The sequence below is a fragment of the Pseudomonas sp. NPDC089406 genome (genome assembly GCF_044900265.1).
In the GTDB taxonomy this organism is placed as follows: domain Bacteria; phylum Pseudomonadota; class Gammaproteobacteria; order Pseudomonadales; family Pseudomonadaceae; genus Aquipseudomonas; species Aquipseudomonas fakonensis.
In genome coordinates this window covers 66,253-121,652 of the sequence record NZ_JBJDNC010000019.1, presented here as the reverse complement: position 1 = coordinate 121,652, position 55,400 = coordinate 66,253, and the positions used below count along the sequence as shown (strand labels likewise).

Sequence of the window (55,400 nt, the reverse complement as noted above, 5' to 3'; positions counted from 1 at the left end):
CCCAACCACCACCGCGCTGACATCAAAGAAACCTACGGCGTACCGGTTGAAGAAATCGTCGAAGGCATCAAGCACGGCGTGCGCAAGGTCAACATCGACACCGACCTGCGCCTGGCTTCCACCGGTGCCATGCGTCGCCTGATGGCGCAGAACCCGAGCGAGTTCGACCCGCGCAAGTTCTTCGGTGAAACCGTCAAGGCCATGCGCGACGTGTGCATCGCCCGCTACGAAGCCTTCGGCACCGCCGGCAACGCCTCGAAGATCAAGCCGATCTCCCTGGAAGGCATGTTCCAGCGCTACCTGAAAGGCGAACTGGCTGCCAAGGTCAACTGACCCCGGCACCGTTGCACAAAGAAACCCGCAGAGATGCGGGTTTTTTTGTGCCCGCTCGCCGGGCAGGACAACTTGCACGGCGCGTTTACCGTTAGTCGGCTAACATCAGATTCATGGCGTATAGCCATCGGTTGATCGTTGCGTCTTCGGGCGCCCTGACTAGAGTAACTATCGGATCCAATCGGATGTAGCTGTCGGTCCTACAAGAGAAGCAGCATGGATGTCGCTCATACACAACAGCCGGACAACCGGTCGACCCTACTGGTAGTAGACGACTATCCGGAAAACCTCATCAGCATGCGGGCTTTGCTGTCGCGCCAGGATTGGCAGGTGCTGACCGCAAGTTCCGGCATGGAAGCCCTGAGCACCCTGCTGGAGCATGAGGTGGACCTGGTCCTGCTCGACGTGCAGATGCCCGAGATGGACGGCTTCGAGGTGGCCCGGCTGATGCGCGGCAGCCAGCGTACGCGGCTGACCCCGATCATCTTTCTTACCGCCAACGAACAATCCGAAGCCGCGGTGCTCAAGGGCTATGCCAGTGGCGCGGTGGACTACCTGTTCAAGCCCTTCGACCCGCAGATTCTCAAACCCAAGGTACAGGCGCTGCTGGAGCAGCAGCACAACCGGCGCATGCTCCAGCGCCTGACCCGCGAGCTTGAGTCGGCGCGGGCCTTCAACGCCTCCATTCTGGAGAACGCCGCCGAAGGCATCCTGGTGGTGGACGAGTCGGGCACCATCGGCTTCGCCAACCCGGCCATCTCGCGGCTGCTGGAAACCCCTGTGGACAAGTTGCAGGGCGCCCACGTGCTGGACCTGATCCAGCTGCCCTGCGCCAGCCTGTGGCGCGAATCGGACTTCTACCAGGCCTACCTGGGGCGGCAGATCTTCCGCGTGCACGATGCCCAGCTGCGTACCCTGCACGGCCAACTGGTGCCGGTGGCGCTGTCTTGTGCGCCGCTGCCGGCCGAGCAGAAGGCCATGGTGGTGACGGTGCTGGACATGTCGGTGGTGCGCAGCCTGCATCAACAGCTGGAGTACCAGGCGGTAACTGACCCGCTGACCGGCCTGCTCAACCGCCGCGGCTTCTACCAGACCGCCGAGAGTGCGCTGCTGCGCAACGAGCGCTCGGGCAAGGCCAAGGCCCTGATGTACATGGACCTGGACGGCTTCAAGCGGATCAACGACCTGCTCGGCCACGAGGCCGGCGATCAGGTGCTGCGCTGGGTTGCCGAGCAGCTCAAGGATTGCCTGGGTAGCGCCGCGCTGCTGGCGCGCATGGGCGGTGACGAGTTCACCGCGCTGTTCGATGGCCTGCCGTACCCCGAGCAGGCCGGGCGCTTCGCCGAGCAGTTGCTCGAGCGCATGTCGGGGTTCAAGGAAGTGGACGGGCTGGAGGTCAGCCTGGGGGTGAGCATCGGCATTGCCACCTACCCGGATTGCGGCGCCAACGTCGAAGGCCTGCTGCGCGCGGCGGATGCGGCGATGTATGCGGCCAAGCAGGCCGGGCGCCAGCAGTACCGCTTCTACGACGAGGAACTCAACGGCCGCGCCCGTTCGCGGCTGATGCTTGAAGACAGCGTGCGCGCCGCCATCGAGCAGAACGATTTCACCCTGGTCTACCAGCCGCAGGTGGCGTTTGCCGACGGCCGCCTGCGCGGCTTCGAGGCGCTGCTGCGCTGGAAGCACCCCAGTGTCGGCGACGTGCCGCCGGGGCTGTTCATCCCGCTGCTGGAAGAGGCCCGGCTGATCAATCGCCTGGCCAGCTGGATCTACCGCAAGGGCGCCGACCAGCGCCGTGGCTGGGGCGCGCGCTTTGGCCCCGAGCTGGTGCTGGGCATCAGCCTGAGCCGCGCGCAGTTCGCCATGCCGGGGCTGGCCGACGAACTGGCGCGGGTCATCGAGGAATACGGCCTGCAGGGCCACCAGCTGGAAGTGGAGGTGGCGGAAACCTCGCTGATGTACAACATCGATGCGGCGGTGAAGCAGGTCAACCGCCTGCGCGAGCTGGGCATCCGCGTGGCGCTGGACGACTTCGGCGCCGGCGACTGCTCGCTGCGCATGCTGCGCGATTTGCCCATCGACACGCTGAAACTCGACCGCCACCTGGTGGCGCGGCTGCCGGAGTCGGCGCCCGACATAGCCTTGGTGCGCAGCGTGATCGCCCTGTGCGCGGCCTACGACATCACTGTCATCGCCGAGGGCGTCGAGACTAAGGCCCAGGCCGAATGGCTCAAGGCTGCCGGTTGCGCCTACGTACAAGGGTTCCTGGTGGCGCGCCCGATGACCGCTGTGGATGCCGGCGACTTTCCGGCAGTTTTCCCCTGGGGCGCATGATTGGCTAAACTCGCGCATCCTCGTGCCGATGCGCCAGCCATGACTGCTTTACGTTACCTGCAAGCCTACCCGCCACACCTTCAGGAACAGGTGCGCCAGATGATCGCCAGCGACCGCCTGGGTGCCTACCTGCAGCAGCGCTACCCCGAGCGCCACGGGGTGCAGAACGACAAGGCGCTGTATGCATACGCCCAGGACCTCAAGCAGTCGTTCCTGCGCAGCGCTCCACCGCTGGACAAGGTGTTGTTCGACAACCGCCTGGACCTCACCCACCGTGCGTTGGGGCTCAATACCGCGGTGTCGCGGGTGCAGGGCGGCAAGCTCAAGGCCAAGAAGGAAATCCGCATCGCCTCGCTGTTCAAGGAGGCGGCGCCGCAGTTCTTGCGCATGATCGTGGTGCACGAGCTGGCGCACCTGCGCGAGCGTGACCACAACAAGGCGTTCTACCAGCTCTGCCAGCACATGGAGCCGGACTACCATCAACTGGAATTCGACCTGCGCGTCTACCTGACCTATCGGGAGCTGCCGGGCAACACCTGAGGGACAAGCACCCCATGACCACGGAAGTGAGCAAGACCCGCAGCAGCTTTTACCGTCGCCTGTACGTGGCCTGGCTGATCGACAGCCAGACCGCCGCCAGCGTGCCGGCGCTGATGGAGGCCACCGGCATGCCCCGGCGCACCGCCCAGGACACCATCGCCGCCCTGGCCGACCTGGATATTGTTTGTGAGTTCGAACAACAGGCCGGCGCGCGCAACCATGCCGGCAGCTACCGCATTCGCGACTGGGGGGCGATCGACAAGCAGTGGATCACCCGCAACCTGCGCCAGTTGCGCGAGGTGCTGGGGTACCCGTAAGAAGGCTGAACACGCCCTCTGTAGGAGCGGCCTTGTGTCGCGATGGGCTGCGCAGCAGCCCCGGCAATTCTGCATGAGGCTGAGACCTTGGGGCCGCTACGCGGCCCATCGCGACACAAGGCCGCTCCTACTGGAAAGGTGTCTCGCTCAGGCCTTGCGCATGCCGATGTGCGGAATATCGTCCTCCAGGTATTGCTCGCCCACCGCAACGAACCCGTGCCTGGCGTAATACCCCTGCAAGTGCGCCTGCGCCGACAGGTACACCGGCGTGCCCGCCCAACAGTGTGCGGCGCACTCCAGTCCCTTGAGCAGCAAGGTGTGGCCCAGGCCAGCGCCACGTGCCGCAGGTGAGGTCACCACCCGGCCGATCACCACATCACCGCCTTGCGACTGCGGGTCTAGCAGGCGCAGGTAGGCCACCAGCTTGCCGTCCTGCCAGCCCATCAGGTGCAGGGTGTCACCCACCAGGTCCTGCCCGTCGACCTCCTGGTAGGCGCAGCGCTGCTCGACCACGAACACCTCGGTGCGCAGTTGCAGGATGGCGTACAGCTGATCTTTGTCGAGGTCGGTATGGTGCTTGCAAATCCATTCGAGGGTCATGGCGGGCTCCGGGGGGCTGGGCCGTGGATGATCGCAAATCCCGCCGCCGAGCACGAGCGCCAATCCATACGGCCAAAATAGAGGCTAAATGACATGATTGCCCGCTGTGGCCGGCAGGCGGCTTGTGTAATCTGCAAGGCGCGTTACGGGTAAAGATCGCCAGACTTCAGCGTGGGCTCCCCAACTGCAAAGGGACTTGAGCATGCGGCCACTGCTTTGCGTTCTTGGAATACTGGGCGTGTTGTGTACGCTGCCGGCTTTTGGCCAGGAGCGCTTGCGCCTGGTGGCCGACAGTTGGCCGCCGTTCACCGACAGCAGCATGCCCGGCGGCGGCCTGGCTACCAGCCTGGTCACTACCGCGCTGAACCGCGCGGGCTTCACCACGGTGTTCGAGGAGGTGCCCTGGGCGCGGGCGCTGATGGGCATCGGCGAGGGGCGCTACGACGTGCTGGTGAACGCTTGGTACAACGCCGAGCGCGAGCGTATCGGCCAGTTCTCCGGCACTTACCTGACCAACCGCATCCGCCTGCTCAAGCGCCAGGGCCAGGCCTTCAGCTACCGGCGCCAGGCCGATCTCTACCCCTACAGCATCGCCGTGGTGCGCGACTACGCCTATTCACCGGTGTTCGACAGCGACCCGCGGCTGAACAAGGTGGTGGTGCGCAACTTTTCATCGGCCGTGCGCATGCTGGCGGCAGGCAGGGTCAACCTGGCGGTGGAGGACGAGTACGTGGCCCGTTACAACCTGCAGCGCGAGCCGCAGGCGGTGCGTGACTCGATCACCTTCGTCGAGCGGCCGCTGGGGGAGAACAGCCTGCACATTCTGGTCAGCCTCAAGCACCCGGAGCATGGGCAGATCGTGGCGCGGTTCGAGAAGGCCATTGCGGCGATGAAGGCTGATGGCAGCTATGAGCGGTTGTTGCGCCAGCATGGGTTCTGACGACCTGCTCCAACGCGATCCTTGTAGGAGCAACTGACTTGCTCAATTTTTAAAAGCCGACTCGATTCTTGTGGGAAGCGGCCTTGCCGGGGCGCCGTCCGGTCGAGATGGGCTGCGCAGCAGCCCCGGCAATTTTGCATGAGGCTGAGGCCTTGGGGCCGCTTCGCGCCCCATCGCGACACAAGGCCGCTTCCCACAGAATGCGTGCAGGCTCTTAGATTTTAGTCGGGCAATCGCTCCCAGAACCCTTCAGCCCGGCTGGCCTTCCTTGATCAAATGCCCGGCCAGGGTGCGCAGCGGGCCCAGTTGCCGGCAAATCAGCGCCAGCTGGGTCTGCACCAGCCGCTGATGCTCATCAAGCTCTTCGGGCATTTGCTCCAGGGCATTGGCCAGCGCCTCCTCGGCATCACTGTGAATGGCCACCGGCAGCCGCGCCGCCAAGCCATTGGCCAACTCGTCCAAGCTGCTGGCCAGGGTACGCCCGGCGCCATCAATCAACTGTTCATGCACCTCGGCCGGCAATGCCGTGTCGCGGTGCGCGCCCAATCCGGACAGGTAGCTGAGCAGGGTGTGCGACAGCACCAGGAAGCGGAAGCCCACATCGGCCTCCTTACGGAAGTGCCCCGGCTCCATGAGCATGTTGGCCAGGGTGGTGGACAGCGCCGCGTCGGCGTTGTGGGCGTTGCGCCGGGCCAGGCGGTAGGCCAGGTCGTCGCGCTTGCCGTGGGCGTACTGCTGCATGATCTGGCGCAGGTACTCGCTGGCGCAGGCCAGGGTGTTGGCCAGCACCTTGTTCAGCCGCCGGCCCTGCCAGTCGGGCAGGAACAGGAATACCGCCAGAATGGCGATCAGGCTGCCCACCAGGGTGTCGAACAGGCGCGGCAGGAACAACCCGTAGCCATCGCCGATCTGGTTGAAGCAGAACAGCACCATCAGGGTGATCGCTGCGGTGGCCAGGGTATAGCGGGTGGTGCGGTTGACGAAGAACACCACCCCGGCCACCACGGCAAACGCCGACTGCACCAGCGGGTTGGGGAACAAGTCGAACAGCGCCCAGCCCACGGTCAGGCCGATCGCCGTGCCGAACACCCGCTGCACCAGTTTGCGCCGGGTTGCCCCGTAGTTGGGCTGGCAGACGAACAGCGTGGTGAGAATGATCCAGTAGCCTTGGGTTGGGTGGATCAGGTGCACCATGCCGTAGCCCACCGACAGCGCCAGCGACAGGCGCAGGGCATGGCGGAACAGCAGCGAGGTGGGGGTGAGCTGGGTACGCAGGCGCTTCCACACATCCTTGAGGTTGCGCGGCGAGCGGTCCAGCAGGCTGCTGTCGCTGGCGTCGGCCAGGGTGTCGGGGTTGCTGGCGGCGCTGAGCAGGCGGTCGAGGGTCGACAGGTTGGCCGCCAGGGCCCGCAACGAACGCAGCAGGCCGCGCCAGGCCGGGTTGCTCTGGACGCGCAAGTGTTCGAGGGAGGCGTTGAGGTCTTCCAGCGCTTCGGGGTAACCGCTGGCCAGCACGAACGGCTGGCGCAGGCGGATCGAGCGCGCCAGCTCCTGGCACGACGAGCCTTGTTTGCGCAGCAGGCGTTGGCAGCGGAACATCACGTCGCTGTGGAAAAACGCCTCGGTCAGGGCGTTGTAGGGGTAGTGCGAGGCACTGACCCGCTCGTGGATGTCCTGGGCCAGGAAGTACAGCTTGAGGTAGCGGCTGACCTTGGAGTTGGGCTGGCTGTTGCCGACCCGGTGCAGGATGATCTCCTTGGCTGCGTTGAGCGCCGCCACCACCTTGCCGTTCTGGCGCGCCAGCTCCAGGCGCGTGGCCTCGACGTCGAGGGTGCGCACCGGCTCGAACAGGCTGGCCTTGAGCTTGAGGTAGCTGCCCAGCTCGAAAAACAGCTTGGCCAGGCTTTGCTGCACCGGCTGGTTGGAGAACAGCGCCTGCCACAGCACCGAGAGCAGCCCGTACCAGGCCGCACCGGCCACCAGCAGCAGCGGTTCGTGCCAGAAGTCGGTGACCTCGCCGCCGCGCTGGTCAACGCCGATCATGGTGTACACCGACAGAATCAAGGTGGCCGAGGCGATCGCCCCGTAGCGCTCGCCCAGCGCACCGAGCATGGTCAGGCCGAAGGCCGCCAGGGCCATCGAGGCGGCGAAGATCCAGGGGTAGGGGAACAACAGCTCAACCGACAGGGCGGCGATGGCAAAGCAGGTCAGGGTCACCGCCAGGGCGCTGAGGCGGCCCTGCCAGCCGTCATCGGTCTCGGCCAGGGCGCTGGCGATGATGCCCAGGAACAGCGGGATGAGCAGGCTCATCTCGTTCTGGTACCAGCACCAGGCCATGCTGCCGGTTAGGGCGATGGTGACCCGGATGGCATAGCTGAACTTGTCTTGACCCCACAGGCGACGCAAAGAATGGCGAAACGAGCTGGATGACATGATGGCCTGCTGGGCAGTTGTCGAATGAGAACCTTTGAGGACGCCATCGCCGGCAAGCCGGCTCCTACAGGAAAGCGCGCCCCCTGTAGGAGCCGGCTTGCCGGCGATGGGCTGCATGGCAGCCCCGAAATTGGCGCCTCCAGCACAGACCAGCAAGAAGCGTTCCGTGCTGCTGAATGGATTCTACTCTACACGAACTGCGCTGCGGCGTTGGCCGAAGCCCACGCCCACTGGAAGTTGAACCCCCCCAGGTGGCCGCTCACATCCAGCACTTCGCCGATGAAGTACAGCCCTGGGCTTTTCAGCGATTCCATGGTCTTGGACGACACTTCGCGGGTGTCCACGCCGCCCAGGGTGACCTCGGCGGTGCGGTAGCCCTCGGTGCCGGCCGGCACCACCTGCCAGGCCGCCAGTGTTTCAGCTATCTGCACAAGCTCTGCCGGTGTGTACTGCTTGAGCGGTTTCGACACGAACCACTGCTCGGCCAGCAGGTTGGCCAGCTTGCGGGTGAACACCTCGCCCAGCACGGTCTTAAGCTCGGTGTTGGGGCGCTCGACCTGCTGGCCTTGCAGCCACTCCAGCGCAACACGGTCGGGCAAAAGGTTGATCTCGACCGTGTCACCGGCCTCCCAGAACGACGAGATCTGCAGAATCGCCGGGCCGCTGAGACCGCGATGGGTGAACAGCAGGTTCTCGCGAAAACTCACCCCGTTGCAGCTGGCCACGCAGTCCAGCGAGGTGCCGGACAGCTCGGTGCACAGTGCCTTGAGCTGGGGCTCGGTGATGGTGAATGGCACCAGCCCCGCGCGGGTCGGCAGCAGCTCGTGACCGAACTGGCGGGCTACCTGGTAGCCAAAGCCGGTGGCGCCCAGGGTCGGGATCGACAGGCCGCCGGTGGCGATCACCAGCGACTGGCAGGCGAACGGGCCGGCGCTGGTCTGCAGCACGTAGCCGGCGTCGGTCTTTTCGATCTGCTCGATGCTGGTGTTCATGCGCAGCTCGGCGCCGGCCTGGTCGCACTCGGCCAGCAGCATGTCGAGGATGTCGCTGGCCTTGTTGTCGCAGAACAGCTGGCCGAGCTTCTTCTCGTGGTACGGCACGCCGTGCTTGCACACAAGCTCGATGAAGTCCCACTGGGTGTAGCGGGCCAGCGCCGACTTGCAGAAGTGCGGGTTGTGCGACAGGAAGTTGGCAGGCTCGGTGTACAGGTTGGTGAAATTGCAGCGCCCGCCGCCGGACATGAGGATCTTCTTGCCCGGTTTGTTGGCGTGGTCGAGCAGCAGCACCCGACGGCCACGCTTGGCGGTGAGCTGGGCGCACATCAGGCCGGCGGCGCCGGCGCCGAGGATGATCACGTCGGTGGAGTGCACGGTTGGAACCTTTGGCGAAGTAGGAGGTGCGTAGGAGCGGGCTTGCCCCGCGATGGCGTCAGCAGGGGCAATGTCATTGCCTGATCTGGCCTCATCGCGGGGCAAGCCCGCTCCCACGGTATGGTCAACTGGTTAAACGATGCGGACTTTCAGGGCGCGGCCCTTGATCTTGCCGCTGTTCAGCCGCTGCATGGCCTGCTTGGCCACCGCGCGCTCCACGGCGACGAACGCCACGAAGTCGAAGATCGCGATCTTGCCCACCTGCTTGCCCGGCAGCCCCGCATCGCCAGTCAGCGCGCCGAGGATGTCGCCCGGGCGCAGCTTGTCCTTGCGCCCGGCGCCGATGCACAGGGTGGTCATCGGTGGCAGAAGCGGCTCGCCGCCCTTGCTCTTGAGGTTGTCCAGCTGTTCCCAGCGCAGCGGCTGCTTTTGCAGGTCTTCGATGGCCTGGGCGCGGTGGCCCTCGGCCGGGGCCACCAGGCTAATCGCCGTGCCCTTTTCGCCGGCACGGCCGGTGCGGCCCACGCGGTGCACGTGGATCTCAGCGTCACGGGCCAGCTCGACGTTGATCACCAGGTCCAGGCCGTCGATGTCCAGGCCGCGGGCGGCCACGTCGGTGGCCACCAGCACCGAGCTGCTGCGGTTGGCGAACATGGTCAGCACCTGGTCGCGGTCGCGCTGCTCCAGGTCGCCGTGCAGGGCCTGGGCATGGATGCCCTTGGCGGTCAGGTGGGTCACCAGGTCTTCGCACTGCTGCTTGGTGAAGCAGAACGCCACGCAGGACTGCGGGCGGAAGTGGCCGAGCACGCGGGTGACCGCCTCCAGGCGCTGCTGCGGGTCGATTTCGATGAAGCGCTGTTCGATCTGGTTGTCGCTGTGCAGCGCCTCGACCTTCACCTGCTGCGGCTGGCGCATGAAGTCCTTGGCCAGTTGCTCGATGCCGGCCGGGTAGGTGGCCGAGAACAGCAGGGTCTGGCGGCGCGACGGGGTCTTGCCGATGATCGCGGCGATGGCGTCGAAGAAGCCCATGTCGAGCATGCGGTCGGCTTCGTCCAGCACCAGGGTGTTGAGGCCGTCAAGGCGCAGGGTGCCTTTGTCCAGGTGCTGCTGGATGCGCCCCGGGGTGCCGACGATGATGTGCGCGCCGTGCTCCAGCGAGGCGATTTGCGGGCCCAGCGACACGCCACCGCAGAGGGTGAGGATCTTGATGTTGTCCTCGGCGCGGGCCAGGCGGCGCAGCTCCTTAGCCACCTGATCGGCCAGCTCGCGGGTGGGGCACAGCACCAGGGCCTGGCAGCCGAAGTAGCGCGGGTTGATCGGGTTGAGCAGGCCGATGCCGAAGGCGGCGGTCTTGCCGCTGCCGGTCTTGGCCTGGGCGATCAGGTCCTGGCCTTTGAGGATGACCGGCAGGCTCTGGGCCTGGATCGGCGTCATCGAGGCGTAGCCCAGCGCGTCCAGGTTGGCCAGCATGGCGTTGGACAGCGGAAGGGTGGCAAAGGCGGTGGTTTCGAGGGTCACGAGGCGGGCCTGCTGCAATGCAAAAATGCCGCACAGTCTACCAGCCTCGTGGCCATTCGCCCTACGACTCGACGTGATGTTCCGGACGACGGGCGCGCCTTCCGTCCGTCGGCGACAGCTGCAGGAAGATCGCCGCTGCCAGCATGGCCATCAGGCCAATGGTGACGAAGGTCAGCTGGAACGCCCCCAGGGTGGTTTCCACGCCATCGGCGCTGCCGGCGGCGGTGAAGCCGCCCAGCAGCGCACCGGCGCAGGCTACGCCCAGGCTCAGCGACAGCTGCGCCACCACCGACAGCAGGCTGTTGCCGCTGCTGGCGCTGGCGTCGTCCAGGTCGATCAGGGTCACCGTGTTCATCGCCGTGAACTGCATCGAGTTCACCGCGCCCAGCAACGCCAACTGCACCAGCAACAGGGCGTAGGGCGTCTGCTCGGTCACCAGCCCCAGGCTTGCCAGCAATAGGCCCAGCAGCAGGGTGTTGCCGGTGAGCACGATGCGGTAGCCCAGGCGCTCGATCAGCGGCCGCGCCACCGACTTGGCGACCATCGCCGCCGCCGCCAGGGGGATCATGCTCATGCCGGCCTGGGCCGGCGAGTAGCCCAGCGCTACCTGCAGCAGCAACGGCACCAGAAAGGGCAGGGCGCCGCTGCCCAGGCGGGCGAACAGGTTGCCGAGGATGCCGATGGCGAAGGTGCGTACGCGGAACAGCGACGGCGAGAACAGCGGCTCCGGGTCGTGCCCGGCGCGCAGCCAGTAGGCCGCGAGGCACGCCATGCCGGCGAACAGCAGCAACATCACCCGTAGGTGCGGCAGGTGCAGCTCGCCCAGGCCCTCCATGGCGATGGTGATCAGCACCATCGCTGCGCCGAACAGCAAGAAGCCCGGGGTATCGAAGCGGGTGCGCTCGGCGCCGCGCAGGTCGGGGATGAACTTCCACACCGCGTAGCAGCCCAGTGCGCCCACCGGCAGGTTGAGCAAAAAGATCCAGTGCCAGCTCAGTATCTCCACCAACCAGCCGCCGAGGGTCGGGCCGAGCAGCGGGCCGAGCAGGCCGGGGATGGTGATGAAGCTCATGATGCGCACCAGTTCGGTGCGCGGGTAGGCGCGCAGCACCACCAGCCGCCCCACCGGCAGCATCAACGCGCCGCCCAGGCCCTGGACGATGCGGGCGAAAATCAGAAAGCCCAGGCTGTTGGCCATGGCGCACAGCAGCGAGCCAAAGCTGAACAGCAAGATGGCGCCGAAGAAGATGCGCTTGGTGCCGAAGCGGTCGGCGATCCAGCCCGAGGCCGGGATCAGCAGGGCCACGGTGAGCATGTAGGCGATGATCACGCCCTGCATACGCAGCGGGTCTTCGGCCAGCGAGCGGGCCATGGCCGGCAGCGCGGTGTTGAGGATGGTGCCGTCCAGCGACTGCATGAAGAAGGCGATGGCCACCACCCAGGGCAGCCAGCGGGCGGTAACGGGGTCCAGCGGGGCGCGGTCGGGCATGGGGTCCTCGGAGCGGGTGGGCGACTGTCCCTTTGCAAGGTGTTGGCGGTGCGTGAGCGTTGCCTCGGGTTGCCGGCGCGTCTACCGTGGGCGCCTGGCGGTGGTTATGGAGAACACATCATGCCTTTTTTGACACGCCTGCGCAGGCTGTTCCGGCCTGAGCCGCAGGAGCAGGTGCTCGGTTATTCCATCGAGCAATTGAAGACCCAGTTCGGCGGTAAGGCGAGCCCGGATGTGCCGACTCCGTGCTCAGGGTTCACCCTGGACCTGATGGAAAGGGGTGTTGGCGCCCGGTATTGGCAGATGCTGCTGGATGCCAGCGATGGCGCGCGCTTTTGGAGCCTGATCGACCAAGGGTTCGAACAGGACGGGGATGGGTATCGCGGCCGTGAGGGCGGCAAGCGCCTGCTGCTCAAGGTTTCGGACCGGGAGTTCAACGCGCTGACTGTGCGCCTGGTTACCGACAGTGAGGCGCTGCTGGTGGCGCTGAACGAGGCAGGGTTCGCGCCGCCGCCGCCCTGGGTGGCGTTCCCTGAATTTGAGGTGCGGTGGTGGGGTGGCAACCTGCAGGGCGGCCAGGCGTACTACGAGGATCTGTATCTGGAGCCGTGGTTCAAGGCGCAGGGTGCTGAGGGGCGCAAGGCTTGGTTTGACCGGTTTGAGGCCAGTGAGGCGTGGCGCCAGCAGCTGGAAGAGCGGTATCAGCCTGATTGAGGGTGGCCTGTGCTGGCCCTATCGCCGGCAAGCCGGCTCCTACAGGGGGGGCGCGTTTCTGTAGGAGCCGGCTTGCCGGCGATAGGGCCAGACCTGCCAATCACAAGGTCAGGGTCAACCCCTTGACCAGCGCCCCCGGCAGGTGGCTCGACCCGGTACTGCGCTGCCCGTAGGTGCTGGTGGACAGGATCATCTCGCGCTCGCAGGTCAGCGCCTCCAGCTGGCTGCCCAGCAGGTTGTACAAGCTGTCATCGAAACGCATGGTGCTCACCGGCCCCTGGATCTGGCCGTTCTCCACCCAGAAGGTGGCGAAGCGGGTCAGGCCGGTCATGCGGGCCGCCGGCAGGTCGGAGTAGTTCAGGTACCACAGGTTGCTGATGTACAGGCCGGTGCCCAGGCGTTCGAGAATGTCCGCCGTGGGCAGGTCGCCCGGTGCCAGGCTCAGCGCGCAGGGGGCCTCGTAGCTGTCGGCGCCGTTGGCGGCCAGGGCGAACTCGGCGGCGCTGCGGGCGCTGACCAGCCGCTGCTGCGCCTGGCCTTCGGCGACCAGGCGCAGGTCGCGGCGCGGCGAGCCTTCGTCGGAAAACGCCGGGCTCAGCGAACCTGTCACCTGCTCGTCGAACGACACCAGCGGGCTCAGCCGCGCATCGCCGTTGTACAGGCGCTGCAACGGGCTGTTGCCGGTGGCCAGGGCCTGGGCCGAAAAGCCGCCCCAGCCGAGCATGCCGGCGATCTCGTCCATGGCCGCTGGCGCCAGGTAAGCGCGGTAGCTGCCGGGCTTGAGGGTGATGGCCGGGCGGCCGAGGTGCTGCAGCTGTTCACGGGCTTGGCGCAGGCGTGCGCTGAACGCCTCACCGCTCCAGGCCTGGCCTGCGTAGTTGGCTTTGACGGCCTGGCCGTTGGCGTGGAACAGGCTCCAGTCGAAGTTGAAACTGTTGGCCTGATGCCAGCCGAAGGCCCCGAATGAGCTGGCAAAGCCCCGGCACACAGGGCCTGCGGCGTAGATGCCGACCAGGTCCAGATCACCGGCCTCGCACTCGACCAGGGCCAGCACGTCGTCCAGCTCAGGCAGTGCCTGCTCCTGGAGGCTGTGGCTGTGCCAGGCGCTTTGGTCCAGGCTCAGGTATGGGTCGAGCGCCAGCAGCGGCAAGGTTTGGCGCAGTTGCGCAAGCGCCGCGTGCAGGCGCTGGCGGTCCAGCTCTGCGTCATCCCCCAGGGTGATCTGCTGCTCGGCCTGGCGGCCGTCGCTGACCAGGCGCAGTTGCACGCTGGCCTGGCTGACCAGCCCGGCCTGGCGCACCTTGGCGTGGTTCAGGCGCACGAACTGCGACTGCTCGGCGCTGTAGCCGAGGGTGAACTGCTCGCCCGGCTGCAGCGCTGTACGCAGGGCGCCGAGCAGCTCTTCGAAACGTTGTTGATAAGCGCTCATCAGGCGTCCCCTCCGAATACGTCGATCTGGCGGAACACGCAGGCCGGCGAGGCATGGCCGACCCGCACCACCTGGTTGGGTTCGCCCTTGCCGCAGTTGGGTGTGCCGAGCACCTGGAAGGTGCTGCGGTCGCCCACCGCCGACAGGTTGCGCCAGAAGTCGGCGGAGATGCCGCGGTAATTGGGGTTCTTCACCACGCCTTTGAGCTCGCCGTTTTCGATCAGCTGGCCCCATTCGCAGCCGAACTGGAACTTGTTGCGCGCATCATCAATCGACCAGGAGCGGTTGGTGCGCATCAGGATGCCGTGCTCGATGCCGCCGATCAGTTGTTCGAGCGACTGGTCACCCGGCTCGATGTTGAGGTTGGCCATGCGGTCGATGGGCGCGCGGTTCCAGCCGCAGGCGCGGCTGTTGGCCACCCCGTCCAGGCCCGAGCGCAGCTGCGACAGCGCACCGCCCAGCGGGCGCAGCAGGCGGCCTTCGCGAATCAAGTACTGCTTGCTGGCCGGGGTGCCGTCGTCGTCGAAGCTGTAGCTGGCCAGTTCTTCGCTGATGCCCGGGTCGAAGGTCACGTTGAGCAGGTTCGAGCCGTATTGCAGGTGGCCGAAGTCGCTGGCTTTGACGAAGCTGGTGCCGGCGTAGTTGCGCTCATCGCCCAATATGCGGTCCATCTCCAGCGGGTGGCCGATGGATTCGTGGATCTGCAGCATCATCTGGTCGGGCATCAGCAACAGATCGCGCACGCCGCTGGGGGTGTTGGGCGCCAGCAACAGTTGCAGGGCCTCGTCGGCCACGCGGCGGGCGGCGCCCACCAGGCCGCAGCGCTCGATCACCTCGAAGCCGCCCTGCTGGCCGAAGTTCTCCCGGCCCAAGGTGCGGCTCTGGCTGTCCTGACCGTCGCTGGCGGTGACGCCCAGGCCCGGGAAGACGAAGCGCTGGGCGTGGCGCAGCTCGGCGCCGGCGCTGTTCAGGTAGGTCTGCTCGACCTGGGTGATGCCCAGGCTCGCCTGCCAGTCCACCAGGCGGCTGTCCTTGGGCACGCTGGCCGATTCGCCAGCCAGCAGCGCCAGGCAGTCGGCCAGGTTTGGCAGCGGCTGGTCGAGGTTGGGCGAGAGGTGGTCGTGGCGCTGGCTGGGTGCCGGCTGGCCGCTCAAGTCGAGCAGGCTGTGGGGGCTGATGCGCCGGGCCAGGGCTTCGGCTTGCTCCAGGGCGCGCTGCAGGCCGGCTTGCGACAGGTCGGCGGTGGCCGCGTAGGCCTCGACGCCGTTCACCCGCACGCTGAGCATGGCGCCTTCGTCCTGGCTGAAGTGCGGCGGCTCGGCGACGTTGCGCCGAACCGACAGTGACTGGTGCGACTGCTTCACATGGCGAAGCGAGAACAGTTCGGCCGTGCTGCGCAGCGCGGCGAAGCGCTGGCGCAACAAGGCGCTGGAATCGAACATGCGGGGATCTCCGTTTTACGGTGGCTTCCCCTAGGCTTTATACGAAAAGTGCCTGCGCGTCGATCAGGCAAGGCGACTTTTCGAACAACGCCTAGAACCACCCCTCTTGCATCTTTAGGCACGTCGCGTCGCGGGCCTCGAGCAATGCGAGGTCATGATGGCAGGGCGGTACTTCCCAGGTCAGGAAATAACGCGCCGCCTGCAGCTTGCCCAGGTAGAAGTCGCGATCGTGCCCTTTCAGCAGCCCGACCTCGGCGTGGATGGCCTGCTCCAGCCAGCGCCAGCCGATCACGCAGTGGCCGAAGGCTTTCAGGTACAGCGCCGAGTTGGCCAGGGCACCGGCGACCTTGCCCTGGGCCAGGTCGCCGAGCAGGGCCAAGGTGACTGCTTGCAGGCGGTTGACCAGTTGTTCCAGCGGCTGGCGCAGCGGGTCGAGGTTGGGGTGGTGGCTGGCGCGCTCGCAGGTGCCGGCGATCAGGCGGATCAACTGCTTGAGCCCGGCGCCGTTGTTCTGCGCAAGCTTGCGCCCCAGCAGGTCGAGGGACTGGATGCCCTCGGTGCCTTCGTGGATGGGGTTCAGGCGGTTGTCGCGGTAGTACTGCTCCACCGGGTATTCGCGGGTGTAGCCGTGGCCGCCAAGAATCTGGATTGCCAGCTCGTTGGCCTTCAGGCAATACGCCGAGGGCCAGGACTTGACGATCGGGGTCAGCAGGTCGAGCAGTTGCTGGGCCTGGTTACGGGCGGCTTCGTCCGCGCCGGTGTGGGTGTCGTCGAACAGCCGGGCGGCGTACAGGCCCAGGTCGAACGCGCCTTCAACGTAGGCCTTCTGCGCCAGCAGCATGCGCTTCACATCGCTGTGCTCGATGATCGGCACCGCCGAGCTGTGCGGGTCCTTGTTGTCCGGCAGGCGGCCCTGCGGGCGCTGGCGGGCGTACTCCAGCGAATACAGGTAGCCGGCGTAGCCAAGCATCACCGCGCCCATGCCCACGCCGATGCGCGCCTCGTTCATCATCTGGAACATGTAGGCCAGGCCCTGGTGCGGCTGGCCCACCAGGTAGCCCACGCACTGGCCGTTGTCGCCGAAGTTCAGCGCGGTGGAGGTGGTGCCGCGCCAGCCCATCTTGTGGAACAGCCCGGCCAGTAGCACGTCGTTGCGCGGGCCGCGGCTGCCGTCGGCGTTGACCAGGTACTTGGGCACGATGAACAGCGAGATGCCTTTCACCCCGGCCGGCGCGCCCGGCAGCTTGGCCAGGACCATGTGCACGATGTTTTCGGACAGCTCGTGGTCGCCGCCGGAGATGAAGATCTTGTTGCCCTTGAGCCGGTAACTGCCATCGCCGGCAGGCTCGGCGCGGGTGCGAATGTCGGCAAGCGAGGAGCCGGCGTGGGGCTCGGTGAGGGCCATGGTGCCGAAGTAGCGGCCTTCGATCATCGGTTGCAGGTACAGGCGCTTTTGCTCGTCGGTGCCGAAGCTTTCGATCAGGTTGGCCGCGCCCATGGTCAGGAACGGGTAGGCCGTGGTGCCGGCGTTGGCCGCCTGGAAGTGGGCGAAGCAGGCTTGCGAGACCAGGCTAGGCAGCTGCATGCCGCCCACTTCGAAGTCGCGGTTGGCGTTGAGAAAGCCTGCTTCGAGGAAGGCATCCACGGCCGGTTTCACCTCCGGGATCAGCTCGGCGCGGCCGTCCACGTAGCGCGGCTCGTGTTCATCGCCCTTGCGGTTGTGCGGGGCGAAGTACTTTTCGGCGATGGTGCGGGCGGTGGTCAGCGCGGCGTCGAAGGTCTCGCGGCTGTGCTCGGCGAAGCGCGGGCGCTGGGTGAGGGCTTCGGCGTCGAGCACTTCGTAGAGCTCGAAGGCCAGGTTGCGGGGGCTGAGCAGGGTCTCGGGCATGGTGGCGGTCCTGGAACATTTGCCTCGGAGTCTAGCGAGGCGCAATACGCCTGAAGAGTTCCATCAGGCGCATTGATAATGGCCAAGAACGCAGGGTAATCAGACCGAATCGATACCTTCTGCATTCGGAATTTTCCGCGTGCGTACTCCGCTTCGACGCTGAGTCATTGCGAGCCGTTCGGCGAAGAGGTCGTGAAAGACCTTGTAGGTCGGGCACTCAGCCGGACGGGTGCTGTAATACGTCGTTTTGCCCACCAGGCCGCAAATCCAGTCAGCGCATTGGATGGTCTGGTACAGGTGGCTCTCCACTTGAATGGGAGGCTCAATCAGCGTCATGCGTCGTTCTTCACCAAACATCGAAAACGAGGCTTGCTTGACGAGTTCGAGGCGCATGCTGTTGCCGTTTTCCTTCTTGTGGTTCATGTCGTCCTGCTGATCGAGCACGATCATGAAGTGGCTTTTTCTTGTCACCATTTCGTCGTTCAAGCGTTTGATCGCTTCGCGCAGGACGATCTTGTACAGGCCTTTGGCATTCGAGTTGCCCGGTGATTTGTCTTTCTCGATACCGACATAGAAGAAAAACCCGCCCAGCAAGCGGACCTTGGTGAGGATTCGGTTCACCGCGTCGATTTTGTATCGCCGGGCGCGGCTTTGGCCGTTGAACTGGCTGGCCTTGAAGAATGTGGACGCTTTCTCCTCGAATGCTGCGGGGTGCGTGCCGGTTTTCTCGATCTTTGCACCCAGCACGTTCTTTTTCAGATTGAAGAAGAACGCGGAAAACTCGCGGACTTTTGTAGCAGGGAGCACCAGCCCCGCGAGGCCAAAGAGTGGATGGGTGTGGAACGAAGGGTCTTCTTTTGAGACAAACGGGCCAATGTGGCCAAACTCATCAAGGTAAGCGACGTACATGTCATATCTCCATAAACACGAAAGCCCGGCACACTAGGTGTGCCGGGCCTCGGAGACGGAGCGACCTTGGTCGCGTCCTGAGCGGAATTATGCACCCGGAGGAGGGTGAGTCAAGCCATCAGGCGGGAAGAGATGTTTCCGCATTTTGAGCTGCCTAGATTTTGGAATCACCAGGCAAGCTGGCCTTGGCATGAGCAGGTGTGGCGCAGGGTTTATGCTTTCCCGAGCGCGCTTGGCGAACGTTTGGGTCATTACGATTTGTGTGCAATTTTTAAGCTTTTCCCTATTGCTTGTAGTCCATTTCCCAAACATGCTCCCAGCCCCTTTCAAGCCATTGCGGTGTGCTGGGTTGGCCCCTAGTCTCGGGCGGTCGTTGCGAAACAGCGACCGGCTTTGACAGGCCGACTATCAAGAGTACGCTCAACGGCTTTGCCTTTATGGCGGCTGTATGTGGGGCACCTTCGTGGTGCGCCGGGGTTTGCTCTTGCTGACCGGTCTGTCAACCCACATGCAGCTGCCACCTTCTTGTTTGACAGCAACGGGTGGTGGTCCCACTTGATCAGCAAGAGGTAGCTATGTTGAAGATTGTCCCCGACCCACCCCTTCATCCCCATTCCCTCGAAGACACCCTGGTTCAGGCCTCGGAGTACGTCCTGTGCGCCCTGACCGTGGCCCATCAGGCCGTAATGCACAAACCCCGAACACCGGCCACGGTGCTGATGATGGCGTCCATGCATGAAATGGAGTCGCTGCAAGCGTTGCTTGAACTGGCGTTGGCTCAGGTGCAGATGCCGCAGCAGGCGCGGGTGATGCACTAGGCCGCAAGGCTTGCGTTGCCTGGGCTGGCCCTATCGCGGCAAGCCGGCTCCTACAGGGGAGCGCGATCACCTGTAGGCGCCGGCTTGCCGGCGATAGAGCCCTGACAGGCGCTGAAATTTTCAGGGGAAACGAATAATGATCACCGAACACCAAACCACCGTCGGCAAAACCTGCTTCTACCAAGGCGAAGGCCACACCCAACCGTTGTTCCGCATCGAACCCGGCATCCCGTGCCGGCAGGCCCGCGAGCAGGCCTCGGAGCTGATGGGCTGCGTGCGCGACCTGACCCTCAGCGGCGTGATGGACGAGAACCCGCAACTGGTCTGGGCCTCGCACTACCTCAGCGGGCTGGCCAAGGCGCTGATGGATGATGCCGAACTGGGGATGAAGGGCTGAAGGCCCCATCGCCGGCAAGCCGGCTCCTACAGCGGAGCGTGATCACCTGTAGCCGGCTTGCCGGCGATGCGCCGCGCGGGCGGCGCTCAATCTCACAGGCGCCGAAATACACTTGCCGCACACCTATCACCCTCTTTGAATATCTCAGCTGGGGAACCAGTAAGAGCGTGTTGGTGGATGAATGCCAAACGAAAGAAATATCAAAGCCAAATGCTTGATTTCGTATTGATGTTCAGTAGAGAAAATTCCTACCTAGGAATGGGAAGTGGCCGACAATCCTGTATTGAGGTAATTGCGATTCACTAGAGCTTTCCAACGTTTTTGGAGAGCACCATGCGACTCATACCCTGCAGGGACGTAGCTCGTTACCCGTATTACCTATTCGAGACGCCTTTTTTTGCACTTTCACATGTCGAACGTGCCTTGGTTAATCCGTTTTGGCTGCCTGGGTTGATAGACCTGATTCGTGATTGTGGGTTCTATACCAATCAGTGCCTGGAACCAATGCCAAAAAAGATAATCCTTTCAAGGGTCGAGAAGGAAGATTGGCTCCTTGCTTGCGCTGATCCATTTGTTCCTTTCAAACCGGCCAATTACGATTTTTGGAGCGGTGCTTGGTACCGCGGGTATGAGAGTTCAAACGAGTCGGTAGGCCGCCAGGTAGAACGTGTTGCCCTTAAGGTTGAGCCGGCAGTCTCTGCAACGAGCGGGCCGGGTAAATGGAAAATAACCTCTATACGTGTTAACAGGCTTGCTTCGAGTGCTGCCTTCGTAGCTAATTTTTTGGTTTCAAGAGGGGAGGAGGGACGAGCTTTCTTGTCGTCCAAAAAAGATTATGCGAATACGACGAGAACGGTCACTCAGGCGTGGGTGCCGCTTGGCAAAAACGAACTAAATTTTGCGCCTTCTTCGGCAAACCATAAATATGGGCAGGAGCGTATAGTCACGCAAATTTTTGTAGAGGCGGATGATGCCTGGGACGTGTCCGGGTCCTCATGGCATTGGCGACCGGTTATTAAAAACGAAGAGTACGAGTTTAACGACAAATGACCTGCAAAATGGATTTGATAACGTCAGTGCGGTGGATCGGTTTTTTTTGGGGGGCGATGGATGCTTTTTATATCTTCTTCGTGATATTCAGTAGCCTGAAAAGAGGCGTTGCGCCCTTTTTCAGTGATTTCACTGCCGCCCTTGCAAATATGGACCAGTGGGGGGGAGGGCTTGAGTTTATAGTGTGGATGGGGCTGGTCACTCAGTTATCCCTTGTGGCCAGTAGCGTATTGCTTTGCTTGGGGAGCGCGTGCGCAGTCTACGTGGCTGGCATTCAAACGCCTTTTCGAATTTTGTTCATAGTTCCATCGTTTTCCTTGATTTTGCTATTGCCTGATACCAGTACAGCAGTATGGTTGAGCCTGATCGTTGCTTCAGAGGTGGCTAAAGTCTGGAGTCTTTGGTGGCTCTGGAAAAACCGTGACTGATGTACTTGGCTGCAAGTCATGTGTTGCTTGGGCTTGCCGGCGATGTACCGCGGGGAAACGGAGGCAACAAATGGGTGAAGCAACAGCGCACAAATTCGTGTGGTGGGGGTGGGGGCTACTGGATGCACTTTTCATGGTCAACTACGTATTAAAAAGTTTATTGGCTCAGCGTGTGCCCTTCTACTCAGATGCGCTGAACGCGATAAAACTGATCGATGATCATGGCAGCTATGCAATATTTCTGGTCGCGCTCGGTTGGGGGGTCCAACTGTCCATTATCGCCAGCTGTATTTTATTGTTGCGTCGAAATGAGTGGGCGCGGCGGTTGGTCTGGGCGCAGTTGCCGCTCAGATTGTTCCTGTTCGCGCCCTCGGCTACTGTCCTGTTCGTATACAGTGGTATTTACTCCGCCTCCGGCTCGATGATGCTGATTGCACTGGTAGTGGTGTCCGAACTGGCCAAGGGCTGGAGCCTTTGGTTTTTCAGAGAGGCTAGGTAAATTCCTCCGGTTTTCCCTATTGTTTGACAGCTGGCGGTGGCAGTCCTTCTCTACTGTCCAGCAATTCACGTTTCAGAGCTTTTTGTTCTCGGCGTATCGCTGTCAGTAAAACAGTGACGGTCAAATGCAAGGGAATTTTCCTACGCTGATTGAGTGGATTTACTACTTCACTGTAGTACCGGTCTGGCGGCTTGTTCAGACCCGGGTAGGCTGCACTTTTCAGTCGAAATGTATTGAATGGCACTTGAGAAATGTTTATTGAGTAAGATAGATGCCAGATGAAAACACCACCCATAACATACGCACTCCTGCGTATTTCGTAGTTTCTCCATGGAAGCTGGCTTTGATGAGCTTCTTCACTCTGGGCTTATATTGGTGGTTTTGCTTTCATCGCCACTGGGTCCATCAGCGCCGCGCAACAGGCGATCGAATCTGGCCGTTGGCCAGGGCGCTCCTCCTCATTTTTTATCTCTATCCATTGCTCAGGCGGCTTGATCGAGATCTGGTTCGCGAAGGTCTGGGTAGGCGTTGGTTTCCAGCAGCATTGTTCCTGCCCTATTTGGCCGTGTTTATATGCCAGATCTACTCAGGGCTAGTGGTTGAGGTCATTGATCCAGTTTGGTTTCTACCCTTTGTGATTGTGGCCAATGCAGTGATGATAGGGGTGGAGGTCAAACTTCAACTCGCTGCCAATCTGCTCGCAGGTGACCCACAGGGTACTCAGAATTCCCGTTTAACCTGGGCGAATTGGATCTGGATGACACCCGGCCTGTTCCTGTGGGGTGTTATCGTCCTGTCCGTGGCTGCTTCCCTCATGCTGAGATTGCTGCTGGTAGTCATCAGCTGGATTCAGTAGCCGGGAGCGCTGAGGTTGCCCACTTGAGGCCGGTTCATCGCCCATAAAAAAGGAGAGCCGAAGCTCTCCTTTTCATTCACCCCGTCACCATCAACCGATGGTCATCAAGCTGGCGTTACCACCCGCCGCGGCGGTGTTCACACTTACCGCCCGCTCGATCACCAGCCGCTCCAGGGCAATCTGGTAATCGCCACTGGACAGCCCGTTGACCCCGACGATAGCCCCGGCACGCTTGGCCACCTGCTCGCAGATGCCGCGCAGCTGGTCCGAGTCGCCGTGGTGGATGACCGCGTCGAACGCCACTTCATCCTTGCTCCAGTCGGCCACCAGCTTGACCTTGGCTTGCAGCTCTTTCGGCAGGCGGCCGCGCAGGCCCTTGGCCGGCTCGCCGTCCTGGAACACCGCCGAGCTGCCCACCGCCAGCACCGCTGCCAGCTGCGCCAGCAGGTCGGCTTCGTTGTCGGCCAGGCACAGCACGTGCTCGCGTGGCAGCACGGTGTAGGTGTTGCGCTCGCCGGTAGGGCCCGGCAGCACGCGGGTGATGCCGCTCTGGGTCTGCTCGGCGAACTGCGCGCACAGGGCGGCAAGCTCGGCTTGCTGGTTGCCTTCGGCCCAGCTCTTGAGCAGGGTCAGCGGCTTGAGCTGCTGGTCGCGCAGGGCGGTGTCCACCTTCGCATCGGCGTCGGTGCGGGCGAAGTGGCGGGCGATGGCGTCGGCCGGGCGGGTCGACAGCAGGCGGTACAGGTACAGCGGGCCGCCGGCTTTCGGGCCGGTGCCGGACAGGCCTTCACCACCGAACGGCTGCACGCCGACCACGGCACCGACGATGTTGCGGTTGACGTACATGTTGCCGGCGTTGACGTTGCCCACCACCTTGGCGATGGTCTCGTCGATGCGGGTGTGCACGCCCAGGGTCAGGCCGTAGCCGCTGGCGTTGATCTGCTCGATCAACTGGTCGAGGTTCTTGCGGTTGTAGCGCACCACGTGCAGCACCGGGCCGAAGATCTCGCGCTGCAGCTCGTCGAAGCTTTCCAGCTCGATCAGGGTCGGCATCACGAAGGTGCCGCGCTTGACCTCGGCGCCATCGGCGATGGCGACTTGGTAGACGCTGCGGCCTTTGTCGCGCATGCCCTGGATGTGCTTCTCGATACCGGCCTTGGCTTCGGCGTCGATCACCGGGCCGATGTCCACCGACAGGCGCTCGGGGTTGCCCAGGCGGCTTTCAGCCATGGCGCCCTTGAGCATTTCGATCACGCGGTCGGCGGAATCTTCCTGCAGGCACAGCACGCGCAGGGCCGAGCAACGCTGGCCGGCGCTGTCGAAGGCCGAGGACACCACATCGATCACCACCTGCTCGGTCAGCGCCGAGGAGTCGACGATCATGGCGTTCTGCCCGCCAGTTTCGGCGATCAGCGGAATCGGCCGGCCCTGGTTGTCCAAGCGCCCGGCGATGTTGCGTTGCAGCAGGCGGGCAACTTCGGTGGAGCCGGTGAACATCACGCCCTTGACTCGCTCGTCACCGACCAGGCCGGCACCGACGGTTTCGCCGCGGCCCGGCAGCAGTTGCAGCACGCCCTCGGGGATGCCGGCTTCGAGCAGCAGGCGTACGGCCTGGGCGGCGATCAGCGGGGTCTGCTCGGCAGGCTTGGCCAGCACCGGGTTACCGGCAGCCAGGGCTGCGGCCACCTGGCCGGAGAAGATTGCCAGCGGGAAGTTCCACGGGCTGATGCACACCACCGGGCCCAGCGGGCGGCAGTTGTCGTTGCGCAGGTCGTTGCGCGCCTGCACCGCGTAGTAGCGCAAGAAGTCCACCGCTTCGCGCACTTCGGCGATGGCGTTGGCGTAGGTCTTGCCGGCTTCGCGCACCAGCAGGCCCATCAGCGGCTGGATTTCGGCCTCCATCAGGTCGGCGGCGCGCTCCAGAATGGCGGCGCGCTCGGCCGGCGGGGTGGCTTGCCAGATCGGTGCGGCGTTCACCGCACACTGCACGGCGTTGCTGGCGTCGGCGACGCTGGCTTCTTGCACCTGGCCGACCACGTCGCGGTGGTCGGACGGGTTGAGTACCGGCGCTGCGGCTTGCTCGCTGGTGGCGCAGGCCAGCAGCGGGGCGGCCTTCCAGTCATTGTGGGCAGTCGCCAGCAGGGCGCAGGACAGCGAAGCCAGACGGTGTTCGTTGGCCATGTCGATGCCGGCCGAGTTGGCCCGCTCGCTGCCGTACAGTTCACGCGGCATGGGGATGCGCGGGTGCGGCAGGCCGATGCCGCCTTCCTGGGTGGCCATGCGCTCGATGCTGGTGACCGGGTCGGCGACCAGCTCTTGAATGGAGATCGAGTGGTCGGCGATGCGGTTGACGAACGAGGTGTTGGCACCGTTTTCCAGCAGGCGGCGCACCAGGTAGGCCAGCAGGGTTTCGTGGGTGCCGACCGGGGCGTACACGCGGCACGGGCGGTTCAGCTTGCCTTCGGCGACCTTGCCCACCACCTGCTCGTACAGCGGCTCGCCCATGCCGTGCAGGCACTGGAACTCGTACTGGCCCGGGTAGTAGTTCTGCCCGGCGATGGTGTAGATGGCCGACAGGGTGTGGGCGTTGTGGGTGGCGAACTGCGGGTAGATGGCTTCCGGCACGGCCAGCAGCTTGCGCGCGCAGGCTATATAGGAGACGTCGGTGTAGACCTTGCGGGTGTACACCGGGTAGCCCTCCAGGCCCTCGACCTGGGCGCGCTTGATTTCGCTGTCCCAGTAGGCGCCTTTTACCAGGCGGATCATCAGGCGGTGGCGGCTGCGCTTGGCCAGGTCGATGACGTAGTCGATCACATACGGGCAGCGCTTCTGGTAGGCCTGGATGACGAAACCGATGCCGTTCCAGCCGGCCAGCGACGGCTCGAAGCACAGGCGCTCGAGCAAATCCAGCGACAGCTCCAGGCGGTCGGCTTCTTCGGCGTCGATGTTCAGGCCGATGTCGTACTGCTTGGCCAGCAGGGTGAGCGACAGCAGGCGCGGATACAGCTCGCTCATCACCCGCTCGTACTGCGCGCGGCTGTAGCGCGGGTGCAGGGCCGAGAGCTTGATCGAGATGCCCGGGCCTTCATAGATGCCACGGCCATGGGACGCCTTGCCGATGGAGTGGATCGCCTGCTCGTAGCAGGCCAGGTACTTTTGCGCATCGTGCTCGGTCAGCGCGGCTTCGCCGAGCATGTCGTAGCTGTAGCGGAAGCCCTTGGACTCGAACTTGCTGGCGTTGGCCAGGGCTTCGGCGATGGTTTCGCCGGTGACGAACTGCTCGCCCATCAGGCGCATGGCCATGTCGACGCCCTTGCGGATCATCGGCTCGCCGCTCTTGCCAATGATGCGGGTGAGCGAGGAGGTCAGGCCGGATTCGTTATGGGTGCTGACCAGCTTGCCGGTCAGCAGCAGGCCCCAGGTGGCGGCGTTGACGAACAGCGACGGGCTGTTGCCCAGGTGCGGCTGCCAGTTGCCGGTGCTGATCTTGTCGCGGATCAGCGCATCACGGGTGCCTTTGTCGGGGATGCGCAGCAGGGCTTCGGCCAGGCACATCAGCGCCACGCCTTCTTGCGAGGACAGCGAGAACTCCTGCAGCAGGCCCTGGACGATACCGGCACGGCCACCGGCGCTCTTCTGGTTGCGCAGCTTGTCTGCAAGCGATGCAGCCAGCTTGTTGGTGGCCTCGGCCTGGGCGGCCGGCAGGCGCGCCTGCTCCAGCAGCATCGGCACCACTTCCTGCTCGGGGCGCCGGTACGCGGCGGTGATCGCCGAGCGCAGCACCGACTGCGGCAGGATGCTTTCGGCGAATTCCAGGAAGCACTGGTGGGCGTGGTCGGTGGCCACCTCGCCGGCATCGTCGCCCAGCGCGGCTGCGTGACCGTTGAGGTCGTTCAGGGTGGCACCACCCTCGAGCTTCTCGAGATAGTTGAAGATCGCTTGCTTGATCAACCAGTGCGGCGTGCGGTCGATGGACTGCGCAGCGGCCTTGAGTCGCTCACGGGTAGGGTCGTCGAGTTTGACCCCAAGGGTGGTCGTCGCCATTTCTTATCCTCATTATTGCCACGGGCGTGGCCTCAGCTGAGGGCAAGATTAGCCTGTAGGACAATTCGGGTGCAACCGGGTGCAACCCGTTTTTTTCGAAGCGCAGGTGCAACTCGTCAGGAGCGCCTTTGCACAGGCTTTGTGCGGGCACTTATGGTGCGTATTATTCTGAAAAACATTACGTTTGCTCCGAAATGGAGCAAAAAAGCGGTATTTGTGTGCGGTTCACCGAATGGTGCAACTTGCAAATGAAAAGTGGTTGCGCCTGGTTCATGTTGTTGCATAGGATGCGCCGCCTGGGTGCAACCGCCGTTACGCCGTGCGGTTGCAAGAGATAAAAACAAACGCCAGGGCACACGCATGGGCAATCCAATTACGATCACCTTCGTGATCTACATCGCGGCAATGGTGCTGATCGGCTTCGCCGCCTATCGCTCCACCAAGAACCTTTCCGACTACATCCTCGGCGGTCGCAGCCTGGGCAGCGTGGTCACCGCGCTCTCTGCCGGCGCTTCCGACATGAGTGGCTGGCTGCTGATGGGCCTGCCGGGCGCCATCTACTTCGCCGGCCTGTCCGAGGCCTGGATCGCCATCGGCCTGACCGTCGGCGCCTACCTGAACTGGCTGTTCGTTGCCGGCCGCCTGCGGGTGCAGACCGAGCACAACGGCGATGCACTGACCCTGCCGGACTATTTCGCCAGCCGCTTCGAAGACAACAGCGGCCTGCTGCGGATCATCTCGGCCATCGTCATCCTGGTGTTCTTCACCATCTACTGCGCCTCGGGCATCGTCGCCGGCGCCCGCTTGTTCGAAAGCACCTTCGGCATGTCCTACGAGACCGCGCTGTGGGCCGGTGCTGCCGCGACCATCGCCTACACCTTCGTCGGTGGTTTCCTGGCGGTGAGCTGGACCGACACCGTGCAGGCCTCGCTGATGATCTTCGCGCTGATCCTGACCCCGGTGATCGTGCTGATTTCCACCGGCGGCTTCGACCAGACCTTCGCAGCCATCGAGGCGGTCAACCCGGCCAACTTCGACATGCTCAAGGGCGCCACCTTCATCAGCATCATCTCGCTGATGGGCTGGGGCCTGGGCTACTTCGGCCAGCCGCACATCCTGGCGCGATTCATGGCGGCCGACTCGGTGAAGTCGATCGCCAACGCCCGCCGCATCTCCATGACCTGGATGATCCTGTGCCTGGCCGGTACCTGCGCCGTGGGCTTCTTCGGTATCGCCTACTTCTCGGCCAACCCAGACCTCGCCGGCCCGGTTAACGAGAACCACGAGCGCGTATTCATCGAACTGGCCAAGATCCTGTTCAACCCGTGGGTTGCCGGTGTGCTGCTGTCGGCCATCCTGGCCGCAGTGATGAGCACCCTGAGCTGCCAGCTGCTGGTGTGCTCCAGTGCCCTGACCGAGGACTTCTACAAGGCCTTCCTGCGCAAGAACGCCTCGCAGGTCGAGCTGGTGTGGGTCGGGCGCATGATGGTGCTGGCCGTGGCGCTGGTGGCCATTGCCCTGGCCGCCAACCCGGATAACCGCGTGCTGGGCCTGGTGGCCTACGCCTGGGCTGGCTTCGGCGCGGCCTTCGGTCCGGTGGTGCTGCTGTCGGTACTGTGGAAGGGCATGACCCGTAACGGCGCCCTGGCCGGTATCGTGATCGGTGCGCTGACGGTGATCTTCTGGAAGCAGTTGAACACCGGCCTGTACGAAATCATCCCGGGCTTCCTGCTCGCGACTATCGCCATCGTGCTGGTGAGCAAGCTGGGCCGCCCGTCGGGCAGCATGGTTTCGCGCTTCGAAGTGGCAGACAAGGCGTATCACGCTGACAAGTAACGCCTGACAGGCCTGCTTCTGCTGCTTCGCGGGTGAACCCGCTCCCACAGGTCATGCATTGCCCTGTGGGAGCGGGTTTACCCGCGAATGCGCCACCGCCGATCGGTTGGCATACCTGACGCCGCCTGCAAGGCAAGGTAAACTTGCCGCCTTAGCAGGAGCCACCATGAACTATCGCCACGCCTTCCACGCCGGCAACCACGCCGACGTCCTCAAGCACATCGTGCTCACCCGCCTCATCGCCCTGATGTCGCGCAAGGAGCAGCCGTTCGCCTACATCGACACCCACGCAGGCCTGGGCCTTTATGACCTGCAGGGCGACCAGGCGACCCGCACCGGCGAGTACCTGGAGGGCGTAGCCCGCCTGTGGAATCGCGACGACCTGCCGGAAACCACAGCCGACTACCTGCGCATCATCAAGCGCCTGAACCCCGATGGCGAGCTGCGCTACTACCCGGGCTCGCCCGAACTTGCCCGGCGCCTGATGCGCCAGCAGGACCGCGCGCAGCTCAACGAGAAGCACCCCGAAGACGGTGCGCTGCTCAAAGAGAACATGAAGAAGGACCCGCGCGTCACCGTGCACCTGGGTGAAGGCTGGCACATCGCCCGGGCCTTGCTGCCGGTGCAGGAAAAACGCGCGATCATGCTGATCGACCCGCCGTTCGAGCAGGCCGACGAGCTCAAGCGCTGCTGCGTGGCCATGAAAGAGGCAATCAGGCGCATGCGCCAGACCGTCGCAGCCATCTGGTACCCGATCAAGGATCAGCGCTCGCTGACCCGCTTCTACCAGGACCTGACCAGCACCGGCGCGCCCAAGCTGCTGCGGGTGGAGTTGTACGTGCACCACCAGGACAGCCCGCAGGGACTGAACGGCTCGGGCCTGGCCATCGCCAACCCGCCGTGGGGCCTTGAGGACGAGCTCAAGACCCTGCTGCCGTGGCTGGCCAAAGAGCTGGCGCAGACTGCCGGAAGCTTCCGTATGGACTGGCTGATCGCCGAGTAATCCTGCGCTGAGCCCTGTAGGAGCGGCCTTGTGTCGCGAAAGGGCTGCGAAGCAGCCCCGGCATTCTTGGCCGCGAAACTGAGGGCCGGGGCCGCTTCGCGCCCCTTTCGCGACACAAGGCCGCTCCTACAAGGGCCGTGCAGGCCCTCATGTTTGCGTTATAATCCCGCCCCTTTAGCCGCCATCCGCCCGCATGGTCCGGTGGCGCACTCCTATCGATTTGAGAGGCTAGACCCTTGGCACTGACGATTCTTGGCCTGTCCGGCGCCCTTAGTCATGACCCTTCCGCGGCCCTGTACATCGACGGCAAGCTGATTGCCGCCGCCGAAGAAGAGCGCTTCGTGCGTGACAAGCATGCGAAGAACCGCATGCCCTACGAGTCGGCGAAGTTCTGCCTGGAGCAGGCTGGCATCAAGCCGTCGGATGTCGATGTGGTGGCCATTCCGTTCGCCCCCATCAGCCTGTTCGGCAAGGCCCGCTGGCACTACGCCAAGCGCTACTGGTACGCCCCGGACCGCGCCCTCGATGCGCTGCTGATGGGCAACCGCCGCTACAAGCGCTACCGCAAGAAGATCGTCTGGTGCCTGGAGCAACTGGGCTTCGACCCGAAGAAGATCAAGATCGAACCGGTCGAGCACCACCTGGCCCACGCCTCCAGCGCCTACCACTGCTCGGGCTTCAAAGAGAAAACCGCGATCCTGGGCATCGACGGTAAAGGCGAGTACGCCACGACTTTCTTCGGGTATGGCGAGAACGGCAAGATCCACAAGATCAAGGAATTCTTCGACCCGGACTCGCTGGGCGGCCTGTACGGCGCGATCACCGAGTTCCTCGGCTTCGAGATGCTCGATGGCGAGTTCAAGGTCATGGGCATGGCGCCGTACGGCGATGCCAGCAAGTACGATTTCTCGCGCCTGGCCAGCTTCGAAAACGGCGAGCTGGTGATCAACACCGAGTACGCCAACGTCATCGGCCTGCGCCGCTATAAAGAGCAGGGCAAAGGCTTCTATTTCTCGCCCAAGCTGATCGAGTGGCTGGGCCCGAAACGCGAAGGCGACATCGCCGACGAGCCGTACATCCACTACGCAGCCAGCATGCAGGCGCTGTTCGAGAAGCTCGCCCTGCAGATGATCGACCATTACCTGGGCGACACGCTGAAAGAGACCGGCAAGCTGGCCTTTGCCGGTGGCTGCGCGCTGAACGTCAAGCTGAACCAGAAGATCATCGCCCGCGACGACGTCAAAGAGCTGTTCGTCCAGCCGGCTTCCGGCGATGCCGGTACCGCGGTTGGCGCTGCGGCCTACGTGTCCCACGCCCGTGGCGTGCCGGTCGAGAAGATGGAGCACGTCTACCTCGGCCCTGCATACTCCAACGAGGACGTGATCGCCGCCTGCGCCCGTCACCCGAGCCAGCCTGTCTGGCGCAAGCTCGACAACATGCCCGAGCAGATCGCCAAGATCATGGTCGACGGCAACCCGGTGGCCTGGTTCCAGGGCCGCATGGAGTTCGGCCCGCGCGCCCTGGGCGGTCGTTCGATCATCGGTTGCCCAAGCGTCGAGGGCGTGGCTGACCGCATCAACCACCAGATCAAGTTCCGCGAGCGCTGGAGACCTTTCTGCCCGTCGATGCTCGACACCGTGGCGCCGCAGATGATCAAGATCGACCACCCGGCACCCTTCATGACCTTCACCTTCGAAGTGGCTGAAGAGTGGAAGACCCGCGTACCGGAAGTGGTGCACGAGGACGGTACCTCCCGCGCCCAGGTGCTCAAGCGCGAGTACAACCCGCGCTACTACGACATGATGAAGGCACTGGAAGTGCTCACCGGCAACGGTGTGTCGCTGAACACCTCGCTCAACCGCCGTGGCGAGCCGATGATCTGCTCGCCGACCGATGCGCTGAACATGTTCTTCGGCTCGGACCTGCAGTACCTGATCATGGAAGACATCCTGGTGGTGAAGGACGGCGCTGCGCCTTATGACCAGCCGCTCTGAGCCGCGTATCCTGCAGTTCTGCCATGGCTACGACGGGCCATTTCTCGATTGCGCCCGTCAGTACGCCAGCCTGTTCCAGGGCAGCGGCTACAAGGTCACCACCGTGTTCCTCACCGGGGCAGCCGACGCGCAGGTCGCGGCCGGCTGCGCCTCGGACGAGGTGCTGTTCATGGAGTTCAGCTCGGCCGCCGTGCGCGGCCTGAAGCTGGGCGCCATCCGTGCGCTGCGCAAAATCGCCGCGCAGCGTGATTTCAGCTTTTGCATCGCCCACCGTTTCAAGCCCATCTACGTCGCCCTGCTGGGCACCGGCCTGCCGGTGATCGGCGTGCACCATGCGTTCAGCGACTACCAGCGCAAGGGGCGGCGCCTGTTCGCCAACCTGTTCCGCCAGCGCCTGAGCCTGCTGGGTGTGTCGGATGCGGTGCGCGACGACATGCGCCGTTGCCTGCCGCAGTGGCCGGCCGAACGCATCCAGACCCTGTACAACCGCATCGATGTCGAGGCGCTGCAGGCTAATCTCGTGCCCCGCGACGAGGCGCGTCGCGTGTTGGGGCTGGGTAACGATGCCTGGGTGGTCGGCAATGTCGGCCGTCTGCACCCGGACAAGGACCAGGCCACCCTGCTGCGCGGCTTTGCCCAGGCGTTGCCGGGCTTGCCGTCCGGCGCCCGCCTGGCAATCCTCGGCAAGGGCCGGCTGGAGGGCAAGCTCAAGGCGCTGGCCAGCGAGCTGGGCATCGAAGGCCAGGTGGACTTCCTCGGCCAGGTGCCGGATGCCCGCCGTTACTTCCAGGCGTTCGACGTGTTTGCCCTGAGCTCCGACCACGAGCCGTTCGGCATGGTGCTGCTGGAGGCCATGGTCGCCGGTGTACCGCTGCTGGCAACCGCCTGTGGCGGCGCCCGTGAAGTGGTCGAAGGGGTTGGTGTGCTGTTCCCGCTGGGGGACGCCGGGCAGTTGGCCCAGGGCCTGCAACACATGGCCGGGCTCGATGCCGGCCAGCGCGCCGCCTGCGCGCAGCACATGCTGCAGCGCCTGGGCGAGCGCTTCAGCGACCAGGCAGTACGTGACACCTTCTGGCAATTGCCCCAAGTACGCGCGCTGGTCGCGGAGGCCTGATGCTCAACCATATCCAGGCCTGGCGCGAACGCGGCTGGGAGGTTATCGATGCGGCGGCCTACGGCCAGGCGTGGCAGCAATTCGGTGGCAGTGTCGCCACCCATCCGCTGGTGGTCGAGCAACTGGCTGATCTTGCGCAGATTCCGGTGCGCTACCTGGGCTGGCTGCAGGGCGGTGAATTGAAGGCGGCGGTACCGGCCTGGGGGCGCCACCTGGCGCTGTCCAAGGAGGTGCTCAAGCGCCAGGGCAAGAAGGGCCTGTTCGACCTGGGCAATGCCGAGATCATCCTGCCGGCCGCAGCCGATGCGCAGGCCCCGCTGCGCCATACCGGGGGCTACCTGTCGGAGCTCAACCAGGGCCGTTTCACCGGCCTCAAGGCCCAGCCGGTGCAGTTGGCCATGGCCCGCCCGCACGAAGACCTTTCAAAGAAGTTTCGCTACAACCAGCGCCGCGAACTGCGCCTGCTGGAAGAGGCGGGCGGGGTGGTACGGCCGATCGGTGAATTCACCCCGGCGCAGATTGCCGCGATGTACTGCGACCTGTTCCAGCGCCGCTGGGGCTTCCCGGCAGTGGGTGCCGAGCGCCTGGCCGAGGTGCTCGAGCGTATCGGCCACTTGCTGATCGGCTCGGTGCTGTTGCTCGACGGCGCGCCGATCGCGATTCAGCTGGTGTATCGTGTCGAGGCGCCGGGCTGGGTCAGCGTCGAGTACGTAAACGGCGGTGTCGACCCCGAAACCCGGGCCTTCAGCCCCGGTAGCGTATTGAGCTTCCTCAACACCCAGGCCGCCTGGGATGATGCGCGAGCCCTGGGCAAACCGCTGCGGTTCTCCTTCGGCCGGGCCGACCGGGAGTACAAGGACCGCTGGTGCACCCCCGTCAACGTCTACCAGGTCTGAACATGAGCGCTCGCAAGCAGCAACTGCTCAAACGCCACCGCAAGCGCAAGCGCGTCACCCTGCTGGTGGTGTTGCTGGTACTGCTGGCCACCGCGGTATGGGCCTGGTGGCTGCCGCCATTGTTGGCCGTGCTGGCCTGGGCGGCCCATGAAGCCTGGTTTTCCGACCACTTGTTCTATGTGCCGGGCAGCGACTACGAGTACGACCTTGAGGCCAGCGAGCGCCATCGGCTGAGCATTCAGGACGGGCGCCTGGCGCTGCCGGGTGGCTGCGTGCTGGAGGGGCGCGAGACCCTGCTGCTTCAGGTAACCCTGCGCGCCAGTTGGTTGGGCCGCCTGTTCGACCCGGCGGTGCGTATAGAGGGCGGCCTCAGTGATTGCCAGGCCTTCGAGCGTGGCGTGCGCGGGGTGCGTTACCTCAACCTGACCGGCCAGGCCGAGGCGCTGGCTGCTGGGCAGTTGCAATTGGTCGGACGGCATTGCCGCATGGCGTCCGAGGTGGAACTGCTGGTGGTGCGCCACCCCGACTATCTGGCCGGGCCGATGATGGTCATCGCGCCCCACGCCGACGATGCCGAACTGGCGGCCTTCGCCGCCTATGCCCAGGCCGACAGCAGCTGGATCGTGACCCTGACCGCCGGCGAAATCGAAAACGAATACTACCGCAAGGCATTTTCCCTGGATGTGGTCGAAGCTGCCCGCCTGAAAGGCGAACTGCGCAGCTGGGACAGCGTCGCGGTGCCGCGCTGGGCCGGCGTGCCGGCTGCGCAATGCGTGCAGCTGGGGTACTTCTGCATGCAACTGCCGGCGATGCAGGCCGAGCCGCAGGCGCCGATCGCCTCACGCGAGGCCGACCTTGCCGATACCCGGCCGTTTCGCCGTTTCAACGAAACCACCCTGCAAAGCGACGCCGACGGCCAGCCGACCTGGGCCAACCTGGTGCAGGACTTGCGCGAGCTGATCGAGCGCGCCCGCCCGGCCACTATTGTGATGCCGCACCCGGCCCTGGACCCGCACCCGGACCACGTGTGCGCCCATGACGCCGTGCAGCAGGCCCTGGCAGGCGTGCAATGGCGCCCCGAGGCGTTGTTGTTCTATGCCAATCACCTGCACGACAACGACCGCTGGCCGATGGGCGATGCCGGTACTGGCGTACCCCTGCCGCCGTTCTTCGATGCCGGGCAGCCGCTGCGCCCCTGGGTGTTGGGCGTATCCCCGCAAATGCAGCGGCAAAAGGCCACTGCCTTGGGTATGATGCACGACCTGCAGCCCGCCGCGCCGCTCAAGCGCCGCCTGCGCCGGCTGCTGCAACGCTGTCTGGCTGCCCGTCGCTGGCCGGCATTCGGTGAAAATGAATTCTTCCGCAAGGCAGTGCGGCGGCACGAGCTGTTCTGGGTCGGCACGCCGAACGACGAGAGAGAGCCCCGGTGAAAGTCCTGTTTCTGGTCCAGAAAGAGCAACGCGCGATCCTCGACCGTCTTTACGAAGGTATCGCGGCCGATTGCGAGTGCGATATCCGCTGGCTGAGCGATGCCGAGCAGGACGACCTGCGCGGTTATTTCCGCCAGCATGTGCAGGCCGAACAGTACGACCGCATCCTGTTCTTCCTGCGCTTCAAGAAGGAAATTCGCCAGGTGCGGTTTATCCGCACCATCCCCAACCTGGTGATCCTCGAGCACGACGCCTACCAGAACTACATCCCGTGCAAATATACCGGCAAGTTCAGCGCCTATTACCACCGGCTGCCGTGGGCGCGGGTCATCACCTCGGGCGCGGTGGTCACCCGCCGCCTGCGTGACGAGGGGTTCGATGCGGTGTTCGTGCCCAAGGGCTACGACCAGGCACTGCTGCGCTACGAAAGCCGTGAGCGCGACATCGAGCTAGCCTTCGTCGGTAGCCTGCGCAGCGTGGCGTACTCCGGGCGCAAGGCGATGCTCGAGTCGATCGCCGCCGTTGAAAACCTGCTGATCACCCGCACCAAGTCCGGCGACGAATACAGCCAGACCTTGAGCCGCATTCGCTACTTCGTCAGTGCCGACGTGGGCATGGGCGAGTACATGATCAAGAACTTCGAAGCCATGGCCTGTGGTTGCGTGCTGTTCGCCTTCGACCAGGGCGAGGAAGAGAACCAGGCGCTGGGCTTCGTCGACATGCACAATATCGTGCTCTACCGTGATGTGGCGCAGTTGCGCGAAAAGCTCGCGCTGCTGCGCGCCGACCCGGCGCTGGCCGAGCGCATTTCGCACAACGGCCGGCAATTGGCCGAACAGCGCTATACCTTCCACGCCCTCGGGCAGGCGATCGTCGAGGCCATGCGCGCACCGCTGCGCAAGGCCCAGGCGCCGGGCCTGCTGGATCGGTTGCTGCTGGCCGTCGGCTTCACGCGTTGAGCCCCAAACCCCATCGAGGAAGCTATGGTCTTCAGTGAAAACAGCGAGATCACACTGGTAGTGACCAGCTGTGGTCGATTCGAGCTGCTCAAGCGCACGCTCGAGAGCTTCGATCGTTACAACACCGCACCGATCCGTGAGGTGTTCATCACCGAAGACTCCGGTGACGAGGCGGTGCGCGAGTGCATCCCTGCGCACTGGCGCGAGCACACCACCTTCATTGTCAACAACCCCAAGCTTGGGCAGTTGCGCTCGGTGGACGCCGCCTATGCGCAAATCAAGACGTTCTGGGTGTTCCACTGCGAAGACGACTGGGCCTTCTACCGCCCGGGCTTCGTCGAACAATCCCAGGCCCTGCTGGAGGCCGACCCCCAGGCCCTGCAGGTATGGCTGCGCAGCTTCAACCACGACCTGCAGGTGCACAGCCCCTATGTGTTCCTGGAGGAGCGCCAGGTGCACGAGGGTATCGCCTTTTACAAGCTGGGCTCGCACAAGGCTGAGTGGCAGGGGTTCTCGTTCAACCCGGGCCTGCGCCGGCTGGCCGACTACCAGGCGCACGCCCCCTACGCCTCGCACTCCGGTGAAAAGAGCCTGTCGCGGCTGTACGCCGAAAAAAACCGTTATGCGCTGATTCTGGAAAGCGACGCGGTGCTGCACACAGGTTTTGGCGAGCACGTGGAAATGCCGGAAGAGAAAATCAAGAAGGCACGACGTAAACGCATGGATCGCATCCGTCTGCTGGGTGTGCTGGTCATTGGACTTTTGCTTGGATGGGTATTGAAGGATGTTTGAAAGGATTGGCAACGACAACAGCAGGAGCAGGGTGTACTTCAGTGCAGCACTGGTAGTCTTCCTGCTGAGCTATGTGCTGATGGCCTCGGCAAAATGGACCAACAATATCTTTTATGCGTTCATCGCCCTGCCGGGGCTGGTGTGGTTGATAAAGGAGCGTGGTGCGGGCCTGCTGGGTGACAAGCTCGCTATGGCCTGGCTGGCGTTCCTGCTGTGGTTCCTGGTGCCTGCGGCAGTGGCGGGTGATGGCCAGTTCTACAAGCACATCCTGTATGTGGCGTTGTTCGTGTTCATTCTGGCCGCGCTGGTCAAGCAGGACTTCTTGCGCTCAGAGGCCTTTGCCCGCGGGCAGTTCTGGGTGTTGTGCCTGTACATTTTCGGCTTTGCCGCCTATGCCTATCAGGCCGGGATTTTCAGTTTCGGCTCACGTGTGGCGCTGCTTCCGGCACGTCTGGAAAACGTGATCTACACCAGTATCTGGCTGTTGTGCGCCCTGGCATTGGCCATGCCGGTCTGGCTGCGTGGCAAGCGTTGGCTGGAGGCGTTCGCCGCTGTGGTGCTGTCGTTGGTGGCGGTCGGTTTCGTGCTGCAGACCCGTACTGCCCTGGTTGGGGCTGCATTTCTCTTTGCCGCCTGGGCGTGCTGGGGGCTGTGGCGTTTCCCGAAACAGGCCGGGCTTGGCCTGCTGCTGTGCGCCGTGGGCGGCGGTGTAACCCTTTGGCTGGTGAAGGACGCAGCCTGGTTCCATTCGCTGTTTGCGCGGGGTGACTCGTTCCGTGGCGAGCTGTTCCGGGTGATGGTCGGCGAGTGGCAAAACTGTGGCTGGGCCTTGGGTTGCGGCGTTGAGTTCCACACCGACAAACTGCTCAGCGGTACCATGCCGATCCAGCACCCGCACAACATCTTCGTGGCCCTGGGCCTTTACACCGGCGGTGTGTCGCTGTTGCTGTTCCTGGTCATCGTGGTCATGACCCTGATCCAGGCCGTCCGCTTGCGCGACCCTTGGGGCATGTTCCTGGCGTGCTCACTGGTGATGCTCAACTTCGACGGCAGCAAGCTGGTGGGCAACCCGGACGAGCTGTGGCCGCTGGTGCTGATGCCGGCTGCGCTGGTGATGGGGCGCGCGTTGCAGCATAAGCGCCGTTCCAGCTTGTAATTGCGTTAAAGCGTCGCTTGGAAGCGGGCTTGCCCCGCGATGTGCACGGCCCGGCTATGGTGTTGCGGGGCCGGCCGCCATCGCGGGGCAAGCCCGCTTTTGCGTTGCGTTGCGTTCAGGCCAGGGCGCTGGCCAGGTCTTGCGGGCCGCAGACCTGCTGACTGGCCAGGTAGGCTTCGACGAAGCTGCCGTCGGCCAGCAGCCACTGGCGGTCCTGGGCGTAGCGCAGCATGTGGCGGAAGTTGCGCAGGCGTTGCGACCTGCGCAGCGATGCCCGGCCAATACGCATATCGGCGACGTCGATCAGGCCCAGGGCGCCCTCGGGGGTCAGCACCACGTTGCCCATGTGCGCCGAGCGGAAGTACACGCCGGTATCGTGCAGGTGGGCGATGAAACGCCCCAGTTGCGCGCGCAGTCCTGCGGGCTGGTCGGGCTGCTCCAGCACCTGGCGCAGGGTATCGCCGGGCAGCGGGTCGTAGTGCACGGCGTCGCGGGCGATCTCGGCGATGCGGTACACCGCCAGCACCTGTGGGCAGGGGATGGCACGTTCGGCCAGGGCCTGGCAGTTGTCGGCGAAACGCTTGGCGTAGGGGTACCAGGCCGCCGAGCTGATCAGGCGTTTGCGGCGGAACAGCTTGAACATCGAGCCATCGCGCAGGCGCAGCACCTTGTCGCCGGTGCCGTCGGCTTCCAGCACGTGGGCACCCTCGCGCAGGGCGAGGTAGCGGGCGTGGTCAAGAGCTTGCATCAAGCCTCCGGGGCAGGGGTTGCGGACAGCCGCCTATGTTACCCGCTGCGGGCGGTGCGAAACACCGCGTGTGGTATAATCCCGACTCTTTTTGACCCGACGGATTGTCATGACTGTCCCTGAATCGTCCGCCCCTGCCAGCCTGAAGATCTATTTCCGCCTGCTGGGCTACGTCAAACCCTATGTCGGCATCTTCCTGCTGAGCATCGTCGGCTTCGTGATCTTCGCCTCCACCCAGCCGATGCTGGCGGGGATCCTCAAGTATTTCGTCGATGGCCTGAGCAACCCGCAGGCAGTGCTGTTCCCCAACGTTCCCTACCTGCGCGACCTGCAACTGCTGCAGGCGGTGCCGCTGCTGATCATCCTGATCGCGGCCTGGCAGGGGCTAGGCTCGTTCCTGGGTAACTACTACCTGTCCAAGGTTTCGCTGTGCCTGGTGCACGACCTGCGGGTGGAGCTGTTCAACAAGCTGCTGGTCCTGCCCAACCGTTACTTCGACAGCAACAACTCCGGGCACCTGATCTCGCGCATCACCTTCAACGTGACCATGGTCACCGGCGCCGCCACCGACGCCATCAAGGTGGTGATTCGTGAAGGCCTGACCGTGGTGTTCCTTTTTGCCTACCTGCTGTGGATGAACTGGAAGCTCACCCTGGTGATGGTGGCGATCCTGCCGCTGATCGCGGTGATGGTGAGCACTGCCAGCAAGAAATTCCGCAAGCAGAGCAAGAAGATCCAGGTGGCCATGGGTGATGTCACCCACGTGGCCTCGGAAACTATCCAGGGCTACCGCGTGGTGCGCAGCTTCGGTGGCGAAAGCTACGAGCAACGCCGCTTCAACGCCGCCAGCCAGAGCAACACCGACAAGCAGCTGCGCATGACCAAGACCGGCGCGCTGTACACCCCGCTGCTGCAACTGGTGATCTACAGCGCCATGGCGGCGCTGATGTTCCTGGTGCTGTTCCTGCGTGGCGAGGCATCGGCGGGCGACCTGGTGGCCTACATCACCGCCGCCGGCCTGCTGCCCAAGCCGATCCGCCAGCTGTCGGAAGTCAGCTCGACCATTCAGAAGGGCCTGGCCGGCGCCGAGAGCATCTTCGAGCAGCTGGACGAGAAGAACGAGGAAGATACCGGTACGGTGGAAAAGGCGCGGGTAGAAGGGCGCCTGGAAGTGCGCAACCTCAGCTTCACCTACCCCGGCAGCGAGCGCGAAGTGCTCAGCGACATCAGCTTCGTCGCCGAGCCCGGGCAGATGATCGCGCTGGTGGGCCGTTCGGGCAGCGGCAAGTCGACCCTGGCCGGGCTGATTCCGCGTTTCTACCACCACAGCAAGGGCGAAATTTTGCTGGATGGCGTGGAGATCGAGCAGTATCGCCTGCGCAACCTGCGCCAACATGTGGCTCAGGTGACCCAGCACGTGACCCTGTTCAACGACACCGTGGCCAACAACATCGCCTACGGCGACCTGGCCGGCGCACCGCGCGAAGCCATCGAGGCCGCTGCCGCCGATGCTTACGCCAAGGAGTTCGTCGACCAGCTGCCGCATGGTTTCGATACCGAGGTCGGCGAAAACGGCGTGCTGCTCTCCGGTGGCCAGCGCCAGCGCCTGGCAATTGCCCGGGCACTGCTGAAGAACGCGCCGCTGCTGATTCTTGACGAGGCCACCTCGGCGCTGGACACCGAGTCCGAGCGGCATATCCAGGCGGCACTCGACCACGTGATGGAGGGCCGTACCACCCTGGTGATCGCCCACCGCCTGTCGACCATCGAGAAGGCCGACCAGATCCTGGTCATGGACCAGGGCCGCCTGGTGGAGCGCGGCACCCACGCCGAACTGCTCGCCGCCAACGGCCACTACGCCCGCCTGCATGCCATGGGCCTGGATGAGCCGGCCAAGGCCAACATCACCTGAACCCCGCCACGGCGGGGCCTCGACGGCCTCGCCGCTCAATCGATAAAGTCTGGCCACAGTTGGCATTAAAGCCCTCCGTGGCCCTGTGCTAATATCCTGCCCCTGTTCACTTTTCCAATTCAGGTTGCCCATGAAGTTGTCCATGCCGCGTTTCGATCAAGCTCCGGTACTGGTGGTCGGCGATGTCATGCTCGACCGCTACTGGCATGGCGGTACTTCACGTATTTCGCCCGAGGCCCCGGTGCCGGTGGTCAAGGTCGACCAGATCGAGGACCGCCCAGGTGGCGCGGCCAACGTCGCGCTCAACATCGCTGCATTGGGCGCGCCAGCCGCGCTGGTCGGTGTCACCGGCCAGGACGAGGCTGCCGACAGCCTGGCCAACAGCCTGCAGGCCGCTGGCGTGCGTTCGATCTTCCAGCGCATCGCCCACCAGCCGACCATCGTCAAGTTGCGGGTCATGAGCCGCCACCAGCAACTGCTGCGCATCGACTTCGAAGAGCCTTTCGCTACCGACCCGCTGTCGCTGGGCGCGGAGGTCGACGGCCTGCTCGAAGGGGTCAAGGTGCTGGTGCTGTCCGACTACGGCAAGGGCGCGTTGAAGAACCACCAGTCGTTGATCGAAGCGGCACGCGCCAAGGGCATTCCGGTGCTGGCCGACCCCAAGGGCAAGGATTTCTCCATCTACCGTGGCGCCAGCCTGATCACCCCGAACCTCAGCGAGTTCGAGACCATCGTCGGCCGCTGCGCGGACGAGGCCGAGCTGGTGGCCAAGGGCCTCAAGCTGCTCGAAGAGCTCGACCTGGGTGCCTTGCTGGTGACCCGCGGCGAGCACGGCATGACCTTGCTGCGCAGCGGCCACCCGGCGTTCCACCTGCCGGCCCGGGCCCGCGAAGTGTTCGATGTCACCGGTGCCGGCGATACGGTCATTTCCACCCTGGCCGCCGCCATCGCCGCCGGTGAAGACCTGCCCCACGCCGTGGCCCTGGCCAACCTGGCCGCCGGCATCGTGGTCGGCAAGCTGGGTACCGCAGCCATCAGCGCCCCGGAGCTGCGCCGCGCCATCCAGCGCGAAGAGGGTTCCGAGCGCGGCGTGCTGGGCCTGGAGCAACTGCTGCTGGCCATCGACGATGCCCGCGCCCATAACGAGAAGATCGTCTTCACCAATGGCTGCTTCGACATCCTGCATGCCGGCCACGTGACTTATCTGGAGCAGGCCCGTGCCCAAGGCGACCGCCTGATCGTCGCGATCAACGACGACGCCTCGGTCAGCCGCCTGAAAGGGCCGGGCCGGCCGATCAACAGCGTTGACCGGCGCATGGCTGTGCTGGCGGGCCTGGGGGCGGTGGACTGGGTCATCAGCTTCCCTGAAGACACCCCCGAGAACCTGCTGCGCCAGGTCAAGCCGGATGTGCTGGTGAAGGGCGGTGACTACGGCATCGACCAGGTGGTTGGCGCCGATATCGTCAAGGCTTACGGCGGCACTGTGAAGGTGCTGGGGCTGGTGGAAAACAGCTCGACCACGGCGATCGTCGAGAAGATCCGCAAGCACTGAGTGCGGCCCATCGCGGGGCAAGCCCGCTCCCACGTAATACATCGTGGGAGCGGGCTTGCCCCGCGATCATTTGTGCAGCGCGACGCGGTGCCTGGCACCGGCTGCGCCGGTGTTCGCGGCTAAAGCCGCTCCCACAGGGATTGCACTAGCTTCAGGCCAGTGCCGTACCTGTAGGAGCCGGCTTGCCGGCGATGAGGCCGGTTCAGGCAGCACAAGACAGTTGCTCCCACAGGTGTCGCGGGCGTGCTTGCGGCCGCAGTTCCATGCGCGACAGCGCAGTCTACGAGGCTGGGTGGGCTCTCATAGAACTCACATAACTCATTGATTTAGCAGGGGCCTGTGGGAGCGGGCTTGTCGGGGTGCCGAACCACCGCGAAGCAGGCGACGCGGTGTCTGGCACCGGCTTCGCCGGTGTTCGCGGGCAAGCCCGCTCCCACAGGGATCGCGCCAGATTTTAGAAATTGAGCAAGACAGTTGCTCCCACAGGGATTACAAAAGCTTCAGACCAGTGCCGTACCTGTAGGAGCCGGCTTGCCGGCGATGCTTTTGATGGCGGAGCTACTTGTGCAGGGCCCGCTCCAGCAACGCCTTGGCCTTGTCACTGAAGCGTTGCAAGTGCCCCACCGGCTCGCGTTTCTCCTGCACCAGCCCCTGCTGCTTCAGCCAGTCCTTCCAGCGCACCCGCTCTTCACGCACCACCCAGCCGTCCTGGCGGGCGAAGCTTTCGGCCAGCCATAGCCCGCGGGTGCTCGCCGGCAGCAGCTGGTCCTTCTTCAGGGTGTACAGCTCGGCCAGCGGCTGGCCGTCCTGCAACGGCATCAGGTACAGGTCGGGGCGCTTGCGGTCCAGGCGGGCCACCAGTTGCCCGCTTTCAAGCCGCTCATCGACATGGAACAGGCTCAGGGGCTTGGCCTCCCGCGGTACCTGCAGGCGCAGGTCGTAGATCAGTTGCAGCGACGCAGTCGGCAGGTGCACGTAAGCGCGCGGGCGCTCCATCAGCATCAGGTTGGCGCAGTGCACCGGGCGCGCGGCGCCCGATTGCGGCGTCAGCACGAAGGGCGGGGTTTCGCGGTAGTGCAGGGCGGCGGCGTAGGGCGTCGGCAGCCAGGTGTCGTTGAAGCGCCCGCCCAGCCAGCCCTCGGGGGTTTCCAGCAGGCACTCCTCGGCCACCTCCTGAATGGCGGTGAGCAGCGGCAGGTTCAGCTCGTGGGCCGGCACGTAGCCGGAGATCAGTTTGAGCACCACATCGCCACGGTCCTGCCGGCGCTGGCGCACCAGTACCCAGTAGTCGCGGCCCTGCCAGGTGAGGGTGAGGCGCACCGACACCCCCAGGTTGGCCAGCTCGACCACGAAACGCTGGGTGTCCGGCAGCTGGATGGCCTTGCGCCGTTGCAGGGTCTGGGCGAAGTTCTGCGGCACGCCGATGCTCTGGTAGCTGAGGCCATCGGCGCTGGCCTCGACGTGCAGGGGCAGGGTCTTGAAGTTGCTCGGGTTCTTGCGGATCAGCGTACGCGGCACGAGGCTCCTCCTTGCGTTGGGCCCCCGCCCGGGCGGCTCAGGGGCGGCCCAGGATGCGGGCGACGGTGGCCACGTTGTGGGCCAGATGCACCGGGTTGATGGTGCCGACGATGGCACTGTTCACGCCCGGGTGGGCAAACAGCAATTCGAAACTGGCCTGCACCGGGTCAACCCCGGGCGCCAGGCAGGCATGGCCGCTGGCAAGGGCTTTCTTTACCAGGATGGCTTTGCCGTGCTCGGCAGCGTAGTCCAGCACCGGACGCTCCGCCTGCTCGTTCAGGTTGTAGGTGACCATGGCACAGTCGCCCTGCTCCAGGGCTTTCAGGCCGCCGGCGACGGTCTTGCCGGAGAAACCATAGCCGAGGATCTTGCCTTCCTGCTTGAGGGCGGCGAGGGTTTGGTACACGCCTTCCTGCTCGAGGATGTGCAGGTCGTTGCCGTCGGAGTGCACCAGCACCAGCTCGATGCGGTCGGTTTGCAGGCGCTTAAGGCTGCGTTCCACCGAGCGGCGGGTGTGGGCAGCACTGAAATCGAAGTGCGACAGGCCGTTGTCGAACTCTTCACCCACCTTGCTGACGATCACCCATTCATCACGCTGGCCGCGCAGCAGCGGGCCCAGGCGCTCTTCGCTGCGGCCATAGGCCGGCGCGGTGTCGAGCAGGTTGATGCCAAGCTCGCGCGCCTGGCGCAGCAGCAGGCGCGCGGCGTCGTCATCGGGGATGGTGAAACCGTTGGGGTATTTCACGCCCTGGTCGCGGCCCAGCTTGACCGTGCCCAGTCCCAGCGGGGATACGCGCAGGCCGGTGCTGCCAAGGGCGCCGTGGTGGTCGTGCAGGGTTGGCAGGCTCATGACAGCAGTTGCTCCCAGGCCGGTACGCCCAGTGGCGGGCGGGGCAGGCCGGTGAGGTCGGCCTGGGCGGCGGGGCGGATGCCGTCGCGCTCGAAGCTGGCCAGTACGCGGTCGGCGAAGTCCGGGGCCAGGGCCAGCTTGGTCGGCCAGCCCACCAGCAGGCGCTGTTGTTCCGCCAAGAAGGCGTTGTCGGGGCGCACCAGGCCCGATTGCGCGGGCTCGGCACGGTCAACCCGCAGGGTGGCCCAGCGCACCAGGCTCTGGTCGACCCAGGGCAGCAGGCCGGCAACTTCTTTTTGCGCCGCGGCGATCTGCGCTGCCGGGTCACGGGCGACGCCCTCGGCTTCGGCCAGGTCGCCGCCCAGGTACCACACCCACTGGCCGTCGGCGGCCGGGTGGGTGGTCACGGTGATGCGCGGCTTGGGCCCGCCGCCCAGGCAGTGGGCGTACAGCGGCTTGAGGTTGGGGCCCTTGGCCAGGACCATGTGCAGCGGCCGGCGCTGCATGGCCGGCTGGCTCAGGCCCAAGGCCTGCAGCAGGCCTTCGGTGCCGCCGCCGGCGCTGAGCACCACGCGCTGGGCGCGGATCTCGCGCCCGTCCACCACCAGGCCGAGCAGTTCGCCGCCCTCGCGCAGCGGTTCGATGCGTTCGCCGGCCAGCAGGCTGTCACCGGCCAGTTGCGCCAGGTTGGCCAGCAGGCTGGGCACGTCGATGACCAGCTCGGCCAGGCGGTACACCTTGCCCTTGAAGGCGCGGTCCTGCAGGGCCGGGGGCAGTTGCTCGCCCTTGACCTGGTCGACCCGGCCACGCACGGCCTTGCTGGCGAAGAAGCTGGTGAGGTTGCCGGCCAGGGTGCCGGGGCTCCACAGGTAGTGGGCGTCGGACAGCAGGCGGGTGCCGCTGAGGTCCAGCTCGCCATTGCCGGCCAGGGCTTCGCGCCAGCGCCGTGGCATGTCGGCGATGGCCTCGGAGGCGCCAGTCAGGGCGCCGTGCAGGGCGTATTTGGTGCCACCGTGGATGATGCCCTGGGACTTGATGGTCTGCTCGCCACCGAGGGTCGCGCGCTCCACCAGCACCGTCGAGTAGCCCAGGCGGCGCAGGCGTGCGTTGAGCCAAAGGCCTGCGACCCCGGCGCCGACGATCAGCACGTCAGTGGAAATGGCGGATGGCATGCGGGCACCTCGAAAACTGGGACAGGTGCGCAGTATACAGGTGTCCGACGAAGATCTTTCAGCGCCTGCGAGATCGAGCGCCGCCCGCGCGGCGCTTCGCGGGTGAACCCGCTCCCACAGTTTGTTTCTGGCCAGTCTCTTCTGTGCCGATACCGGGGGCCGCCTTGTTTGTACAACGCGGTTTTAGCGTGGGCATCACAGCCGCCCCACATGACTCAAGACATGCGCCGATACTTTCATAGGAATAACTGGCCCGAAACAAACTGTGGGAGCGGGCTTGTCGGGGTGCCGAACCACCGCGAAGCGCCGCGCGGGCGGCGCTCGATCTCATAGGCGCTGAAAGACTTGCGGCGAACACCCGCAAGCCCCTGCGCGATCAATGCCCGGCAGTATTGGAAAACACCTGGATCACCACCACGCCGCCAACGATCATGGCCATGCCGAGCATGGCCGGCAGGTCGAGCTTCTGGCCGTAGATCACCAGCGCGGCCACGCTGATCAGCACGATGCCCAGCCCCGACCAGATGGCATAGGCGATACCCACCGGAATGCTGCGCACCACCAGGGTCAGCATCCAGAACGCCACCCCATAGCCGCATACCATCAGCAACAGCGGCAACGGCGTGCTCAGGCCCTTGACCGCCTTCATGGAGGCAGTGGCGATGACTTCGGCGCAGATGGCGATGGCGAGATAGGTATAGGCGTTCATGGCGGGTCCTCCGTTGCTGGTTCGGCATTCTAGGGCAACCACAGATGCGGTAAAGTCATTAGCTATCTGAATTGGAGATAGGTTGCCCATGACCGAACACTGGAGCCTCGAACACCTGCGCTTGTTCGTGCGCACTGCCGAACTGCGCTCGTTCTCTGCCGTGGCCCGCGAGCAGCGCAAGGCGCAGTCGGCGGTGAGCAGCGCCATCGCGCTGCTGGAGGCGGACCTGGGGGTGACCTTGTTCGAACGCAGCAGTGGCCGCCACCCGCAACTGACGGAAAGTGGCGCGGCGCTGCTGGAGGACGCCCGTGAAGTGCTGCGCCAGTGCGAGCGCCTGGATGGCCGGGCACTTGCGCTGATGCGCGGCCAGGAGGCGCTGCTGCGGGTGGCCCAGGACGAGGCCATGCCCTATCAGCCGGTAATCGACAGCCTCGACGAGTTGGCCGAGCGCTACCCCTACCTGGAAGTGCAGCTGGCCAGCGGCGCTCAGGGCGATGTGGCGCGCAAACTGGTGGAGCGGCGCGCCGACCTGGGCCTGTTCTTCCACCACGAAAGCATCCCGGCCTCGCTGGAGCGTCGTGCCTTGGGCAGTGTCGAGATGGTCACGGTGTGCGCCATCGACCACCCGCTGGCGCACCTGGCCAAGGTCAGCCGGCAACAGCTGGCGCGCCACCGGCAGTTGCTGATCACCCCGCAACAGAGCGGCTACCCCGGCGGCGAGGCGATCAGCCCGCAGGTGTGGCGCGCCGACAGCTTCTACGCCATGGCCGAATTGCTGATGCGCGGCCTGGGCTGGGCCTGGCTGCCGCGTCATGTGGTGCAGTACCCCACCTACCAGACGCAAATGGTCGAGCTGGACAGCGAATGGCGCCCGCCGGCGTTGGTGGCCGAGCTTGCCTGGCGCCGCGACGAGCCGCTGGGCCCGGCCGCGCAATGGCTGGCCGAGCGCTTTGCGGTGCACCTGCGCGCGATCGGGTAAACTCCGCCGCCATGAACAGAACCCTCTATACCCTGCTGTTTCACCTGGGCCTGCCGCTGGTCGCGCTGCGCCTGTTCCTGCGCGGGCGCAAGGCGCCGGCTTATCGGGCACGCATTGCCGAGCGCTTCGCCTGCAAGCTGGCGCCGATGCGCCAGGGCGGTATTTGGGTGCATGCCGTGTCGGTGGGCGAGAGCATTGCCGCAGCGCCCATGGTGCGGGCGCTGCTCAAGCAGTACCCGGACCTGCCGATCACTCTCACCTGCATGACCCCGACCGGCTCGGAACGTATCCGCGCCATGTTCGAAGGCGAGCCGCGGGTGCAGCACTGCTACCTGCCCTACGACCTGCCGTGGGCGGCGGGGCGCTTTCTTGACCATGTGCGCCCGAAGCTCGGCGTGATCATGGAAACCGAGCTGTGGCCGAACCACATTCACCAGTGCGCCAAGCGGGGTATCCCGGTGGCGCTGGCCAACGCGCGGCTGTCCGAGCGCTCGGCCCGGGGCTACGCGCGTTTCGCCGGGCTGACCCGGCCGATGCTCGAAGAGATGAGCCTGATCGCCGTGCAGACCGAGACCGAGGCCGAGCGCTTCCGCAGCCTGGGCGCGCGACCTGAATGCGTGCAGGTGACCGGTTCGATCAAGTTCGACCTGAAAGTGGACGACGAACTGTTGCCCCGTGCCCGCCAGCTGCGCGAGCAATGGGGGGCGAGCCAGCGCCCGGTGTGGATCGCCGCCAGCACCCACGATGGCGAGGATGCACAGGTGCTCGAGGCCCATCGTCGCTTGCTCGAGGTGCACAGTGATGCGCTGCTGATTCTGGTACCGCGCCACCCTGAACGTTTCAATACGGTGCATGCTCTGTGCGCCGATCAATTCGCCACGGTGCGCCGCTCTGCCGGCGATGCCGTTGTTGCGCACACCCAGGTGCTGTTGGGCGACACCATGGGTGAACTGCTGTTCCTCTATGCCTTGGCGGATATCGCCTTCGTCGGCGGCAGCCTGGTGGCCACCGGCGGGCATAACCCGCTGGAGCCGGCAGCGCTGGCATTGCCGGTGATCATGGGGCCGCAGGTGTTCAACTTCCTTGAAATCAGCGCGATGCTGCGTGATGCCGGGGCGTTGCGGCAGGTGGACGATGCCGAGGGGCTGGCCGGGGAAGTGCGCCGGTTGGTGGAACTGCCCCAGGATGCCCGGCGTATGGGCGAGGCGGGCAGGGCGGTGATGCAGGCCAATCAGGGGGCTTTGCAGCGGTTGCTGGAAGGGCTGGCGCGCAGGCTGGTTTGAAACCGCCCTGGGCCAGTTGCCAAGCGTCATGATTTTCACGTTTGGCGGGCCTGGTCGTGGCGCCAGAGAGTGATCAGCAATCTGCAATGGCTGCCCGAGGGGCGAGCAGCTTCGCTATATGAGCCGGTTCACGGTAAGTGGCGTGAATCGAAACGTGTACGCAGCGCGAGCTATCCAGGCGCGCGGCGTAAACCCTCACTTATGCGAGTTACCGGCTTGATCAGTACATTTTACCCTCGGTTTTCCTTATACCGAGAGTAGATGGCGCCATGTTTGACGATTTTACTGATTTCAAAAACGGTCAATGGAACGGCTGGGAGCCAGAGGCGCAGCGCAAGCTGCATATCGTCCCGACCCCGAGCGGTTACCACCTGGAGCTGCCAAGGCAGAAGGTTGCAGGCAAGCAGAAGCTGGTGAGCAAGACCATGCACGGGCTTCGCCCCGGCAGCCGTTACCTGGCGCGTATCCAAGTACGCGAGCGTGAGGATGTCGGCAGCGGTACCCAGCATATCGGTTTTGCCATCGACGGCGGCGAGGTGGCGCAATGGCACCTGGTGCAGGGCCATGGCTGGCAGCAGTATTCGCTGGCGTTCACCGCCACCGGTGAGGCCCACGAGGTCTCGTTGTGCTTCGAGCATGTGCCAGGTGAGGGCGTTGCCGGTGGCGACTTCTGCCTGGACGACCTGAGGCTGACCACCTACGGCGATGGTGATGGTGACGACTTCATCGACTTCACCGATTTCGAACACGCGGATGAGCCGTTCAATGGCTGGGCCAGGGATGCCCACGGCCAGGGTCTGAGCGTGATCCAGGCGGCAGATGGTCCGCACTTCCTGGGGCATGCCGCGCCCTTGCAGGACGGGGCGCTGGGGCCAGTGCTGAGCAAGGCAATTGACTGGTCAGGGCGTTTCAGGCGCTGCAGCTTCAGCCTGCGGGCGCGCAAGGCCGGTTTTGCCTCTGGCAGCGACCCGCAGATTGCCCTGCAGTACAACGGGAGGGAGCTTGCCGGGCAGTCGATTGTCAGCGAACAGTGGAGTACGTTGCGCTGGTCGTTCGAGGCTCATGGCATTGCCGATGTATCGTTGCTGGTATTCGAGGGGGCTGGTACTGCGGCAGGGCTATGGATAGACAGCCTGCTGGTCAGCGAACTGTACGAGGAAGTGACGGACTTTTCCGGCACTGGGGCCGAAGAGCAATTCAATGGCTGGGAACTGGACAGCAGGACTTCCGATCGTGTGGTTGTAGTGCATGACTCTGCCGCTGAAGGAAATGCACTCAACTTTCCTACGCATCCAGGCTTCAAGCATGACGGGATCATCCTGTTCAAGACCTTTGCCGGGCTGCTTGCCGGTGCCAGGTTCGAGTTCATCATGCGTGTTCGGTCGAACAACAACATCAACAATGCGCGTCTTTCTGCCACGTTCGACGAGGACTTGGTCATGGGCGAGGCCGTGATCCGCAATCTTCAGTGGCAGCCCAGGGATGAGGAGCCTCGTTATAAAGGCCAGTTCACGGTAAGTGGTGGGCCCCAGGTATTGAGGATCCATAACAGCAATCCGGCATCTCGAGGGAACGACTATCGTTTCTCGGAACTGATCGTCCGTCGTATCGACCTGGATGAAGCGTGACGCCTATGGTCGCCCCCTTTTGGTGAACGGGATCGTGTTTTGAATGCTGCGCCGCCGGGCCGATGAGCTTTGGCGGCGTTGGCATTGTTGGTCGTGATGTTCTGCAATTGGTTTCGATGAACAGGGTGCTGCGAGAGAAGAGACTTTGCAGAGCGTTCATTTGACCTCGTATATCTACGAGTTATCGGATTAGCCATTGCCATTTACGCTCAGGTTTCATTCAACCGAGAGTAGATGGAACCATGTTCAACGATTTTACCGATTTCGAAAATGGTCAATGGAACGGCTGGGTGCCTGAGGCGGACCGCAAGCTGAGTATCGTCTCGACCCCGAGGGGCTATCACCTGGAGCTGCCCAGGCAGGCGGTTGTGGGCCCTCAGAAGCTGGTGAGCAAGACCATGAGCGGCCTGCGCCCCGGCAAGCGTTACCTGGCGCGTTTGCAAGTACGCGAGCGTGACGATGTGGGCAGTGGTACCCAGCAGATCGGCTTTGCCATCGATGGCGGTGAAGTGACGCAGTGGCACCTGGTGCAGGGCCATGGCTGGCAGAAGTATTCGCTGGCGTTCACCGCCACCCGTGAGGCCCACGAGGTCTCGTTGTGCTTCGAGCATATGCCGGGTGAAGGCGGGGGAGAGGCCGGTGGCGACTTCTGCCTGGATGACCTGAGGCTGACCACCTACGGCGATGGCGATGGTGACGACTTCATCGACTTCACCGATTTCGAGCATGCGACCGACCCGCTCAATGGCTGGGTCAGGGACGCCCACGGTCAGAGCCTGAGCGTGCTCCGGGCGGCGGATGGTTCGCACTACTTGGGGCATGCCGCGCCCTTGCAAAGCGGGGCGATGGGGCCGGTGCTGAGCAAGGCGATCAATTGGTCGGGGCGGTTCAGGCGCTGCAGCTTCAGCCTGCGGGCGCGCAAGGCCGGTTTTGCCTTTGGCAGTGACCCGCAGATTACCCTGCAGTACGACGGGCAGGACCTTGCCGGGCAGCCGATTGACAGTGATGAATGGAGCACATTCGAATGGAAGTTCGAAGCCAGTGCCATAGGCAACGTATCGGTGCAGGTATTCGAGCAGGTTGCAGTGGCGGCTGATGAGGCCGCAGGGCTGTGGATTGATGATCTGCTGGTTAGCGAGCTGTTTTTCGAACGGACGAATTTTGAGGGGGCTACGCCGGAACAACAGTTCAATGGCTGGAGCGTGATGTCCTATGCAGCCTATGCGAATGTCAAGATCACCCTGGATGGTATCCAAGAGTTACATGTCCTGGATTGTCCACTTTCAATTCCAGGTCTCAGAGAAGGCGATCCACTCCTTGTCAAGCAATACCGCGGGTTGCTGGAGGGCGCTCGCTTCGAATTCATAATGCGCGTGCGTCGAACCAGTGACCTCGATCCGCCTCGGCTCTCGCTGACGTGCAACGGTGAGACGATCATGGCGCAAACGCCGATTCTTAATACGGACTGGCCACTACCCTTTCCGCTAGAGCAACTGTACAAAGGGCAGTTCACGGCTGGGAAGGAGACTGCGTGGTTGCGGGTTCACAACCACAAGGCAAGCACTTACGGAAACGCCTTCAGGATCAGCGAGCTGATTGTCCGGCGCATCGACCTGGACGAAAAATGAAACCTTGGGCCGCGCTCACCGACTGAGCGCGGCCCTTGCATTCACGGCCGGCGTTCGAAGTTCTTCGCCGCTGCGGCCGCCAGGTCCGGTGGCAGGAAGTCCTTGTCCGGGTTGTAGTCGGCCTTGAGGTAGCGCCCAAGGTCCTGCAGGTCCTGCGGGCTCAAGGTGCCGGCGGCTTGCTTGAGGCGCAGGTTGTCGAGGATGTAGTCGTAGCGGCTGTTGTTGTAGTCGCGCACCGAGGTGTACAGCTGGCGCTGGGCATCCAGCACGTCGACGATGTTGCGGGTACCCACCTGGTAGCCAATCTCGGTGGCCTCCAGCGCGCTCTGGTTGGAGATGATCGACTGCTTGCGCGCCTGCACCTGTTCCACGTCGGTGTTCACCGCGCGGTGCAGGTTGCGGGTGTTTTCCACCACCTGGCGGCGCAGGCTCTCGCGCTGCTGCTCGCTCTGGCTCAGCCGCGCATAGGCCTCGCGCACCTGCGAGCTGGTCAGCCCGCCGCTGTAGATCGGGATGTTCAACTGCAGGCCGACGCTGGTCTGCTCTACATCACCGCCGTAACGCACGCCGTTTTGCGACGGGTTGGTGAAGCCCAGGCTGTCGTTGTCGCCCTTTTGATATTTGGCCACTGCATCGAGGGTCGGCGCATGGCCGGCCTTGCGCTGGCGCAGGGTTTCTTCGGCGGCGGTGACGGCGTGGTTGGTGGCCAGCAGGTTGAGGTTCTGGCGCCCGGCGGTCTCGACCCAGGCCTTGGCGTCGTTGGGGGTCGGTACCTGCACCGGCAGAGTATGCACAACGCCCTGGATCGAGCTGTACTGGCGGTTGGTCAGGGTAATCAAGGCTTCGAACGCATCCTGCACCTGGCGCTCGGCGATGATCCGGTTGGCCCGGGCAGTGTCGTAGCTGGCCTGGGATTGCAGCACGTCGGTCTTGTCCGACAGGCCCACGTCGAAGCGCTCGTTGGACTGGTCCAGCTGGCGCTTGAAGGCGGCCTCTTCTGCCTTGGTCGAGGCCAGGTTGTCCTGGGCGCGCAGCACGCTGAAGTAGTTTTCGGCGGTTTGCAGAATGAGGTTCTGCTCGGTGGCCGACAGCTCCAGTGCGGCCTGCTCGTTGACTGCTTCGGCGGCCTGCAGCTGGAACCAGCGGTCGGCACGGAAGATCGGCTGGGCCAGTGTGGCGCTCCACGAGTTGCCGCTGCGGTTGGAGGTAATCGACGGCTCATCGAGCTTGGTGCGGGTGTTCATCATGTCGGCGCCGGCCGAAAGGTTGGGCAACAGCCCGGCGCGGGCCTGGGGCACCACTTCGCGGCGGGCGCCGTAGTCGGCGCGGGCGGCGGCCAGGTCGGCGTTGTTGTCGACCGCTTCCTGGTAGACGCTGACCAGGTCGGTGCGCACCGTGGTGGGCGCATCCGCTGCCCAGGCTACTGCGTTGGACGCACAAGACACGGCAATTGCCAGTGAGAGTTTGCGCAGCATAGGGCAATCCTTGATCTGATTTTATTTACTGTACTGTCGAGTACCGGGCGATGCGCCAGTGTAGTGCCGCGCGCAGCGGCGAACAATCCGCCGCTTGTGCCATTTGTCATGCCTGGTTCAAGCCGCTTGGCTTTGCCGACCACTCCAGTCTAGACTGCGCATGTTCTTGTCGGGGTGCCTTGAAGCAAAGGCTGAGATCGCATAGGTGCGGATCCCGTTGAACCTGATCAGGTTAGCGCCTGCGTAGGGAACAAGATTGCTCTCATTCCCGGGAGCCTCTTGTGCCAGGTCCGGGATTGTCGCAGCTCATGCTCGACGGCACTCCACGGCTTTGGCACTGCACCCGTCAAGGGGTGCGTCCACACCTTTCAGGTTCTTCCCCGACATTCCGCCCGCTGGAAGCTGTCTGGAGAGCCTGTGATGACCAAACAAGAAAAAACGATCCACCTCAGCGAATCGGCACAAGTCGATCAGCAGTCCGTGCAACCGCTGCCCAACTCCCGCAAGGTCTACGTTCAGGGTTCGCGCCCGGACATTCGCGTACCCATGCGCGAAATCAGCCTGCACGACACCCCCACCGACTTCGGCGGCGAGAAGAACGCCCCGGTGCTGGTGTACGACACCTCCGGCCCCTACACCGACCCCAACGTCATCATCGACGTGCGCAAGGGCCTGGGCGATGTGCGCTCGGCGTGGATCGACGCCCGTGGCGACACCGAGCGCCTGGCGGGCCTGAGCTCGAACTTCGGCCAGCAGCGCCTGAGCGATGCCGAGCTGACCAAGCTGCGCTTCGCCCACGTGCGCAACCCGCGCCGGGCCAAGGCCGGCGCCAACGTTTCGCAGATGCACTACGCCCGCCAGGGCATCATCACCGCCGAGATGGAATACGTCGCCATCCGCGAGAACATGAAGCTGCAGGAAGCCCGCGCCGCCGGCCTGCTCGACCAGCAGCACGCCGGCCACAGCTTCGGCGCCAGCATCCCGAAAGAGATCACCCCTGAGTTCGTGCGCGAAGAAATCGCCCGCGGCCGCGCGATCATCCCTGCCAACATCAACCACACCGAGCTCGAGCCGATGATCATCGGCCGCAACTTCCTGGTGAAGATCAACGGCAACATCGGCAACAGCGCCCTGGGTTCCTCGATCGAGGAAGAAGTGGCCAAGCTGACCTGGGGCATACGCTGGGGCTCGGACACGGTGATGGACCTGTCCACCGGCAAGCATATCCACGAAACCCGCGAGTGGATCATCCGCAACTCGCCGGTACCGATCGGCACCGTGCCGATCTACCAGGCTCTGGAGAAAGTTGGCGGCGTGGCTGAGGACCTGACCTGGGAGCTGTTCCGCGACACCCTGATCGAACAGGCCGAGCAGGGCGTGGACTACTTCACCATCCACGCAGGCGTGCTGCTGCGCTACGTGCCGCTGACCGCCAAGCGGGTCACCGGCATCGTCAGCCGCGGCGGCTCGATCATGGCCAAGTGGTGCCTGGCGCACCACAAAGAGAACTTCCTGTACACGCACTTCGACGAGATCTGCGAAATCATGAAGGCCTACGACGTCAGCTTCTCGCTGGGCGACGGCCTGCGCCCGGGCTCGATTGCCGACGCCAACGACGCCGCCCAGTTCGGTGAACTGGAAACCCTCGGCGAGCTGACCAAGATCGCCTGGAAGCATGACGTGCAGTGCATGATCGAAGGCCCCGGCCACGTGCCGATGCAGCTGATCAAGGAGAACATGGACAAGCAGCTCGAGTGCTGCGACGAGGCGCCGTTCTACACCCTCGGCCCGCTGACCACCGACATCGCCCCGGGCTACGACCACATCACCTCCGGCATTGGCGCGGCGATGATCGGCTGGTTCGGTTGCGCCATGCTCTGCTACGTCACGCCCAAGGAGCACCTGGGCCTGCCGAACAAGGATGACGTGAAGACCGGCATCATCACCTACAAGATCGCCGCCCATGCCGCCGACCTTGCCAAGGGCCACCCGGGCGCGCAGATTCGCGACAACGCGCTGTCCAAGGCGCGCTTCGAGTTCCGCTGGGAAGACCAGTTCAACCTCGGCCTGGACCCGGACACCGCGCGTTCCTTCCACGACGAAACCCTGCCCAAGGAGTCGGCCAAGGTGGCGCACTTCTGCTCGATGTGCGGGCCGAAGTTCTGCTCGATGAAGATCACCCAGGAAGTACGCGAATACGCCGCCAAGATCGAAACCGTCGATGTGACGGCCGAACAGGGCATGCGCGAGCAGGCCGAGCGGTTCCGCCAGGAAGGCAGCCAGCTTTACCAGAAAGTTTGACGCGTCAGTTGTAACAGCGTGGGAGCGGGCTTGCCCCGCGATGGAGATGTCGGGTCTGCCGACGCCATCGCGGGGCAAGCCCCCGCCCACCGTTATACCGCCTCCACGCAATAGGGC

44 protein-coding genes and 1 riboswitch are annotated in these 55,400 nt (G+C 64.3%); of the genes, 28 read left to right on the top strand and 16 right to left on the bottom strand.

Features of this window, described 5'->3' with window-relative positions; genetic code table 11:
• From ACI2KK_RS15360 to ACI2KK_RS15345, 4 genes are all read left to right on the top strand, one after another.
• Window positions 1-333 (top strand): class II fructose-bisphosphate aldolase (locus ACI2KK_RS15360; RefSeq protein WP_404669534.1); only part of this gene is annotated, 333 nt, incomplete at its 5' end.
• 216 nt (window positions 334-549) lie between these two features.
• Window positions 550-2,667: a putative bifunctional diguanylate cyclase/phosphodiesterase gene (locus ACI2KK_RS15355; RefSeq protein WP_404669533.1), complete on the top strand. Its 2,118-nt coding sequence runs from the start codon at window positions 550-552 to the stop codon at window positions 2,665-2,667.
• Between the two features lie 39 nt (window positions 2,668-2,706).
• Window positions 2,707-3,207, top strand: a complete 501-nt coding sequence (locus ACI2KK_RS15350; protein WP_217840626.1) for a M48 family metallopeptidase — start codon at window positions 2,707-2,709, stop codon at window positions 3,205-3,207.
• Window positions 3,208-3,221: 14 nt separating this feature from the next.
• Window positions 3,222-3,524, top strand: coding sequence for a helix-turn-helix domain-containing protein (locus ACI2KK_RS15345; protein WP_217840625.1), 303 nt, complete (start codon window positions 3,222-3,224; stop codon window positions 3,522-3,524).
• A 147-nt stretch (window positions 3,525-3,671) separates the two neighbouring features.
• On the opposite strand, the gene ACI2KK_RS15340 is transcribed toward ACI2KK_RS15345, so the two are convergent.
• On the bottom strand, window positions 3,672-4,124 hold the full coding sequence (locus ACI2KK_RS15340; protein WP_404669532.1) for a GNAT family N-acetyltransferase: 453 nt from the start codon (window positions 4,122-4,124) through the stop codon (window positions 3,672-3,674).
• 202 nt (window positions 4,125-4,326) lie between these two features.
• On the opposite strand from ACI2KK_RS15340, the gene ACI2KK_RS15335 reads away from it, so the two are divergent.
• Complete coding sequence (locus ACI2KK_RS15335; protein ID WP_404669531.1) at window positions 4,327-5,064, top strand: substrate-binding periplasmic protein; 738 nt, start codon at window positions 4,327-4,329, stop codon at window positions 5,062-5,064.
• Window positions 5,065-5,313: 249 nt separating this feature from the next.
• On the opposite strand, the gene yccS is transcribed toward ACI2KK_RS15335, so the two are convergent.
• The 4 genes from yccS to mdtD form a co-directional block, all read right to left on the bottom strand.
• The gene (yccS, locus tag ACI2KK_RS15330; protein ID WP_369988426.1) at window positions 5,314-7,497 is read right to left on the bottom strand and encodes a YccS family putative transporter; all 2,184 of its coding nucleotides are present in this window, start codon (window positions 7,495-7,497) and stop codon (window positions 5,314-5,316) included.
• Window positions 7,498-7,685: 188 nt separating this feature from the next.
• Window positions 7,686-8,867 carry an NAD(P)/FAD-dependent oxidoreductase gene (locus ACI2KK_RS15325; protein ID WP_404669530.1) on the bottom strand — a complete coding sequence of 394 codons (1,182 nt, stop codon included), beginning with the start codon at window positions 8,865-8,867 and terminating at the stop codon, window positions 7,686-7,688.
• Window positions 8,868-8,999: 132 nt separating this feature from the next.
• Window positions 9,000-10,337, bottom strand: a complete 1,338-nt coding sequence (dbpA, locus tag ACI2KK_RS15320; protein WP_404669537.1) for an ATP-dependent RNA helicase DbpA — start codon at window positions 10,335-10,337, stop codon at window positions 9,000-9,002.
• A gap of 109 nt (window positions 10,338-10,446) precedes the next feature.
• Window positions 10,447-11,874 (bottom strand): multidrug transporter subunit MdtD, encoded by a 1,428-nt coding sequence (mdtD, locus tag ACI2KK_RS15315; RefSeq protein ID WP_404669529.1) that lies wholly within the window; start codon window positions 11,872-11,874, stop codon window positions 10,447-10,449.
• Window positions 11,875-11,994: 120 nt separating this feature from the next.
• On the opposite strand from mdtD, the gene ACI2KK_RS15310 reads away from it, so the two are divergent.
• The gene (locus ACI2KK_RS15310) at window positions 11,995-12,588 is read left to right on the top strand and encodes a hypothetical protein (RefSeq protein WP_404669528.1); all 594 of its coding nucleotides are present in this window, start codon (window positions 11,995-11,997) and stop codon (window positions 12,586-12,588) included.
• Between the two features lie 100 nt (window positions 12,589-12,688).
• Here the strand turns inward: ACI2KK_RS15310 and ACI2KK_RS15305 are convergent, their stop codons facing one another.
• From ACI2KK_RS15305 to ACI2KK_RS15290, 4 genes are all read right to left on the bottom strand, one after another.
• Window positions 12,689-14,017: a TldD/PmbA family protein gene (locus ACI2KK_RS15305; protein WP_404669527.1), complete on the bottom strand. Its 1,329-nt coding sequence runs from the start codon at window positions 14,015-14,017 to the stop codon at window positions 12,689-12,691.
• The gene (locus tag ACI2KK_RS15300) at window positions 14,017-15,459 is read right to left on the bottom strand and encodes a TldD/PmbA family protein (protein ID WP_404669526.1); all 1,443 of its coding nucleotides are present in this window, start codon (window positions 15,457-15,459) and stop codon (window positions 14,017-14,019) included. Before ACI2KK_RS15300 ends, ACI2KK_RS15305 begins: the two co-directional genes overlap by 1 nt.
• Before the next feature lie 91 nt (window positions 15,460-15,550).
• The gene (locus ACI2KK_RS15295; protein ID WP_404669525.1) at window positions 15,551-17,347 is read right to left on the bottom strand and encodes an acyl-CoA dehydrogenase; all 1,797 of its coding nucleotides are present in this window, start codon (window positions 17,345-17,347) and stop codon (window positions 15,551-15,553) included.
• A gap of 99 nt (window positions 17,348-17,446) precedes the next feature.
• Window positions 17,447-18,256: a DUF3800 domain-containing protein gene (locus tag ACI2KK_RS15290; RefSeq protein ID WP_404669524.1), complete on the bottom strand. Its 810-nt coding sequence runs from the start codon at window positions 18,254-18,256 to the stop codon at window positions 17,447-17,449.
• A 575-nt stretch (window positions 18,257-18,831) separates the two neighbouring features.
• Here ACI2KK_RS15290 and ACI2KK_RS15285 point away from each other — a divergent pair.
• The 6 genes from ACI2KK_RS15285 to ACI2KK_RS15260 all read left to right on the top strand — a co-directional run bounded on the left by ACI2KK_RS15285 (window position 18,832) and on the right by ACI2KK_RS15260 (window position 22,304).
• The gene (locus tag ACI2KK_RS15285) at window positions 18,832-19,074 is read left to right on the top strand and encodes a hypothetical protein (RefSeq protein WP_404669523.1); all 243 of its coding nucleotides are present in this window, start codon (window positions 18,832-18,834) and stop codon (window positions 19,072-19,074) included.
• A 136-nt stretch (window positions 19,075-19,210) separates the two neighbouring features.
• Complete coding sequence (locus tag ACI2KK_RS15280; protein WP_404669522.1) at window positions 19,211-19,471, top strand: DUF3077 domain-containing protein; 261 nt, start codon at window positions 19,211-19,213, stop codon at window positions 19,469-19,471.
• A gap of 333 nt (window positions 19,472-19,804) precedes the next feature.
• A complete protein-coding gene (locus tag ACI2KK_RS15275; protein ID WP_404669521.1) occupies window positions 19,805-20,521 on the top strand; it encodes a hypothetical protein in 717 nt (238 codons plus the stop codon).
• A gap of 8 nt (window positions 20,522-20,529) precedes the next feature.
• The gene (locus ACI2KK_RS15270; RefSeq protein WP_404669520.1) at window positions 20,530-20,949 is read left to right on the top strand and encodes a hypothetical protein; all 420 of its coding nucleotides are present in this window, start codon (window positions 20,530-20,532) and stop codon (window positions 20,947-20,949) included.
• Window positions 20,950-21,019: 70 nt separating this feature from the next.
• Window positions 21,020-21,448: a hypothetical protein gene (locus ACI2KK_RS15265; RefSeq protein ID WP_404669519.1), complete on the top strand. Its 429-nt coding sequence runs from the start codon at window positions 21,020-21,022 to the stop codon at window positions 21,446-21,448.
• 346 nt (window positions 21,449-21,794) lie between these two features.
• Window positions 21,795-22,304, top strand: coding sequence for a hypothetical protein (locus tag ACI2KK_RS15260; protein WP_404669518.1), 510 nt, complete (start codon window positions 21,795-21,797; stop codon window positions 22,302-22,304).
• 90 nt (window positions 22,305-22,394) lie between these two features.
• Here ACI2KK_RS15260 and putA read toward each other — a convergent pair whose 3' ends face one another.
• A complete protein-coding gene (gene putA, locus ACI2KK_RS15255) occupies window positions 22,395-26,348 on the bottom strand; it encodes a trifunctional transcriptional regulator/proline dehydrogenase/L-glutamate gamma-semialdehyde dehydrogenase (RefSeq protein ID WP_404669517.1) in 3,954 nt (1,317 codons plus the stop codon).
• A 360-nt stretch (window positions 26,349-26,708) separates the two neighbouring features.
• Between putA and putP the strand changes: the two genes are divergently transcribed.
• The 9 genes from putP to ACI2KK_RS15210 all read left to right on the top strand — a co-directional run bounded on the left by putP (window position 26,709) and on the right by ACI2KK_RS15210 (window position 37,528).
• Window positions 26,709-28,184, top strand: coding sequence for a sodium/proline symporter PutP (putP, locus tag ACI2KK_RS15250; RefSeq protein ID WP_404669516.1), 1,476 nt, complete (start codon window positions 26,709-26,711; stop codon window positions 28,182-28,184).
• Between the two features lie 166 nt (window positions 28,185-28,350).
• Complete coding sequence (locus tag ACI2KK_RS15245; protein WP_404669515.1) at window positions 28,351-29,187, top strand: 23S rRNA (adenine(2030)-N(6))-methyltransferase RlmJ; 837 nt, start codon at window positions 28,351-28,353, stop codon at window positions 29,185-29,187.
• A 236-nt stretch (window positions 29,188-29,423) separates the two neighbouring features.
• Entirely contained in the window at window positions 29,424-31,181 is a 1,758-nt protein-coding gene (locus ACI2KK_RS15240; protein ID WP_404669514.1) for a carbamoyltransferase, read from the top strand.
• Window positions 31,165-32,295, top strand: coding sequence for a glycosyltransferase (locus ACI2KK_RS15235; protein ID WP_404669513.1), 1,131 nt, complete (start codon window positions 31,165-31,167; stop codon window positions 32,293-32,295). The genes ACI2KK_RS15240 and ACI2KK_RS15235 overlap by 17 nt, the downstream gene beginning before the upstream one ends.
• Window positions 32,295-33,191, top strand: coding sequence for an antimicrobial resistance protein Mig-14 (locus tag ACI2KK_RS15230; RefSeq protein WP_404669512.1), 897 nt, complete (start codon window positions 32,295-32,297; stop codon window positions 33,189-33,191). The genes ACI2KK_RS15235 and ACI2KK_RS15230 overlap by 1 nt, the downstream gene beginning before the upstream one ends.
• 2 nt (window positions 33,192-33,193) lie before the next feature.
• Window positions 33,194-34,621 (top strand): PIG-L deacetylase family protein, encoded by a 1,428-nt coding sequence (locus ACI2KK_RS15225; RefSeq protein WP_404669511.1) that lies wholly within the window; start codon window positions 33,194-33,196, stop codon window positions 34,619-34,621.
• Entirely contained in the window at window positions 34,618-35,580 is a 963-nt protein-coding gene (locus tag ACI2KK_RS15220; protein ID WP_404669510.1) for a glycosyltransferase, read from the top strand. The genes ACI2KK_RS15225 and ACI2KK_RS15220 overlap by 4 nt, the downstream gene beginning before the upstream one ends.
• 24 nt (window positions 35,581-35,604) lie before the next feature.
• Window positions 35,605-36,372: a glycosyltransferase family 2 protein gene (locus ACI2KK_RS15215; protein ID WP_404669509.1), complete on the top strand. Its 768-nt coding sequence runs from the start codon at window positions 35,605-35,607 to the stop codon at window positions 36,370-36,372.
• Entirely contained in the window at window positions 36,365-37,528 is a 1,164-nt protein-coding gene (locus ACI2KK_RS15210; RefSeq protein ID WP_404669508.1) for an O-antigen ligase domain-containing protein, read from the top strand. The genes ACI2KK_RS15215 and ACI2KK_RS15210 overlap by 8 nt, the downstream gene beginning before the upstream one ends.
• Before the next feature lie 115 nt (window positions 37,529-37,643).
• On the opposite strand, the gene ACI2KK_RS15205 is transcribed toward ACI2KK_RS15210, so the two are convergent.
• The gene (locus tag ACI2KK_RS15205; protein WP_404669507.1) at window positions 37,644-38,276 is read right to left on the bottom strand and encodes a phosphotransferase; all 633 of its coding nucleotides are present in this window, start codon (window positions 38,274-38,276) and stop codon (window positions 37,644-37,646) included.
• A gap of 109 nt (window positions 38,277-38,385) precedes the next feature.
• On the opposite strand from ACI2KK_RS15205, the gene msbA reads away from it, so the two are divergent.
• Both msbA and hldE read left to right on the top strand, forming a co-directional pair.
• The gene (gene msbA / locus ACI2KK_RS15200; RefSeq protein WP_404669506.1) at window positions 38,386-40,188 is read left to right on the top strand and encodes a lipid A export permease/ATP-binding protein MsbA; all 1,803 of its coding nucleotides are present in this window, start codon (window positions 38,386-38,388) and stop codon (window positions 40,186-40,188) included.
• 130 nt (window positions 40,189-40,318) lie between these two features.
• A complete protein-coding gene (hldE, locus tag ACI2KK_RS15195) occupies window positions 40,319-41,740 on the top strand; it encodes a bifunctional D-glycero-beta-D-manno-heptose-7-phosphate kinase/D-glycero-beta-D-manno-heptose 1-phosphate adenylyltransferase HldE (protein ID WP_217840598.1) in 1,422 nt (473 codons plus the stop codon).
• A gap of 558 nt (window positions 41,741-42,298) precedes the next feature.
• Here the strand turns inward: hldE and ACI2KK_RS15190 are convergent.
• The 4 genes from ACI2KK_RS15190 to ACI2KK_RS15175 form a co-directional block, all read right to left on the bottom strand.
• On the bottom strand, window positions 42,299-43,258 hold the full coding sequence (locus ACI2KK_RS15190; protein ID WP_404669505.1) for a metal ABC transporter ATPase: 960 nt from the start codon (window positions 43,256-43,258) through the stop codon (window positions 42,299-42,301).
• Window positions 43,259-43,295: 37 nt separating this feature from the next.
• Window positions 43,296-44,108 (bottom strand): aldo/keto reductase, encoded by an 813-nt coding sequence (locus ACI2KK_RS15185; protein ID WP_404669504.1) that lies wholly within the window; start codon window positions 44,106-44,108, stop codon window positions 43,296-43,298.
• Window positions 44,105-45,280 carry an NAD(P)/FAD-dependent oxidoreductase gene (locus ACI2KK_RS15180; RefSeq protein ID WP_404669503.1) on the bottom strand — a complete coding sequence of 392 codons (1,176 nt, stop codon included), beginning with the start codon at window positions 45,278-45,280 and terminating at the stop codon, window positions 44,105-44,107. The genes ACI2KK_RS15185 and ACI2KK_RS15180 overlap by 4 nt, the downstream gene beginning before the upstream one ends.
• A 376-nt stretch (window positions 45,281-45,656) precedes the next feature.
• On the bottom strand, window positions 45,657-45,989 hold the full coding sequence (locus tag ACI2KK_RS15175; RefSeq protein ID WP_217887319.1) for a multidrug efflux SMR transporter: 333 nt from the start codon (window positions 45,987-45,989) through the stop codon (window positions 45,657-45,659).
• Between the two features lie 88 nt (window positions 45,990-46,077).
• Here ACI2KK_RS15175 and ACI2KK_RS15170 point away from each other — a divergent pair, with 88 nt between their 5' ends.
• The 4 genes from ACI2KK_RS15170 to ACI2KK_RS15155 all read left to right on the top strand — a co-directional run bounded on the left by ACI2KK_RS15170 (window position 46,078) and on the right by ACI2KK_RS15155 (window position 51,507).
• Window positions 46,078-46,968 carry a LysR family transcriptional regulator gene (locus ACI2KK_RS15170; protein ID WP_404669502.1) on the top strand — a complete coding sequence of 297 codons (891 nt, stop codon included), beginning with the start codon at window positions 46,078-46,080 and terminating at the stop codon, window positions 46,966-46,968.
• An 11-nt stretch (window positions 46,969-46,979) separates the two neighbouring features.
• Window positions 46,980-48,251 (top strand): lipid IV(A) 3-deoxy-D-manno-octulosonic acid transferase, encoded by a 1,272-nt coding sequence (gene waaA, locus ACI2KK_RS15165; protein WP_404669501.1) that lies wholly within the window; start codon window positions 46,980-46,982, stop codon window positions 48,249-48,251.
• A gap of 269 nt (window positions 48,252-48,520) precedes the next feature.
• The gene (locus ACI2KK_RS15160) at window positions 48,521-49,879 is read left to right on the top strand and encodes a hypothetical protein (RefSeq protein WP_404669500.1); all 1,359 of its coding nucleotides are present in this window, start codon (window positions 48,521-48,523) and stop codon (window positions 49,877-49,879) included.
• Between the two features lie 242 nt (window positions 49,880-50,121).
• Window positions 50,122-51,507 carry a hypothetical protein gene (locus tag ACI2KK_RS15155; RefSeq protein ID WP_404669499.1) on the top strand — a complete coding sequence of 462 codons (1,386 nt, stop codon included), beginning with the start codon at window positions 50,122-50,124 and terminating at the stop codon, window positions 51,505-51,507.
• Between the two features lie 41 nt (window positions 51,508-51,548).
• Here ACI2KK_RS15155 and ACI2KK_RS15150 read toward each other — a convergent pair whose 3' ends face one another.
• Window positions 51,549-52,982 (bottom strand): TolC family outer membrane protein, encoded by a 1,434-nt coding sequence (locus ACI2KK_RS15150; protein WP_217887321.1) that lies wholly within the window; start codon window positions 52,980-52,982, stop codon window positions 51,549-51,551.
• A 160-nt stretch (window positions 52,983-53,142) separates the two neighbouring features.
• Window positions 53,143-53,249: riboswitch (TPP riboswitch) on the top strand.
• Window positions 53,250-53,402: 153 nt separating this feature from the next.
• Between ACI2KK_RS15150 and thiC the strand changes: the two genes are divergently transcribed.
• Window positions 53,403-55,283: a phosphomethylpyrimidine synthase ThiC gene (gene thiC / locus ACI2KK_RS15145; RefSeq protein WP_404669498.1), complete on the top strand. Its 1,881-nt coding sequence runs from the start codon at window positions 53,403-53,405 to the stop codon at window positions 55,281-55,283.
• The last annotated feature ends 117 nt before the right edge of the window (window positions 55,284-55,400 follow it).

Bases quoted from the DNA above. Each gene is read 5' to 3' on its own strand.
- ACI2KK_RS15355 (WP_404669533.1), top strand. From the start codon at position 550: ATGGATGTCGCTCATACACAACAGCCGGACAACCGGTCGACCCTACTG.
- ACI2KK_RS15350 (WP_217840626.1), top strand. From the start codon at position 2,707: ATGACTGCTTTACGTTACCTGCAAGCCTACCCGCCACACCTTCAGGAA.
- ACI2KK_RS15345 (WP_217840625.1), top strand. From the start codon at position 3,222: ATGACCACGGAAGTGAGCAAGACCCGCAGCAGCTTTTACCGTCGCCTG.
- ACI2KK_RS15340 (WP_404669532.1), bottom strand. From the start codon at position 4,124: ATGACCCTCGAATGGATTTGCAAGCACCATACCGACCTCGACAAAGAT.
- ACI2KK_RS15335 (WP_404669531.1), top strand. From the start codon at position 4,327: ATGCGGCCACTGCTTTGCGTTCTTGGAATACTGGGCGTGTTGTGTACG.
- yccS (WP_369988426.1), bottom strand. From the start codon at position 7,497: ATGTCATCCAGCTCGTTTCGCCATTCTTTGCGTCGCCTGTGGGGTCAA.
- dbpA (WP_404669537.1), bottom strand. From the start codon at position 10,337: ATGCTGGCCAACCTGGACGCGCTGGGCTACGCCTCGATGACGCCGATC.
- mdtD (WP_404669529.1), bottom strand. From the start codon at position 11,874: ATGCCCGACCGCGCCCCGCTGGACCCCGTTACCGCCCGCTGGCTGCCC.
- ACI2KK_RS15310 (WP_404669528.1), top strand. From the start codon at position 11,995: ATGCCTTTTTTGACACGCCTGCGCAGGCTGTTCCGGCCTGAGCCGCAG.
- ACI2KK_RS15305 (WP_404669527.1), bottom strand. From the start codon at position 14,017: ATGAGCGCTTATCAACAACGTTTCGAAGAGCTGCTCGGCGCCCTGCGT.
- ACI2KK_RS15300 (WP_404669526.1), bottom strand. From the start codon at position 15,459: ATGTTCGATTCCAGCGCCTTGTTGCGCCAGCGCTTCGCCGCGCTGCGC.
- ACI2KK_RS15295 (WP_404669525.1), bottom strand. From the start codon at position 17,347: ATGCCCGAGACCCTGCTCAGCCCCCGCAACCTGGCCTTCGAGCTCTAC.
- ACI2KK_RS15290 (WP_404669524.1), bottom strand. From the start codon at position 18,256: ATGTACGTCGCTTACCTTGATGAGTTTGGCCACATTGGCCCGTTTGTC.
- ACI2KK_RS15285 (WP_404669523.1), top strand. From the start codon at position 18,832: ATGTTGAAGATTGTCCCCGACCCACCCCTTCATCCCCATTCCCTCGAA.
- ACI2KK_RS15280 (WP_404669522.1), top strand. From the start codon at position 19,211: ATGATCACCGAACACCAAACCACCGTCGGCAAAACCTGCTTCTACCAA.
- ACI2KK_RS15275 (WP_404669521.1), top strand. From the start codon at position 19,805: ATGCGACTCATACCCTGCAGGGACGTAGCTCGTTACCCGTATTACCTA.
- ACI2KK_RS15270 (WP_404669520.1), top strand. From the start codon at position 20,530: ATGGATTTGATAACGTCAGTGCGGTGGATCGGTTTTTTTTGGGGGGCG.
- ACI2KK_RS15265 (WP_404669519.1), top strand. From the start codon at position 21,020: ATGGGTGAAGCAACAGCGCACAAATTCGTGTGGTGGGGGTGGGGGCTA.
- ACI2KK_RS15260 (WP_404669518.1), top strand. From the start codon at position 21,795: ATGAGCTTCTTCACTCTGGGCTTATATTGGTGGTTTTGCTTTCATCGC.
- putA (WP_404669517.1), bottom strand. From the start codon at position 26,348: ATGGCGACGACCACCCTTGGGGTCAAACTCGACGACCCTACCCGTGAG.
- putP (WP_404669516.1), top strand. From the start codon at position 26,709: ATGGGCAATCCAATTACGATCACCTTCGTGATCTACATCGCGGCAATG.
- ACI2KK_RS15245 (WP_404669515.1), top strand. From the start codon at position 28,351: ATGAACTATCGCCACGCCTTCCACGCCGGCAACCACGCCGACGTCCTC.
- ACI2KK_RS15235 (WP_404669513.1), top strand. From the start codon at position 31,165: ATGACCAGCCGCTCTGAGCCGCGTATCCTGCAGTTCTGCCATGGCTAC.
- ACI2KK_RS15230 (WP_404669512.1), top strand. From the start codon at position 32,295: ATGCTCAACCATATCCAGGCCTGGCGCGAACGCGGCTGGGAGGTTATC.
- ACI2KK_RS15225 (WP_404669511.1), top strand. From the start codon at position 33,194: ATGAGCGCTCGCAAGCAGCAACTGCTCAAACGCCACCGCAAGCGCAAG.
- ACI2KK_RS15215 (WP_404669509.1), top strand. From the start codon at position 35,605: ATGGTCTTCAGTGAAAACAGCGAGATCACACTGGTAGTGACCAGCTGT.
- ACI2KK_RS15210 (WP_404669508.1), top strand. From the start codon at position 36,365: ATGTTTGAAAGGATTGGCAACGACAACAGCAGGAGCAGGGTGTACTTC.
- ACI2KK_RS15205 (WP_404669507.1), bottom strand. From the start codon at position 38,276: ATGCAAGCTCTTGACCACGCCCGCTACCTCGCCCTGCGCGAGGGTGCC.
- msbA (WP_404669506.1), top strand. From the start codon at position 38,386: ATGACTGTCCCTGAATCGTCCGCCCCTGCCAGCCTGAAGATCTATTTC.
- hldE (WP_217840598.1), top strand. From the start codon at position 40,319: ATGAAGTTGTCCATGCCGCGTTTCGATCAAGCTCCGGTACTGGTGGTC.
- ACI2KK_RS15185 (WP_404669504.1), bottom strand. From the start codon at position 44,108: ATGAGCCTGCCAACCCTGCACGACCACCACGGCGCCCTTGGCAGCACC.
- ACI2KK_RS15180 (WP_404669503.1), bottom strand. From the start codon at position 45,280: ATGCCATCCGCCATTTCCACTGACGTGCTGATCGTCGGCGCCGGGGTC.
- ACI2KK_RS15175 (WP_217887319.1), bottom strand. From the start codon at position 45,989: ATGAACGCCTATACCTATCTCGCCATCGCCATCTGCGCCGAAGTCATC.
- ACI2KK_RS15170 (WP_404669502.1), top strand. From the start codon at position 46,078: ATGACCGAACACTGGAGCCTCGAACACCTGCGCTTGTTCGTGCGCACT.
- waaA (WP_404669501.1), top strand. From the start codon at position 46,980: ATGAACAGAACCCTCTATACCCTGCTGTTTCACCTGGGCCTGCCGCTG.
- ACI2KK_RS15160 (WP_404669500.1), top strand. From the start codon at position 48,521: ATGTTTGACGATTTTACTGATTTCAAAAACGGTCAATGGAACGGCTGG.
- ACI2KK_RS15155 (WP_404669499.1), top strand. From the start codon at position 50,122: ATGTTCAACGATTTTACCGATTTCGAAAATGGTCAATGGAACGGCTGG.
- ACI2KK_RS15150 (WP_217887321.1), bottom strand. From the start codon at position 52,982: ATGCTGCGCAAACTCTCACTGGCAATTGCCGTGTCTTGTGCGTCCAAC.
- thiC (WP_404669498.1), top strand. From the start codon at position 53,403: ATGACCAAACAAGAAAAAACGATCCACCTCAGCGAATCGGCACAAGTC.